Source organism: Nostoc sp. MG11, assembly GCF_014904695.1.
In the GTDB taxonomy this organism is placed as follows: domain Bacteria; phylum Cyanobacteriota; class Cyanobacteriia; order Cyanobacteriales; family Nostocaceae; genus Komarekiella.
Map to the genome: position 1 here is coordinate 1 of NZ_JACXXN010000017.1, position 57,671 is coordinate 57,671.

Here is a 57,671-nt window from a genome sequence, read left to right on the forward strand (position 1 = left end):
TAATTAAAATAGCACTTGAATTAGTTAATCCTCAACATCTCAAAAATTGGTTTACAAATTGCTGTTACTGTACCTCATAAACTACGAATTTGCTGTATGAATCCCCAACTAACCTCTGTCGAAATCCAAGAACTTCAGCAACTTCTTCAAAACGACACCCCAGCACAATATGCACTTACCACCCTGCAACAACACAACGGCAATCTAGAAGCTAGTTTTGATACACTCTGGCAAGAGAAAGTCGGCAAAACAGATTATGGTAAGGGCAAAAAATCTCTATTGCAACTCACCCTCAATGAAATCCGCACTGAAATCTGTGGTGATGATGGTTTACGGGGCAAAATCAAAGAATACACCAATAACCCTGGTAGTGCTTCTTTGTTCAATAGTATCATTGGCTCACTGGTTGCCGTTGCAGCAGTACATGGAATACCGATTGATGGTGCGTAGGCGTAGCCCGTCGTAGACATCGCGACAATTGTCGTGTTATATATTTTGAAAATTGGAATAAACGTTTTCTGCAAATATACAGAGCAAGCAAGTGAGGGGAACAAGGAAGACAAGGGAGAATAACTCCTGATTCTCCTCATGTTCCCGGTAAATTCCGTAAACGCTCATCTAAATGAGTGCGGTCTGCCAAAGCCTTCAATAGTGGGCCATGTGAGCCAAATTCTACAATACTAACCGACCCAACAGGGCATCCCAAACGAAACCGGAAGCGTCCCACATCAATCCCTAGCAAACTACACAGAATAATTCTGATAGTTGCCTTATGAGCAATAACTAAAACATTGCCACTGTTGTAAAGCTGCTTGATTTCTTCAATTACCTGCAAGGAACGAGAAGCAATTGTTACTGCCATTTCCCCACCAGTTGGCGCGTACCAAGCCGGGTCGGCTGACCAACGAATATAATCATCGTGATATTCACGGCTAATTATTTCTGGCGTTTTTCCTTCCCACTGGCCATAGTTAATTTCCTTTAAACCATCCCGCAGTTCTGGTTCCAGCCCAATGGCTGCACATAGGGGTTTTGCTGTCGCCACAGTTCGCTTCATTGGACTGCAAAAGATTGCTGTCCAAGGTGTAGAAATGTATGCAGATGCAAAAGCCTTTGCCATTTCCAAGCCTTCTGGGGTAAGTTCTGAGTCTATAGAACCACAAAAAGCATTATTTCGGCTGGCTTCTGTCTGTCCATGACGGAGGAAATAAAGAGTTAGGCTCACAGTATATTCTTAGCAATTGTGAATTTAGGAGCGCTAACAATCAGAGGTAGCTGAAGATAGTTAATGCCTACGATATGTTACTACGAATTTATAACATTTTTGATAAATTAAATTAATCGATGAATTACCTTTAAGTTTTAGCAAGGGTGCGATCGCCTACGGCGGAACGTAGCCCATCGCAAGATTTCTCACCATCTAGTTGATACTATAGGAATCTGGTTTGATTTCTGAAAAAATACGTAGGGGAGCCAGTTGCGTGGGCGGGTCTCCCGACTTGAGCAAACTGGCGTTGTGTTAGCGACAGCGTAACGCACCAAAACATCAATAATGGTGCGTTACGAACTTCGTTCTAACACACCCTACAATACCTAATTCCGCTCTAAAATCAAATAGTAATCCTATATCTCCATCTTAAATAGTCTGGGTACGAGATTAAATCAATATCTATTTATACATAAAAAGCTGGAAGCTATTCAAATCTTTTAGCTTCCAGCAGTTGCTATATAAATGCCAATTTACAAAGCAGACATAATCCCGGTTGGGAGGACTAGGATTACGTTAGCCAAAACAGAAGTGTATTAGCTTTAAGTTCTACAAGCCACAACTACGATTTCACTGTAACTTTTCTATTTCCGTTTTTAGTGCTGGTGCTAAAAGTGAGTTTTTTGAACTCAAGCAACACCAACCTGAGTGTAGAAAGTTTTATAAGCTACGCTTTCGCCGTTTGCCACCGCCGGAAGACATATAAATGGATTGACTTACGAAGTTCCGCCCGGACTTCTAGGAAGCAGTCGCTCCAAATTCTTTTTGCTCAGACTTCCTCGGAAAAGAACCACCAACAGCAACAGTTAGATCGTCGGTTTTGGTGTAGAAGTTATCTAATCCATGAAATACTGACTGTTTTAGCAATCAGTTTGATGTATTTCACAGTCATAACTAGAAAATTAATTTGTTTGCCAAGTACCTCTGTCTTTTTGTTTAAGTTGTTATTTTTAATTTAAAGTATTTCATCAGTATATATTTGCCATTTTGGCAGATTTTTGAAGATAGCTGATGAAATTTATTACATCCCATGCTGATGTATAATACTTTGTTGACTACGACACGCTTATGTAGTCCAATGTAATAATAATAACATTTTATCTAGAATATTAATTTAATAATTCCATAAATCAATACGCTTGGCGCTAACACCAAGCGTATTGAGTTTCAATTGCTGATTTATAGATGATATCCTCACCTAAATTATTCTGATCTCGACTGCTACCACGGATTTTGGTTTTTTACTTTCCAACTACTTCAAGATAAGCCAAGTCTTTAATTTTGCTTAAGCAGCTTGGTGAAACATTACTATCAGACCTGGAATCATTAGAATGTTTGACTATTTTTAGATTTTCCTTTTGCTGTTGATTTGACCTACTAGCTTGAGTATTTTCTTTGAGCAATCGGTTGTATGTGCGGTAGGGAATGTAATGTAGAGGATTGTAGCCAGCAAATCGCAGCATTAAAACACATGCCCAGGAATACTTTCCGGCAAGAATTGCTTCCACTACTTTATCAAAATGTTGATTTTTCATTGTCTTGTCTAAGTTGCTACTAATGCCAGGAACGTTTTGATTCATAGTATTTAGTGGTCTTGCTGTTTTTAATTAAGTTTGTTGGCTGCTCAACCGTAATTCCCCAGCTTTTCCTCGATTAATCAAGGAAATTACTGCTGGTTGCTTCTCGGCTGAAGCTTTTGCTTGTTAGTGAGTGAAAGGTAAAAATTTACTTCTTGTCTTGTCGTGCGACTGGCAAGATCAAAACCTCGATGTGGTTTTTAATAGATGCAGTTTTGTCCTATTTAAATTTTCAAACTTCTAATTCAATTAATTTTCTCTAATTGACTACCTACATATAATATTTCTTACTGATTAAGAAATTTCCGGTAAAGCTGCACATTTTTTAGTCTAGTAGAGAAGAATTATTTATCTTTGAATATTAAGAGCAACACTCGTATTTATACTCTGTTTTTACCCTTAATTTTATCTGCTAAATTAGCATGCTCATGAATTAAATTTACTGAACATATTTCAGGATTTCCTTATGTATTGTGCAACTTTTAAGTTTGTCCATTTTCTCCATTTTATGGGGGGTGCTACCCCTCACTTACTATTATTTGGAACTTTGATTATCTTTAATATACTAGAAATTTTGTTATTAACTATGAGGTGTAACACCCTTCAATTTGGCAGTGAGATAGTTAACATTAGAAAAACTATTACTGGCCATAGTTATTGAAAATATTTTCACATCTCATACATCAAAAACTGTTGTCTATGCAAAAAAAGCCTTTATTGACAAGGCTTATAGCTGTAAATATTTGATAACCCACAGTAACTTTATCTGATTATTTCATGAGTAATAGTCAGTAACAACATATTCTAAATTGTTGAATTTATGATATTAATATTTAACTTTTTAATTCAGCGATAAGAAAATATAGCAAAACATCTGACAATAAATGTTTTAACTAATAAAGATATAGTAATTTAAACTTTATAGCCCTAGCTAATTTATGCTTAAATCACAAGCAAACCAAATGAAATATTACTTATGTCTATTTCCTAACTACAAGCCAATGATGAAAGTAAAATCACAGATGCACTTGTAATTGAGTGAAGTAGTAATAAAAACTGCCAATTACCCATGATTTACTAATGTCTAGTAGGTATTGACGCCGTGCTTTCAAAACAATACTTCAAACACTGGGCGCGAGAACCATCGCTTACCTATCGCGTGATCACGAAATAGCGATCGCCTTAACTCACTAAACAACTACATAATAAATTCCTTGCCAATGAACTATCCAAAGGTTATAATATGAGTCCAGCTTACTCAAGCTCGCCCTTACCGATAGCACTTCATATCCTAAAGTTTGGGCTGCTTCTGCTAAATCCTGGAGAAACGCACCCATACGTTTCACCGCTGCTAAGTTCCGCAGGCTATTTAGGCTCAAGCGCGTATCCCAGTATTGGCTAACCATCGCCAAATACGTCGCGCTACAATCTGGTGAATTTTGCTGTTGAATAAGGGGACATAGAGGCCACAATTGAGTTATTGAACGAGAGTCAACTGGTGCAGTCCGAATGGCTAGCAGACTGTTTGATTTTGGATTGCCAGATGGCAGATTAATTACATTAGGAAGAAGTTTTAGGTAAAGAAAACTGCTATTGTCTTCAATCCCATCTAGACTGTAGCTAGCCAGTTCGTTACCAAGTTGAAACTCATAGAGAACCCAAACTTGGCTAAATTCTGACTTTAGGCTTGTATCCCCTGTCACTAATCTCAAAAATTTGAAGTTGGCAACTTTCGGAGTGGGAGATTGCTGGTTATTTGTATATTTCAGTTCTCCCTGAACTCTTAATGACGAAGAGGAGTTCATGGTTTAATTTCGGTTTTTTGGGTAAGCTTCTTAACTTGTGTGAGGCGAGCAGTTAGAGGGCAAAAAAGTTGATAAATATCTGAATGATTGAGTTTTACATCATTCCAACAGCCTTTGTAAAACGCAATTGAACGTGTTTTTAATCACACATTACCGAGGTAAAATTTCTCAGTAGCTTTCCGTAAGAGAAAGTTTGGAAAACAAAATTTTACTAGCAAAACCAAACTCCTGTTTTAGACTAGAGTATTAATCATCTGTCTTCGACTCTTGTCGTCAATAAATATTTCATACTTTATCCAGTATTCATTTCTTGAATTGTCCTAATTTTTAAGTTGAGATTCCTAGCAAATAAATTTTTTCCAGTTGAAATTTGTCAATTGTCAACATAATCTGGGAAATATTAGGAATTTTTAGGGCTAGTTCTGGTAATATTGGCATTTTTTTAACCAGTAGTCTAAAGTTCTAAATCTTTCAACTCTTACCATTACTTAAATTTTCCTTCGTTTCCGGAAACACCCGGAAAATAAAATCTTAGATGTAATCTCTGCTTTCTCAGATGAACATCAGGTACATTTTGAAGCGCACATATTAAAACATCTATGTACATGAATTTGTATCTAAAGTTGCAAATTTAAAGTTAGATCACCCGGCGATTGAGTACACTAATAACGTAGCCGTCAACCTCAAGAGCATTGTTAGCAAATGTCTAAAACCTCTGCACTACAAGAGTTCATCAGCAGTGGTTAGTAGTAATTACAACTGACCACTGTTGAGATTTAAAATGCTCTTGGCTGATACGCTATTACTTAATGGTTAAGTAAATTGCCCAAATTGCCATTGCTCGCAGGTAAGTACTAGCACGGAAAGTACCAGCAACGGTGATAGCTTCAGGTGTGCGAAATTGCAGCCCATTATCGTAAATTTGTCTGACCACAGCTTGTGTCAACTTAAATGCTTCATCCTTCATTCCCATTTGCACAAGAAAAGCCGCCAGTCCAAAGTTTATTCCCGTCCAGACTTCCAAGGGATGAGTCGCTTTGGGGTTTTCTGGTGAACCATCGGGACGAACACCATTAGCAGCCCCAAACTCACCTTGGCAAAATTTCACAAAGCAAGCATCATAAACAGTTTTCAGGGCAGAGAGGGCGCGATCGCTCGGTACAATATCCGGTAATCCCAACAGACGGGCGTAGAATTGTCCGCATAATTGATCTGCCATTACCACATCGGAACCACTATTACTATCGAGTTTGTAATATTGACCATTCCAGAGTTTTTCGTCGTAAATGGGGCGAGATTGTTTTAACCAAGCTTCATAAGTGGATTTTTGAACCGCCATCGCGCCGAGGTCACCAAGATTGTGATTTAATAAAATTTCGCTGATGGCGATCGCTGCTTGTAGCGCTGCTAACCATAACCCACCACAATAGGCACTTACGCCCTGTAACCGCCAGTCATCGAAGGTTTGATCAGGCGCACCGGAATTTTCAGGAATTCCATCACCATCTAGGTCAAATGTTTTCAGGTAATCTAGAGTTTGAGCGATCGCATCCCAACAATCTGCCAAAAATTCTACATCGTCAGCACCCGTGAGTAGAAAATCTCGGTATACTTGCAATACAAAATCGCTACCTAAATCCTTCCATAAATTGCAGTCTTGATAGCTGGTGTAGTTGGTTTTTTCCCAAACGTGTTCATTGGGTGCGCCTAAATCGTGGGGTGTTGCGCCTGCGACTTTGCGAACTGCGATCGGGCTTTCTGCCTTGATTGTCAAGTAATAACCAATTATCCGGGGAGTATCATCACCTTGAGGAATTGCCCGTGCAAATGCCCGCATCACCGATTTTTCTAGTTCGGGAAACAGCATCAGCAGCGCAAAAGAACCATATAACCGCACATCTAGGCTTTCGTACCAGCGGTAATCTAAGCATTCCAATACTGCAAATTGACCGATGGGGTCAAGTTTTGATGCCGCACTCCAGAGAGTACCGCCGCTGGTGAGGTCGTAAAGCTCATTAAATAGAGCCATTTTAAACCAGTCGGGTAAATCTTCCCGGTCGAGAATGGGTTGTTGCCAGTTTTGAATTTGCGATCGCCAACTTTGATATTGTTGTAGTGCAGTAGATGCGATCGCCCAAGCATTATTACCATCATTACCAAAAAAGTCTGTATATCTGCGATAATAGTTAACCCCAGCAGCAAATTCTGTGATGGGGAAATCCCAGACCAGTACAAAAGGGATTTCCAGAGTTTCACCTGGTTGGAGAGTAAAACGAATTGCGATCGCAGCCCCTAACTGTTCACCTTCTACTGCTGGATTTGCATCTATAGAATTAGGCAAAGAGCCATCTTGAGCAAAGCTTTGCCACACATCATCACCCATTCCCACAGGATTCCACCGAGTGTGGTGAAATACCTCAACTTCGGGAAGTTTCAGCGTCGCAATACACCAACTTCCGTCCCCTTCCTGCAAAGCATCATTACCAACCCGACTTAAAACACAACCAAACTGTTGTGTATCTTCAACAATCTGGTTATAATTCCCTTTACTTTCACCCCAGCGCGGCTGATACTCGTAAACTGGACTACCATCATCACGCACCCGCACTTGAGGAGATTTGAGAGCGTTAGTAAACCAGCCCACCATATTTTGCCAAGTGAGCATAATGCTAAGAGTAATAGGTGCATCTGTAGGGTTGTGAGCATTCCAGAGGAACACCGCTACAGGGTAGCTAGTTTCTTGGTAATTATCTGCCCAGACAGGAGAAAATTGCTCACAAGTCAACTGTGCTTGAAATACATTTTCATACACAAACCAGCTACGGGGATACAAAGCGTGATATTCGCCAGTTTTGTATTGTTGGTTGATAGGGGATTCTCCCTCTCCCCCACTCTCCCACTCTCCCACTCCTCCACTCTCTGGATACCATTTCCACCCTTGCAAACTGCTATCTTCTGGCGGTTGCGTAGATAAAGCGTAGGCTTGGGAAGATGTGCTATTGGACTCAAACACACTGAATTGACAAGCAGGGACGTTTTTGAAGATATGTTCACCGCCATCAATATGCCACAGATTAAAATCTCCCCGTGAAGAACGACCGATGCAACCTGCACCAAAGCCACCTAGAGGCATACCATGCCAAGGCCCATCATCGATATTACTAGCGTAGCGAACGGTATAAGGCTTGTCCCAGCCTAAACCGATGGGACGATTCCAAGTGCAAGACGGAATTTTTACGGAGCGTTGATTTGTCATCACCTGATGTCACAGCGTGCAGTTACGTCAATGAAGACTAGCGCGATGTGCGATTTTTCTCAAGTAGAAGGCGGTGATAGCATAAAAATGAACATTGATACCCACGCCCCAAGTTAAATTAAATACACAGATGAACCAATGCTGGTTGAATGAGCTTGTAAATACAGATAGTTATCAAAAATTCATAATTAGCTTTGTCTTAACTGTCTTAACTGTCCTTGACAAATAACTGCAATTTTATCAATATACTTACTAAGTTTTTACTAACATTATAAATAATTATTATAAACGCCTACCCATGCCGAAGCCGATGAAAGAATTTCACAACTCATGAGTAAAAAAGTGCTCAAGAGCTTATCTATTAAAACCTGCGCGTTCTTCGGAAGATTTTTACAAATGCTTTAGCGCGTGAAGAAATTACATATCTTTAGATAGAAATTAGCGAATCTTAAAGTTAAAAATCCTAATATTTTATTGATTTTTTGACTAATTCAACATCAAAATTAGATTGCTGCTTGACTGAATAAGAATTAAAGCATTCGGCTTTTTTTAGTCTAATTAAAAAATCGAGGTATGAATTGATGGCAACTGTAGAATTAGAAAAAAAGGTCATGACTGAAGAAGAAGTGGCAAAGCTGTGGGAAGCGTTCAAAGTATTTGATACGGATGGCAGCGGTTCTATCTCGACAAAAGAATTAGGGGAAGTGATGCGATCGCTAGGGCAAAATCCTGGCGACACCGAACTGCGCGACATGATCAAAGAAGTGGACGTTGACTTATCAGGCAGTATTGATTTCGAGGAATTTAAAACCCTGATGGTGTCAGCACAAGGCGATCGCAAAAGTCGTCTTCATCTGGCATTCAGCGTGTTTGATGAAGATGGTAGCGGTCAAATTACTACAAATGAACTGCACAATGTAATGAGTCTATTTGGGCTAACGGATGCAGAACTCGAAGAAATGATTAAAGAGGTTGATCACGATGGTGATGCTTCTATTGACTTTCAAGAGTTTATGAAACTGGTTCCAGAAGAGTCAGAAATAACCAGCGGCTATAAAGATTTACCCATTTCTTTTACTAGTTCCACGACAAATGATGCAGCCACCGTTACCCCAGACGTAGCGGCGGCTACTACTGATGAATTCCCATTATCAACCACCACATCTTTTGGACAGGAAACATCCAGCGACAATCCAGAAGTAGCACGTTTGAAAGAACTGCTCGCGCAACACCCACAAGAGCAAAAAGAACGCGCCACCTCTCGCCTGCAAATGCAGATTGGTTTATTTCGTCTGATTCAAGGAGCCGCCTACCGCTGCTTCCGCGAGAGTTTCTCAGCCAATCACGAAACCCACCTGCGCGTGAGAAACCTGCCCTACAAAATTACAGACTTTGTACAGTTTGTCCAAAAAGCGATCGCATTGTACAAAGGGTTAGATATCGTAGAAAAAGCTTGCTACCCCCTGTTAGATGCAGTCGTTGAATCAATCGAAAAAGAATACTCTCGGCTCCAAGACCGCATCAAGAACTGGAACACCATCCAAAAAACACCTGAGATGCTGGCTGAGGAAAAAGCGATGCAATCAGCACGCCGCAAATCCATCTCTGTCAAAGAGAAGTTTGCAGCGGGCGTGGAGTTCGCCATTACTGTTAAGAAAAAGCATTTCAGCTTTCGTGACATTGCAGCAGGCGTGCTAGCAATCAACGAACTCAACCGCCTCAGACAGATGGAACTAAATGTAGAGCTTACCCCACCTCCCCCGAAATCAGCAGGTGATCCCAAAGATTACCTCACCCAGTGGAACCGCGTTATCCTCGACGATGCTTCAGAAGAAATACCTGGTACAATGATGCCAGTGGCTTACTGGTATGAAGATTTCATGCCGAAGTTGCTAGCTGCTTTTAGTGTCAACACTGCCGCTGATATCCAAAGTAACACCGTAGCTGACGAAGCAGCTTTGGCTCAGTGGTATGAAGATACTCAAGCAGTGGGAGAATTTGACCGCTATGGGGCGGATGTAGCACAGAACTTTGCTAAATGCACTCCCAAACAAAAGCTCGCAGTTAAGCAGGCATGGCGTTTAACGCATCACTATCTTAATGGCGTGCAAAAACGGCGCGAACGCCAAGAGTTCGGGCGCGAGTCGGGGGCACTCTCGCAATATGTGGCATTCATTGATGTGTATTTGGCACGGAGTGATATTAAAGATGCCCAGATGCGCGTTAGCTTTCCTTATTACATTGGGCCTGGTGTGTGGCGTTTCTTCCACACCACAGCAGAAATCGTGTCTAGCAAGCCATACGAAAAACAAAAAGCACTAGTGGCAGTTTTTCAAGACTTCTTTAAACTATTTGCCACGATGTACCCCTGCCCTTACTGCCGCCATCACCTCAATATGTATGTGGTGCAGAACAAAGAGGTCGATATGTACCCGGTAGAGTATCTTTTGCTCGGACGCGACCCGCAACTGAACAATTTTGAGGTGTCGATGGAGGCCAAGCTGTCTACAGTCGTGGATGGTGACGCCTTGCGCTTATTTTTCTGGAAACTACATAACACTGTTTCCTCATCTATTGCTCGCTCCGAGGAGTGGTATCACAAGGATGAGAAAGCTTTTTATACTACCCGCTACTGGCCTAGTCTAGACTCCGAACTGGCACGAGGCAAAGCGCTCAAGCACCTCAGCGTTTCCGTTGAGCGCTTATATCGCCTCTATGGGATTCTTAAACCAGCATCGCGGTTGGCAGGAGTAAGAGCAACTCTCCAAAAGCTGATAGAGAAAGGCGATGAGTCAGGCATCAAAGAAGCGTGTACACTAGCCGAAGATTATATCAAAGAGTTGGAATCATCTGTGATCACCGGTCAATTTCTTCAGGAAACCTACCGCTTTGACCCTGAAATTGTAGATAAAACTCCCCACTTTACTCCTGAAGAGGAAGAGTTTGCCCGCAGTGGGGTGTTTGTAGAAGTCGTATAAATAACAATAATTCGTACAAGTAAGGTAAATCTTCTTATTCACCTTACTTGTATCAGTTTAATTGCACTTCTTTAGTACCTAAATATAATGCAGGAATTCTATTTGATTTTTGAAAAGATTTTCACCTATAATCCTTGTCAAACAGATTTTTAAATTTCAGTATACTTTCAAAAGTAAAATCAGAGTCAGAGAATAAGTTTTTTAATTTTTAGATTAGATATGGATTTATTAATTATCTTGGCTGAAGTCAGTATTGTCATCTTCATTTTCTTGTTAGGAAACTGGCTTTTGAACAAGGTTGTCAAACTATTTTTGAAACATTCTCTAGTCAAAAACCAGGGAAGAAGTATCAACACTCTGCGTCAAAATATTAAAGTGTTGTTGATACTTACTTGTTTGCTGTCATGCCTTCTGATTATCGGTGCTAATGCTTTTCTACTTTATCGAGGCGAAAATCTTCAACAATACACGCTCTTATTGATTAAGCGTATCCCATCGGGATTTTGGGTAAGTTTAGGAATTGGCTGCGCTCAAAGCATTGGTACTTTGATTTTAGCTGCGATCGCAGTCAAATTTGTGCGCTATTGGTTCAAGGTAGCTAACATTCGTGCCAAGAGAATTGAACAAAGCACTACCGATGATCAAAGTATTGATACGTTCTTTGCCAACCTCAACAACATTGTTACCACTGGATTGTGGTTGTGGGCTGTCATTTGGTGCAGCAAGTTTCTTAAAGTACCAGTAGTCATCTCTGAATACCTGTCCATCCTGCTGCGAATCTATCTGATAGTTGCCGTTGGATTACTCATACCAAAAGCGATCACCGCGATTATTGATAGTCTAGATGCTCTGAGTATAAGATACTCCAGTCCTAACAACCTTTTGAGATTCTACGATCGCCTACGACACCTAATCCCCTTTTTGAAGAGGTGTCTGGAATTTGTAATTTATGTCTGCGTAGCAACATTAGTGATCCAGCAAGTCCAGTTCATCGCTAACATCGCAATTTTTGGGCCTCGAATTGTTAAGATAGTCGGCGTCATTTTCATCAGCCGTGTTTTATTTGAAGTTGTTTACTTACTAGTTGAAGAAATATTATTCAAAGACCAAAATCTCACTGACATACAAACAAGCAGACGTCTCACCCTCGTTCCTCTGATTCGTAGTTTTTTACAATATCTAGTTTACTTCGGTGCGATCGTCTCTATCCTCTATATCCTCGACATCAATCCTACTCCCGTACTCGCTGGTGCAGGTATTCTTGGTATAGCTGTGGGTTTTGGGGCGCAGACACTAATTAATGATATAGTTTGCGGCTTTTTTATTCTGTTTGAAAATTATTACTTAGTTGGTGACTATATTGAGGCGGGGAAAGCGGAAGAGAGGGTTGTAGAAGGAATTGTAGAAGCAATTGAACTGAGAACTACTCGTGTCAGACATCCTAATGGTCAATTACAGATTATTCGTAACGGCGATATTGGCTCAATTACCAACTACTCTAAACAGTATATCTATGCAGTCGTAGAAGTTAGCATACCTTATGACTCTAATTTAGCTCATGTATATAAAGTGATTGAGGAAGTGGGAGAACAATTAAAAGTAAATTACCCAGATGTACTCGAACCGACGCTGATAGATGGAGTAGAGAGTCTAGGAGAATCTAATTTGTTGTTACGAACATTGACCAAAGTCAAGCCCGGAAAGCATCTTCAAATACAGCGGGTTCTACGGAAAATTTTTACTGATGCTTTAGTCCGGGAAGGAATTACAATTCCCTTAACTGTTAAAACTAGCGACTAGCAAAGCTTAAAGCCAGGCAAACTCACCGAATTTTAGATTTTAAATTTTGGATTTTGGATTGAATGATTCAAAATCCAAAATTTAAACAGGCCTGTTCGCGCAGCGTCTCCAAGAGTTCAGGACTTACGCACTCAGATCCCCCAACCCCCTTAAAAAGGTGGCTTTAGAAGTTCCCCCCTTTTTAAGGGGAGCCAGCGCGGTCTTCTCCCTTCGCGTAGCGTCTCGTAGAGAAGGGGAGACGCAATCATGCGATGGAGTCTCCCCAAGTGGAGCGACTGGCGTGGGCTAGGGGGGATCTAGGTTTCAGGCTTCAGTGCGTAAGTCCTAGAGTTGTCCCGTGAATTTATTCATGGAACAAATCTAAAATCCAAAATTTTTAGTGAAGTCCCTGCATTTATGTATAAGGTCAATCTAAAATCCAAAATCCAAAATCCTTGCATTGGCTCACTTCTTCAGAATTTGGAAGTGGCTCTCCATTACTGCCCTGACTCACCAATCCAATTCCTCATCGCATTCTTGGATCGGAGTTGCTAGTCCTTCTTTAATAGATTCTCGCATTCCAGATATAGATAACAGATTAAGAGTCTCCTGAATTGCAGACCAGTCTTTTTGGGCAAGCAGAATTGCATTACCACGATCGCCCTGAATGATTACAGGCTTACCCTGCTCTGCAACTTGGTCTATCAGCTCTTGTAAATTATTTTGAGCGTCGTTGACAGGAAGCGAAGACATCATGCTTTTTTAGCTCACGATAACTTTACTTTAGTTTATCTACGAACTTATGCAAGCAAGTAGCGATCGCCTTAAATTATAGTGAGTAAGGGTAATGTCTGACGACAAGTCGCTGCACGTCTAGCCTTTTATGATAATGGTAAAAAATGCGAGCGATCGCCGCTGTTATCGGTTGGATTTGGTTTCCTCGAAGTACAATTAAATCTATATTTAAACAAGAATCACAGCAGTATGATCACTCTGCAACAAGCACTCGATACAATTAGCCAACTCCCACCAGAACAGCAAGAAATGCTACTAGAAATTATCAAGAATCGCCTGATCGAAACTCGTCGTCAAGAAATTGCACAGGATGCGAAAGTTGCGATCGCTGCTTTTCATCAAGGTCAACTGTCTCATCAGTCTGTTGCAGAAATTATTACAGAATTACGAACGACGCTGCTAGAAAATGAATGAGACAATTAGTTCTAACCTCGAAATTCAAACGCTCATTCCGTAAGTTCGTTCTCCGTAATCCTAAGCTACAAGAAAGAATTGAAGACACCTTGCAACAGATGCAAGAGGATGTTTTTCTGCCCCGACTTGGTACACACTCTCTTCAAGGCGAGTTAGCGGGATTAAGAGCCTGTTCCTGTGGTTACGACTGCCGAATTGTTTTTTCACTCGAAATCGATAACGAAACCAACGAAGATGTTATCATCTTGCTTGATATTGGAACCCACGATGAAGTCTACTGAGAGAAATCCTGCGTTGATGCACAACCCAGACATCACGTTCTGAATATTCTTTGATGTCTAATGGTGCGATCGCCTCCGCTACCATCCTATCTTCATTAATCCTCAAACAAAGGAAGCAAAAGCCGCCTGTGAAGTCTGCCGTAAATATGTTTGGAAGCCAAGAAGAAGCTAAAAGCGAGGATTAATGAGAAGAGAACAGAAAAAATAAACCTCTAATCTCCAATGTTGAGACTTAGAACTCCAGTTTTCACCTTCGGAACTCGGAACTTCGTGCTCAGAACTCGGAACTTCGTGCTCAGAACTCGGAACTTCGTGTTCGGAACTCGGAACTTCGTGTTCGGAACTCGGAACTTCGTGCTCAGAACTCGGAACTTCATGCTCAGAACTCGGAACTTCGTGTTCAGAACTCGGAACTTCGTGCTCAGAACTCGGAACTTCGTGCTCAGAACTCGGAACTTCGTGCTCAGAACTCGGAACTTCGTGCTCAGAACTCGGAACTTCGTGCTCAGAACTGCAACAACCGAGATACAAGGGTCAATTATTGTGAGTGAAAGGCGTAGGCGTAGCTCGTCGGAGACATCGCTTGTAATATTATGGTGCATCTACGCTTACCTGAGAACTAGGATATTCTAAACTGGAACTACATTGTAAGCACTAAAAATTAGATAGGAGGTAAACAACAATGCTACGAACCATTGAAGAAACTTATAAAAATGGCAAAATTGAACTAGCTGAAACACCACAAGGTATCACTGAAAGCAGAGTCTTTGTTACTTTCTTAGAAACAAAACCCACGACTTGGCCAGAAAAGATTATGCAACATCAAGGTGTAGTAGAAAGTATTATTTTTGAGTCCTACCAAGAAGAACTGCTACCACCTAACGAAATCGAGTTGTAATGATGAGTTACTTACTCGATACCTTTGAGCGTCGCTGACGGGAAGCGAAGACATCATGCTTTTTTTGGCTCACAATAACTTTACTTTACTCTTGTTCTTCAGCAGAGAGATGCTACTTATGGCTGCTGGAGTTCCTTAATTCTGTCCTGCGCTTTTTGAGCATTGAATATCTCTCCTTTTTTCTGAAACAGAGAGACTGCATCCTGGTAATTTTTAATGGCTTCCGGTTTATTGCCTAGTTCAGAGTTGAGATCTCCCAAGCTGATATGGGCAGAGGCTTTACCAAAATAGTTAGCCGCAGGATTGGTAGATCCCCAGTTCTTGTTGATAGCAATTCCCTGCATGAAATCCCTGAGTGCTCCTTGGCGATCGGCATCTGAGAAGTAGCGGGCAAGCCCCCGGTAATAGTAGGCAATAGCTAGGTCAGACTTAAGATTGATTGCCTGTTTGAAATCTTCAAAAGCGGGTCGAAATTCGCCCAACGAATAGTGAACAAAACCTCTATTGAAGTAGGCAGAGGCACTACCATAGTAGTTAGTGTCAGGATTTTCTGTTCCCCAGTTTTTGTTAACTTGAATTGCTTTAGTGTAATCTGCGATCGCTCCCTGGTTATTCCCTTGGTTTTGTTTGTTGAATGCCTGATTATACAAATCCAATGAACTAATCTTGGTTGAGTCAGATGAAGTAGAACTGGTAATTGATGCAGGTGATTCAATTGGTTGATCGCGGGATGATGTTACCCCCAAATAAGCTACTAAAGCTAGAAAAGTAGCAATGCTGGCCCCAATAAGGAGTTTAGGGTTTCTCAGAAAAGTAAAAGCCTGCATTCTTGGAGGCTTAATTCTAGGTGGCGTAGGAATTTCAGCTTGGCTTGCAGCTAGGGCTTTGTTTGATGGGTTGACAGGTGTCACATCTTCACTGCGGAAGTCAGTTTGAGCCTGAATCACTTCCTTCGGTTCACTTAAAGGTTGGATTGCGTTTTTCTGGGAAGTAATTTGAGCTTCAATTAGGGCAATGTCTTCATCTCTGAGTTGTAAAACTCGTTGTAAATGTTTTAACTCATTTTGAGTGTGGCTGCTGAGAGAGTGCTCACGCCCAATCGCCTCAATTAAAACTTGCTCATAGCGCTGCAATCTTTTCTGGTACTCCTGGTAAGGTTTAAGCACCTCATCTTCAATTGCCGCAGCAACTTCAGGTAGCAGTCCCAGCCCATCTCGTAAGGCATCTAAGGTATTACGCCCTACGACAGAAATCATGCCACGAATGGCAAAATGCTCAACTTCTTTACGATACCTTAGCTTTGGATCTTCGATGGGCGCTTGAGAAAGACGAATCTTGTAGCCTTCTTTGACGGCATAAATTTCTGGTTTCATTGCTGGCGCAGCTTCTTGAACTTTCCCTTTGGCATACTCATGCAACTCATCAATTGAAACTACACCATCGCTATCAAGATCTGCTGCTCCCGTCGCAATTCCTTCGACTAGATAACGAGTATAAGTGGAAAGGTCTGATCCCTCCTGCTCGAAAGAATACTGGGTGGAAGTCGAAGACGTAAGGACAGCCCGTCCTTCTCCTCCCAGTTGGCTTTTAACATCTACAGAACCGTCATCCTTAGCTAACCAACCTTCAGCAAATGCTCCACTAAAGCAACAATCTAGAATTACAACTTGTCGCTTAGAGCGGCTATTGCTCATAATGTCTTGCACAAAACTGGCTGGAACTGCTGTTGCTCGAATCAGTTCGCCCTGTGGGGTTTTACGAGTCATGCGAGTAGCCAGATGCAGCTTACCGTTGTCGTCTTTGACGCCATGACCAGAGAAAAACAGCAGTACTAGATCGTCTTTCTTGCGACCCGAAAACAATGTTTCAATCGCCTCCTGCATCTCCTGAGGCGTAGGATTTGACAACATTTTAACGTCATCAAATCCACCCACATCGGGGTGCTGTAATACTCGCTGCATTGCCTCTATGTCTCTGGCAGATCCAGGCAGGGGGGTCAAATCAGGTTCGTAATCACTGACCCCAATCACCAGTGCCATCTTAGCCATTTTTGACCTCTTATATCGAAAATAACCAAAAGCTATAAAGTAGTTGCTGTTATTTTATCGAATGTATTTGCAGTCGTTTAAAATCGGATTTGTCAAAATAATTTCAAATGCGGGAGAGACAATACTTGCCAAAACAACTGGGAAACTCTGTCTACTCCCTGCTTCTTATCAAGTCACGCCATACCGCCAACAGATTTTAAAACAAGCAGGATTACCCAAAGCCTTTTAATGGGGTAAGAGTTCCTAGATCGCTAGTATTAGATGTTAAAGGCGATCGCTTCCATAATTAGTAGCATAGCTGAAGGTATAAAACTTATTCCTGTCTAAGCAAAACCTTAACTACTAGAATTTTGCTTATTCTCAGGAAACTTACACTTCACCTCAATTTCAAAATTACTCTCCGCCGAACCTTCGGTCACGAAGGGGATACCAGTTTTTCCGCCTATCTTCAAACCAAACTTCAGAGTCACCTCTTCGACTTCAGCTGCACCTAAATTTTTAAAAGCGCCAATGGCATATTTGGTATAAGCTCGAATTTGATGATGAACTTCCTCAATCTTGACAAATGCCTCTTCCCGCCAGCCGTAGGATTCTTTATCTTCATCAACTTCTGGTGTAACTACTTCTGGAACACTTGGCGTTTCCTTTGACTCGAACAGAATTGTATAGATTTCCCCGTCTTCTTCAAAGACTAAACGTTCTATGTTCGACATCAAGCCCTCAGATTTTAGGTGTATTTACGTTATCTTATTCTGTAACAGACAACTCAAATGTGTATAGATGGCTCGTTACGCGCTTGTTGTTGGCATTACAGATTATACAAATCAGCTTCCCAACCTCAGTAAACCAGCTACGGATGCAGAAGCGGTAGAACGGGTACTAAAAGCGTATGGTAATTTTGAGGATATCACTGTTCTCAAAGGGAAAGTTAGTACAACTAGGTTGGCTGAAGCTTTAAAAACACTTTTGCTACAACAAGCAGTTAAAAACGAAGCACTAATTTACTTTACAGGTCATGGTATCCCCGTATCTAGCTCCTTGGGAAGACCACAAGCATATTTGGCAACTTCTGATTTGACAATTTTTACAGAAGACAAAAAAATTGTTGGACAAAAAGGCGGAATTAGCCTTGCTGAACTGAACGAACTAATCAAAGATTCCGACTTGAGTAGTCTAGTAGTACTGTTAGATTGCTGTCATAGCGGTGAATTTTTAGAACGCAATCTCATCGAAAAAACCCTCACTGCCTTTATTTCACAGCGCGATTACTACTTTATTGCTGCTTGCAGAAGTTTTCAGCAAGCTTACGCAAAGAAAAGTGAGCAACATAGTATTTTTACAACTGCTTTGCTTGCAGGTTTATCAGCAGAGAAAGCTAATAAGCATGGACAGGTGACAAGCGCTGATCTCTTCGGTAATATTAGCGCCGAACTAAAAGGAAGTGGTCAACAACCAATTCAAATGGGTTGGGGAAGTTCAATTACTTTAGTTACCTACAACCATCAAAGACAAGCTAAAATCTTTGAAGTAAAAGAAGAATGTCCTTACCAAGGTTTAAAAGCGTTTGAAGCGGAACAAAAACAGTTTTTCTTTGGACGCCAAGAGATTGTAAAGAAAATTTTGAGCAAACTGGCACAAAAGCCCTTTGTGCCCATTATTGGCGCTTCAGGGAGTGGTAAATCTTCTGTAGTTCAAGCGGGCTTGATTCCAGAATTAGCTTATAGTGGGTGGCAAATTTTACCGCCAATCAAGCCAGGATTTCAGCCTTTGCAGGAATTGAGAGGAGTTCTAAAAAAATTTTTTCTAGGGGCGAGAAACGAAAAATTGCTTTGGGAGTTGATTACTAAAGAAGCAAATCCTTTACCTGAAATTCTGGAGCATCTCACAGGTGCAGACAAATTTTTATTGGTAGTAGATCAGTTTGAGGAACTATTTACTGTTGCTGCTACTAAAGACAAGCAGAGATTTATTGAATTGCTGACTCAGGTAGTAGAGATGACCGATTCGCGGTTGAAAGTTGTGATTACCATGCGATCGGATTTTCTCGAACCATGTTTAGACTATCCGTCTTTAAATAAATTGATTGAAAATCAGCTTGTTTTGATGCCGCGTATAACTGGAGTTGATTTAAAAGAGACAATCACCGAACCTGCTAAACTTCAAGGTCATAGTGTTGAAGAAAGACTAGTACTGAAAATTTTAGAAGATGTTGGTAAAGAACCGGGATACTTGCCGTTAATGGAGTTTGCTTTAACTAGACTCTGGGAAAAACGCGACCAGCAAAAGCATCAACTTACCCTAGAACAGTATGAAAACTTCCAAGGATTGACAGGGGCGCTGAATTTTCATGCAGAAAATGTTTATCTCTACGAAGATTATCAGCAGGATTCCCCAACTCAAGAACGAAATAAACAAGAGAAAGACTGGATTGGGCAAATTTTCCTACGATTACTGCGAACGGGAGAGGGAGAAAAGGATACGCGACAGCGCCAACCAAAAACTGAACTGTTAGCCATTGCTGGTAATGACCAAAAACAGAAGGAAGCATTAAGAGAATTGCTAGATGAAGGATTGGTAAAGGGACGTTTGCTGGTAGCTGGGAAAGATGAACAAGGAAAAGCGTGGATTGATTTAGCCCATGAAGCCTTAATTGAGGGTTGGGAGAGGTTCGCTCAATGGCGACAACAAAACCGAGATTTGCGGCGGTTGAGTGATAGGTTAGCAGATGCTTTACGCGAGTGGTTGAATAAAGGGGAGAATGAAAAATACTTAATCCAGGGGGGATTGCTGGCAGAAGTGCGGGAAAATTGGAGTAAGTTAGAGTTTTTATCATCACCTCAAGCCAAAAATTTTTATCAACTTAGTAATGCTTATGAACAGCACCAGATTGCCACATTAGAAAAGGCACTCACTGAATCCCGGTTGCGAGAGAAAGCCGCCAGGGTAGAGAATTTATTGACAGTCCAACCCCTAGATAGTCTAGTTTTGGCAATTCAAGCTATGGGTGAGAATCTGGAGAAATTACCCCAGCAAATTCTTGCGCCAGTTCAGAACAGTTTGAATCGGGTAATGAATAAAGCAAGAGTCTCCATTTCCTTCCGTGGTCATAAGCGTGATGTCAACTCTATCGCCATCAGTGCAGATGGGCAGATGATTGTCAGTGGCGGTGGTGATGGCACAGTGCGGTTGTGGAACCACCAAGGTCTTCCTTTAGCTGAACCATTCCCTGGTCATGAGGGTTATGTCTATTCTGTTGCCATCAGCGCCGATGGACAGACGATTATCAGTGGCGGTGAAGACGGCACAGTGCGGTTGTGGAACCGCCAAGGTCTTCCCTTAGCTGAACCATTGCGTGGTCATGAGGGTTGGGTCTATTCTGTCGCCATCAGCGCCGATGGGCAGACGATTGTCAGTGGCGGTGAAGACGGCACGGTGCGGTTGTGGAACCACCAAGGTCTTCCCTTAGTTGAACCATTGCTTGGTCATAAGGGTTATGTCTGGTCTGTCGCCATTAGCCAAGATGGGCAGACGATTGTCAGTGGCGGTAGATACGGCACAGCGCGGTTGTGGAACCGCCAAGGTCTTCTCTTAGCCGAACCTTTGCGTGGTCATGAGGGTAATGTCAGGTCTGTCGCCATCAGCGCCGATGGGCAAACGATTGTCAGTGGCGGTGAAGACAGCACGGTGCGGTTGTGGAATCTGCAAGGTCTTCCCTTAGCTGAACCATTGCGTGGTCATAAGGGGAATGTCTATTCCGTCGCCATTAGCCAAGATGGGCAGACGACTGTCAGTGGCGGTGAAGACGGCACAGTGCGGTTATGGAATCTGCAAGGTCTTCCCTTAGCTGAACCATTGCGTGGTCATGAGAGTCGTGTCTATTCTGTCGCCATTAGCGGCGATGGGCAGACGATTGCCAGTCGCGGTAAAGACGCCACAGTGCGGTTGTGGAACCACCAAGGTCTTGCCTTCACTGAACCATTGTGTGGTCATGAGGGTAATGTCTATTCTGTCGCCATTAGCGGCGATGGGCAGACGATTGTCAGTGGCGGTGGTGATGGCACAGTGCGGTTGTGGAACCATCAAGGTCTTGCCTTCGCTGAACCATTGTATGGTCATGAGGGTAATGTCTATTCTGTCGCCATCAGCGCCGATGGACAGACGATTATCAGTGGCGGTGAAGACGGCACAGTGCGGTTGTGGAATCGCCAAGGTCTTTCCTTAGCTGAACCATTACTCGGTCATGAAGGTGGTGTCTTGTCTGTTGCCATCAGCGGCGATGGACAGACAATCGTCAGTGGCGGTGAAGACGGCACAGTGCGGTTGTGGAACCGCCAAGGTCTTCTCTTCGCTGAACCATTGCCTGGTCATGAGGGTTGGGTCTATTCTGTCGCCATTAGCCAAGATGGGCAGACAATTGTCAGTAGCGGTGATGACGGTAGAGTGTGGTTGTGGAACTACCAAGGTCTTCCCTTAGTTGAACTTTTGCGTGGTCATGAAGGTGATATATTGTCTGTCGCCATTAGCGGCGATGGGCAGACGATTGTCAGTGGCGGTGGTGATGGCACAGTGCGGTTGTGGAACCATCAAGGTCTTGCCTTCGCTGAACCATTGTGTGGTCATGAGGGTAATGTCTATTCTGTCGCCATCAGCGCCGATGGACAGACGATTATCAGTGGCGGTGAAGACGGCACAGTGCGGTTGTGGAATCGCCAAGGTCTTTCCTTAGCTGAACCATTGCGTGGTCATGAGCATTATGTCAGGTCTGTGGCCATCAGCGCTGATGGGCAGACCATTGTCAGTGGCGGTGAAGACGGCACAGTGCGGTTGTGGCGCGGTGGTTGGCGTGCATGGTTGCAAGTCTGTTGCGACAGGTTGCGTTACCATCCTATCTTCATTAATCCACAAACAAAGGAAACAAAAGCCGCTTGCGAAGTCTGCCGTAAATATGTTTGGAGCCAAGAAGAAGCTAAAAGCGAGGATTAATGAGAAGAGAACAGGAGAAATAAACCTCTAATATCATGTTCGGTTAAAGACTTATCATTAAGACCGCAGGGGAGCAGAGGGCAGGGAGCAGGGGGGAGGGTTTTTAAACTTGATGCATAGATCCAGGAATTACAACTAATTAACCGAACTTGATATAATCTCCAATGTTGAGACTTAGAACTCCACTTTTCATGCTCAGAACTCGGAACTTCGTGCTCAGAACTCGGAACTTTGTGTTCAGAACTCCATTTTTCATGTTCGGAACTCGGAACTTCATGCTCAGAACTCGGAACTTCGTGCTCAGAACTCGGAACTTCGTGCTCAGAACTCGGAACTTTGTGTTCAGAACTCCATTTTTCATGTTCGGAACTCGGAACTTCATGCTCAGAACTGCAATATTTTAGATCCAAGGGTCAATTATTGTGAATAAAGGGCAATTATTTAAGAGTCAACCACAATTAATATCAAGTTCGGGTCAACCCCAAAATTAAATCTTGTCATCAACTACCTAAAACTTACTCGTAATACGTCCACATCCGAATTATTTTGACTACTTGTTCGGATTCGATGACTTCATATACCAACCGATGCTGTATGTTTATCTTGCGAGAATACGCACCTGATAAATCACCAACCAGCTTTTCATCAGGTGGAGAATTTTGAAAAGGATTCTTTTTAAGAACTACAAGCAACTCCTCAGCTTTTTCCTTTAAATTACTAGAAGCTAACTTCTTGGCATCTTTTTGCGCTTGTTTTGTGTAAACTAACCTCCAACTCACTTCTTCAGAATTTGGAAGTGGCTCTCCATTACTGCCCTGACTCACCAATCCAATTCCTCATCGCATTCTTGGATCGGAGTTGCTAGTCCTTCTTTAATAGATTCTCGCATTCCAGGTATCGATAACAAATAAAGAGTCTCCTGAATTGCAGACCAGTCTTTTTGGGCAAGCAGAATTGCATTACCACGATCGCCCTGAATGATCACAGGCTTACCCTACTCTGCAACTTGGTCTATCAGCTCTTGTAAATTATTTTGAGCGTCATTGACGGGAAGCAAAGACATCATGCTTTTTTAGCTCACGATAACTTTACTTTAGTTTATCTACGAACTTATGCAAGCAAGTAAGGAGCGCATCTACGCTTACCCTGAGAACTCGGATGTTCTAAACTGGAACTACGTTGTAAGCACTCGATGATGGCACAAATCATATTTAAGGTTGAAGCATTTTGGGATTCAGACACAGAAGTTTGGGTAGCAACTAGTGATGACGTACCTGGATTAGTAACAGAAGCTTCTACGATTGAGGTTCTGACACAAAAACTGCGAGAAATAATTCCAGAACTGATCATTCTCAACAGAATTGTCCCTCCTGACTATGTAGGTTCTATCACCTTTGAGTTAACCAGCCATCGACAAGAGTTGATAGAGGTGGCTTCATAGATGGGTGCGTCGTTTACTCCTGAGTTGAAAAAGATGCTTTCAGAAGTTGGGTGCTACTTTGAACGGCAAGGCAAAGGAGATCATGAAATCTGGTACAGTCCAATCACAGATCGTCGGTTTGTTGTAGACGGAACCATCAAGTCACGCCATACCGCCAACGGAGTTTTGAAACAAGCTGGATTACCCAAAGCCTTTTAATGGGATAGCAAGTAGGAAGTCTCTAGCTCTGAACAGCAACATCCAAGATTCAATAATTAATTAAGCTAGCTTTGATTGACAGTATCCCTTAAAATCAATTCCGTATAGTCCGAGTCATTCAAGGCTAAATATGAAACTTATCCAGAAGGGATGCAGCGTAGTTTTACAGGTATTGGCGACAGTCACTTTCGCTACTCCTGTACTTGCCGAAATCGTCAATATTAACCTGCTGCAACTCAATGATATTTACGAAATTACTCCTGTGGAAGGGGGAAGTCGTGGCGGTTTGGCGCGTGTCGCTACCCTACGACAACAACTTTACAAGGAAAATCCTCGCACCTATACTGTTGTAGCTGGGGATTTCTTTAGCCCTTCGGCTTTAGGAACTGCCAAAATTAACGGTACACCTTTAGCAGGTCAGCAGATGGTAGCTGTGATGAATGCTTTGGGGGTTGACTATGCGACTTTTGGCAATCATGAATTTGATCTATCGGAGAACTTATTTTACCAACGATTGCAAGAATCCCGCTTTCGTTGGGTTTCCAGTAATGTATCAAATAGTAAGGGACAGCCTTTCACAGGAGTTCCTAGATCGCTAGTATTAAATGTTAAAGGCGATCGCGGTGCTTTAGTCAGGGTAGGGTTAATTGGTGTCACTCTTGATAGCAATCAGCCTCAATACGTCAGTTACACCGATCCGATTGAAACAGCTAAACAGCAGGTTCAGGCGCTCAAGGGTAAAGTTGATATCGTAGTTGCTATTACCCATCTATCAATTGAAGATGATCACAAATTAGCGGAAACTGTACCAGAAATTGATATCATTCTCGGTGGACACGAACACGAAAATATCCAACAATGGCGGGGTCAAGATTTTACACCAATTTTTAAAGCAGATGCTAATGCCCGTACAGTATACGTCCACAATTTAAGCTACGACACTACAAAGCGTAGCCTTCAGATTAACTCTCGTCTAGTACCGATTACCGAAAAAATTCCCGACGAACCCAAGACTGCAAAGATAGTCAAGGAATGGCTTGAAAGAGGTTATCAGGGATTTCGCGCCAATGGTTTTGAGCCGGAGCAAGAAGTTGCAAAAATGCCAGTTGCTCTAGATGGTTTAGAATCTAGCGTCCGCAACAAATCTACAAAGATGACAGAGTTAATTGCTGAAGCGATGTTGAAAGAAGTACAAAATGCAGATTTAGCCATATTTAATGGCGGTTCAATTCGGATTGATGATGTAATTCCACCAGGCCCGATTACCCAGTACGATGTAATTCGCATACTGCCTTTTGGAGGTAAAATTGCGGCGATAGACATTAATGGGGCGTTGTTGAAAAGGGTTTTAGATCAAGGACAAGCTAATAAAGGCTCTGGTGGCTATCTGCAAACAGCCAAAGTTACCCAAGAAACGAGTTCAGGAAATTGGTTAATTAACGGTCAAATTCTTAACCTCAAAAAAACTTACAAAGTCGCTATTAATGATTTCTTAATCAGTGGTAAAGAAAAAGGATTAGATTTCTTAAATCTTCAACAACCGGGGATTAAGCTGATTGCTGAAAAACGAGATATTCGTTTTGCTGTGATTGACCAGTTAAAGAACCAAGCAACTGCTATTCAGATTGTGAAATAATCTATCATATCTAAAATATGTTTGGGGCGCATAGGGGCACAACAATGTTGTATCCCTACTCTAGTTTGGTTAAGAAAAGTGACATTTTGATGATCTTCGACCTCGTAGCTACAGTCTTGAATGTCAAGCGATCGCTCTTATATTTTGAATTACATAGCGGAGGCATAAACTTTGCTCAAAATTATATCAGTAGATATTGAAGAATATAAATCTCATATAGGTGAATTGTTTTTGGAGTATTTGAATGAGACTAATTTAATATTTAGCCGGGAATTGAATATTGATTTTGATGTTAATACATTTTTAGAGCAATACATGACTCAACTTCATCAATTTGTACCGCCGACAGGACGCTTGCTTTTAGGGCAATATGAGGAACAAATAGCTGGCTGCGCTTGCTTGCGAAAGATTGGTGAAGATGTTGGTGAAATCAAAAGGATGTATGTAAAATCAGAATTTCGGAGAAAAGGAATAGGTCGAGCATTATTAGAAGCTATTACAAATGAAGCTTCTTTGATTGGTTACTCAAAGATTCGTTTAGACAGCGCTCCATTTGCAAAGGAAGCCCAAGCACTTTATCGTGTATTTGGCTTTCAAAATATCGAACCGTATTTAGAAAAACAAGAGATTCCTTTAGAATATCGAGCCAACTGGATTTTTATGGAATTGATACTGAAATCATGAATATTCGTAGTGAAACTTTATTAGATTATCCAGCAATAGCTGAGGTAAATACATTAGCCTTTGGACAGGAAAATGAAGCTAAACTTGTGGAGGAAATTCGTCATTCTGACCGTTATATTTCAGAATTATCATTGATTGCAGAGGTTGCAGGTATTGTAGTAGGTCACATTCTTTTCAGTTACATCGATTTAGTGAGTGAAGAAACTTTACAGGTACTTGGTTTAGCACCTCTGGCTGTTTCTCCACAGTTTCAAAGGCGGGGAATTGGTAGCAAATTGGTAGAAGCAGGGTTAGAAAGAGCAAATCCAAGAGGAGAAGCGATGGTAATTGTACTTGGTCATCCTTATTTCTATCCTCGCTTTGGCTTCAAACCATCAGTTGATTATCAAGTCGAGTCTCCCTTTCCGGTTCCAGAGGATGTATTTATGGTTAAACCGCTAAAAAACTATCAGGAAAAGTATAAGGGTAAAGTTGTTTATCCACCAGCTTTTGCTGGAGTTTAACACTAAGCCATTCAAATTTTACTAGCAATTATAATACTTTTACTGAAACTACACCACGCGCTTCTAACACAGATGCAACACTTAAAATTAACGCTTCATTATCCGGCGCTGCTATCAATTGCACACCCAAAGGTAAAGTATTTTGTTGCTGAATTGGCACTGATAAAACGGGTAAGCCAATAAAAGATAATGGCTGAGTAAACAACCCTAAATGCGGACGAACAAGAATTTCTTCACCGTCTACAATCATCGTTTGTTGGCCAATGAGTGGTGCTGAAATTGGTGTAGTTGGTGCGAGGATTACATCGACATTTTGAAAGACTTCGCGGACGCGATCGCGATACCATCTTCTAAAGCGTTGTGCTTGCAAATACCAACTACTAGGGATTAACGCCCCAGCCAAAAAGCGATCGCGTGTAGCTGGATCAAAATCCTGGGGACGTAAGCGCAACTTGTCTAAATGCAGATTTGCTCCCTCGCTAGCTGTAATCACAAACGCCGCTGCACGGGCGCGATGTGCTTCTGGTATTGTTATATACTCAGTTACATCCAAAGCCTCTGCTACCTTTTGCACTGCTGCTAATGCTTCGGGTTCTGCACCTTTGGTAAAATAATCATCAGCGATCGCAATTCTAATATCAGAGATATCTTGATGTAGAGACGTTACATGTAACGTCTCTACAGGCAGACGTTTTGTACAAATTGGATCGCGATCGTCTTCTCCTTGAAGCACATCAAAAGCTGTAGCGATATCCTGTACCGAACGAGCAAAAGGCCCAATGTGGTCAAAACTACTAGAAAATAAAGCTACCCCAGCACGCGACAACCGCCCGTAAGTCGGTTTAAAACCAAAAACGCCACACAAAGCAGCCGGAACACGAATAGATCCATTAGTGTCAGAACCCAGCGTTAGCGGAACCAACCCAGCAGCCACCGCCGCCGCTGAACCACCCGATGACCCCCCAGCGACTCGCTGTAAATCATGGGGATTATGAGTAGCACCGTAATGGGAATTTTCCGTCACAAACCCATAGGCGTACTCATCCATATTTAAAGCGCCAACCAATACAGCGCCAGATCGTTTCAGCTTGGCTATTGCTGTTGCATCTTGGGTAGCTGCTGGGTTTTCTGCATTAATTTTCGACCCCGCTAGAGTTATTAAACCAGTAATATCGAAGAGATTCTTCACGGCAAAAGGTACACCAGCCAACACCCCAGGGTTATTACCTTGGGCAATTTCCCTGTCAATTCGTGCTGCATCCACCAAAGCCGCCTCAGCAGTTACAGCCGTAAAACAATTCAGTTCATCATCCCGCGCTGCTATTCGCGCTAACGCAGATTTAATAACTTCCACCGCGCTAACTTTACCTTCCCGCACAGCAGCAGCTATAGATACAGCATCATTCATGGTTCAAATACTGATGCAGCTTCGATTTCCTCTGTTAGCGGAAAAGAGTTTACTAATTGTGCGATCGCTCTTATTCTCTCAAAGTTTGCCACCACCCCATCCCGATACTCATCTCTAATCTGCAAATCCATCAACAATGCCATTTGATCAACATACTCACCCACATTAAATCCTCTACTCTCCATCTCTCCTCCTCTGCGTTCTCTGTCTTGAAAAGTTCAGATCGCCGGAAGCCGGCGCTCCGACTTTTCGCTGTGCCTCTGCGGTTCGTTATTCCAAATCTATAACTTCTTGCGGCAACTCAAACAAACCAGCTTCACCAGGTTCAAAATCGATAACCTGGAACACAGCATCAATATTTAACTCACCATAAATATGAGGAAATAATTCACCTATCTCAGCTTCTTCATAACGAATTTCCGGTTGCACTTTATCCGAGTCAATAAAAAGCAATACTAAATCTTTTTGGTTAAGAAAAAAGGTATTTGCAACTTTAACTATTTGGTCAGCTTTTGAACAGTGGATAAAGCCTTCAGAGTCCAGCGTATCACCGCGATATATGGCGATGTTTTTTGCTTGTTCCCATTGTTGGCGTTGGGTGATGTGGAAGATAGTGTTCATGTTGCTTGTATCATTTATTTCTTTAATTTCAAGGTAATTCTGTTTCAATAAATTCATCTGGATAAAATTCAAGACATAAATTATTTACCTTATTGCTATTAGGGTATATGGATATCCGAATTTCCAACTTTCCTTTCTGCCAGCTTTTTCCACCAATTTTAAGAACTTGACAATCTTTAATAGCATTTATTTTCACTTCATTAAATGGGATAGATTCGTCACCAGTAGAGATAGTGCCAAACAAGCTACCAACTGAACTATCAGTAATTTGAGTTTTGTATGTGCAAATTTTCTGACGCCATTTATTTATAATTTCTCGTATAACTAACTCTCTTAGTCTACTTATTTTAAAAGTATCTTTCTCAAAAAGAACTACATCATCACAGTCAAGTGAAAAGAATTTATTATTCATAATAATACTGGAAACTACTTAGGCTGGGTAATATCCACTTGATATTTTAAACTCATCCCAAGCTTATTACGCAATTTTAGTGACATCAAGATAGTGAAAATACTGAGATATAAATACAAATTAAAAATTTGAGAATTTATTAAGCGATCACCTAACAAACTTTTCTCAGCGTCTCTGCGCCTCTGCGTGAGGTAATCATTCTATAAATTAAATGGAATACATACATCTGGCGCACACAAACCGGGAAATTCCAAAGTTGCCACCTCAAAAGTATCCAAATCTACACAACGAATAGCATGATTATTAGTATCAGCAATGTATAGAGATGAAGCGATCGCACTCAATCCCGAAGGTTCAAAAAAGCGGCTATTCTTACCTTGACCATCTTGCAAACCAACATAACCATCCCCCAAAACAGTTTGACAATTTCCACTGGGACTAACTAATTTAATCTTGTGATTATAAGTATCTGCTACCCATAAATAATTTTGAACGTATTCCACTCCCAAACAGTGCTGCAACCGCACATTTTCACCCTGTCCATCAACATCACCAAACCCAAATAAACCCCCACTACCGCAAATAGTTCTAACTTGACGCGGTTCCACCAATCCCACACCGCGAATTGAGCTAACCTCACTATCAGCAATATATAATTCCTGTCCATTAGTGGTAATACCGCTGGGTTGAGCAAAAGCAGATTCAGTAAGTGAACCATCAACGCAAGCTTCTGCACCAGTCCCAGCATAAGTTTTGATAACGCCAGTTTCCAAATCCATTTGCCAAATTTGATGAGGCCCCGCCATCGCAATGAACAAAGTATTTTCCACTTTCACTAAATCCCAAGGAGAATTCAGCGCAGTTTCTAAACCAGCACCGCCATGAGGGCGAATATTACGGCTTTGCTCACCCGTTCCCCCAATGGTTTCCACTACCTGACGCTTCAAGTCAACTCGTCGTAGAGCATGATTTTCCGTATCAGCAACGTAGAGTATCTGATTTTCTGCATCAAATGTCATTCCCTGCGGTGCAAAAAACTGCGCTTCGTGAAACGTTCCATCGATTAAGCCAGATTTTCCAGTACCAATCAAATACAAAATTTCCCCCTCAAAGCTACTCATAACTAAGCGGTGATGTCCAGAGTCAGCGATGAACAAACCCGCTGGAGTAGCCAGAACTTTACCAGGAAAAGCTAGAGGTGTAATTAATGGTTGACGCTGTTTTTCTAAAGTCAAGCTGAGTTCTTGAAAATTAATCGTTCCCTTATCTTGATGTTGCTGAATTAACTGTTGAATTAGCTGCTCTAAAGCATCAAGATTCCCTTCACCAGAAACGGAGCCAATCACGTAACCTTCGGGGTCAATGATCATCAACGTCGGCCAAGCACGCACAGTATACTCTTGCCAAACCCGGAAACTGCTGTCAACTATAACAGGATGTTCAATGTCGTAGCGCAAAATAGCCTGGCGGATATTTTCAGTTTCTTTTTCGTTGTCAAATTTGGCAGAGTGGACGCCAATAACAGTCAGGCTATCTTTATATTTTTGTTCTAGATATTTCAAGTTTGGCAGAATGTGCAAACAGTTGATACAACAGTATGTCCAAAAGTCTAAGATGACGACTCTACCTCTGAGTTGTTTCAGAGACAAGGGTTTATCAGTGTTTAGCCAAGAGTAAGTTTGTGGTAATTCTGGCGCTCTAACACGGGGAACCATAATAATTTGTAATTTATAATTCATAATTCATAATTATGCAATTTGATATGGCTGTATCTTTTGTGAAAGGACTTGACAAACTAACTACTAAAGAGTTGTCCGCTTGGGTACAACAAGCTAAAACCCAAGCTGAACGAGGACAAGTTGCTGCTCGCATCCCACAACTAGCTTTGGCTGATCCTGGTTGGTTTGCTGTTCACATCTGTTGTGCATCAAAAGAAACTATTAGCTTTGGGGATACAGATCGTGCATTCCCGCTGATGAGTGTTATTAAGACATTTTCTCTGCTTTATCTGCTAGAACATCTAGGAGCAGAAACGGTTTTTCAGTGGGTTGGCGCTGAACCATCAGATGCACCGTTCAACTCTTTAGAGCAGCTAATTGCCGATCGCGGACGACCACGTAATCCGATGATTAATAGTGGAGCAATTATCCTCGCTGATAAATTACCAGGAAAAGACACTAGTCAACGCACTCAATTATTCTGTCAATGGCTTAATCAATTAGCAGGCTGCCAGCTAAACTTAGATCAGGAAATGCTGACATCAGTCCGCTCAACACGTTCCCCAGCTAATCAAGCGATCGCAAATTATCTTGCCGAAATAGGACATCTAGAAAATGTTGAAACAGCACTTGACACATACGAGCAGATGTGCTGTTTATCTGGAAGAGTTGAAGACTTAGCCCTACTGGGAAAACTTCTAGCTTTTGAAAACAGTTTTTTGTCATCACAGCACCGCCGGATTGTTAACGCTGTGATGTTAACCTGTGGGCTGTACGAAGCTTCTGCTGAGTTTGCCATCAAGATTGGTCTACCAATGAAATCTGGGATTGGTGGTGGACTCTTAGCAATAGTACCAGGTGAAGGAGCGATCGCCTGCTACAGTCCCCCTTTGGATGCAGTGAGTAATCCTGTAGCGGGGCTTGCTTTTATTGAGGCTTTAGCGCAAAAGTTAGAATTGAGTATCTTTGCTTAATTTGCCATCTTTCAGATACACCAGGACTTACGCAACGAAAGCGTCAAACCTCGTTCGTGTAGCGCACTCCCCCTAAGCAAGCCGGAAAAAGAGGGAAACCTTAAAAGCCCCCTTTTAACGAGGTGAGGAGATATTTCAGGCGTAAGTCCTAGGTCTTGGGTTGAATATAGCTCGCGATTAAATTAGCTTGACAGCGCGTAGACCAAACAGCAACCCAACAGCTAAGCCAAAGAACAAAGCCAAAAAGCCGATATAAGCTATTACTCCAAACATTTATTGTTTCTCCACAATACTTCACTAAATCTATTGAATCATTAGTTATTGGTCATTGGTCATTTGTCATTTGTCATTTGTTATTGGTCAAGGGTCAAAAGTTATTCCCTTCATCTCCCCCTTGCCCCCCTGCCCCTCTTATCTTCCCAGATTGCGATAGAATACCAGCGCACGGGTGCTTATTTAGGGTTGGCTAATGACTTCTGTAATTAATGTAAATTTACCAGAGCAGTCTTATGAGATTGCGATACCTGCAAGCTTAGATCAACTAGGTCAACACATGGCTAGTCTGAATCTAGGCAAAAAGGTACTACTGGTTTCTAATCCGACGATTTTTAGGCATTATGGGGAAAGAGCGATCGCATCGCTGACATCTGCTGGATTTGAAGTTGCTAGCTGCACCCTACCACCCGGTGAACGCTACAAAACCCTCAACTCAATTCAAAAGATCTACGATGCAGCCTTGGAAAACCGTCTCGAACGTTCTTCCACTATGGTGGCTTTGGGGGGGGGTGTAATTGGTGATATGACTGGCTTCGCAGCGGCAACTTGGCTGCGGGGTATTAATGTTGTACAAGTGCCTACCACTCTCTTAGCAATGGTGGATTCGGCAATTGGTGGCAAAACTGGCGTAAATCATCCCCACGGTAAAAACTTGATTGGAGCATTCCATCAACCGCGTCTTGTATTAATTGATCCAGAAGTCTTGAAAACCCTCCCCATGCGAGAATTTCAGGCGGGAATGGCAGAGGTGATCAAGTACGGCGTGATTTGGGATGCTGAATTGTTTACTCAGTTGGAACAGAGTAAACGCCTCGACCAACTCCGCTACGTCAAACCCGAACTAGTAAACACTATATTAATGCGCTCTTGTCAAGCTAAAGCTGATGTAGTTGGTAAAGATGAGAAAGAAGCGGGACTGCGGGCGATTCTCAACTATGGTCATACCATCGGACATGCAGTGGAAAGCTTGACTGGTTATCGTCTAGTGAATCACGGTGAAGCAGTTGCCATTGGCATGGTAGCAGCAGGGCAAATTGCTGTAAATTTGGGAATGTGGACAAAGGAAGACGCGGAACGTCAAAACGCCCTCATTCAAAAAACGGGTTTACCAGTTAAGTTACCGGATGGGGTAGACATAGAAGCAATTATTGAGGCTTTGCAGTTAGATAAGAAAGTCAAAGCGGGTAAAGTGCGGTTTGTTTTGCCGACCCAAATTGGTGTAGTGACAGTTACCGATGATGTGCCATCGGATATCATTCGGCAAGTGCTGCAGGAGATGTAATTAAAACAAGCTACCCCTGGTTTGCACCATGATTCTCCAAACTAACAATCAATTGACCTTGCAAGAGTTCTTAAATCTTCCACCAGGCGAGGGAGATATCACCTACGAACTCGTAGAAGGTCAGGCAATTGCTAAGATGTCCCCAAAGTTTTTTCACGCTAAGCTTACCCGCGTCCTTCTGCATCTAATTGAGCAATGCTTTGAGGGACGGGGAGAAGTCTGTCCAGAATGGGCTGTTGCATTAACCCGTCGTGGGAAAGATTGGGTACCAACACCAGATATTTTGTACATTTCTTATGAACGTTTACCCACTAACTGGGATGAAAACGAAGCTTGTCCAGTTCCTCCCGACTTGGTAATTGAGATTATTTCGCCAGGACAAACGTTTGGACAAATGGCAGCTAAAGCGAAAGACTATTTGGATGCTAAGGTGCTGCGGGTGTGGGTGGTAGATAGTCAAGCTAGAAGCATTACTGTCTTTTACCCAGATGCAGCACCACAAACTTATATAGGAGCAGAACTACTCACAGATATCTTATTTGAAGGATTAGAATTTACTGCTGAGCAGGTGTTTCAAAAGGCGAAAATACCACCTAATACTAATTCGTAATTTTAGTCTCGTTCCTATTTTCCGAATGGGAATGCTCATTGCGAGGCTCAGCCTCATGATAAAGAATATTTTTAGGTAAAACTTAGAAACGAAATTTTGAAAGGGTTTTAGTTGAAGTTGACACCAGTGAGCAAAGCAAAACCCAACCTTGTATCTTATTTCTCCCTTTACCAGGGATTACCCACCATTGTGAAGGCTGCCCAATAATAAGGGTGTGATAGTAATTGCTCAGTTTCATTAATACTTTCAGCAGGCAAAAGCAAACTTCTAACTGTTCTCAAACCTTGTACCTGACCATTCTTGACGTAAACCTCCCCTTTGGCCATAGCCACCTGAGCCTGTCTTAAAGCTTCTGCGCGAATGGGAGATGTTCTTAAACTTTCATAAAATTTTGTCATTAATGCTGCTGTACCAGCATCGCTGACTGCCCAAAGACTGGCAATACTGGTTTTTACACCTGCTAGTACAGCTAAACCTGCAAACCCAATCTCTGCTTCTCTATTTCCTAAGGCTGTTCTACAAGCACTCAGCACCAGCATTTCGACTTGGGGTTCATTTAACCGTAACTGTCGTATCTGGTTTAAGCGCAACTTGTCCTCCCAAAGTTGAATATAGGAGTTGCTCAAAGTACCAGTGGAAAAGTCAGCATGGGTTGCCATGTGAATAATCCCAAAAGGTTGGTGGTGGCGCATAACTTTGAGATTGTCTAAGGTGGCTTGCTTGTCCAACAACAACTTACCTTGCCAAAGTTTGGACACCAGTGTTGATAACTCAATGGGAACTGCTGGTAAAGGTACTTGACCTTGAGTACTTAGAGAAACCCCCATCGCTAAAATTTGGGATTTTTTAATATCACTATATAAAGTGTTAGTCAAGCTGAGACTGGGCATCAAGCCAATACTGTATTTTTCCACCAGGAACCCTTTACCATTGTGGAGAGCAGCCATTGGGGTTGAACGTAACCCAACGTCTGGCAGGAAGACCAGATTGTTGATTCCTCGCGCCTGTAAATCTGCGTCTAGTGGTGCAATAATCCAACGATAAAGTTGCTGAGATGAACTTAAGTAATCGGTGCGGCTACGATTTCGTGGATTAACGATTTCGTTGCGAAATTCTTGAGCTACATCCAGAACTTTGGTTCTCGTCGCTCCTGAAATGCGCTTACGTATGGGCTTACCCTTTCCAGTTACTACCACTAGTTCTAGTTGGTCGCTATCCTGTTCTAGTATGGGATTCAATTGTTTGGTAGATTTAGCTTGGTCTAAATTTGCCTCTGGTTGAATCTCTACAGGTACAAAACTGATATAAACAAACGCAGGTTTAACACCAGTAGCTTTCTCAATTTGGCGAGCAATCTCACTAGCATCATCTAGTGTTTTAATCGCAGGAATGGATATGTCTAAATGTTCTGCAATGCTAGTTGTGAACTTAAGTTCGGGATTGTAATCAGTATTAAGAATGGTGACATCAGTCTGAGTGGAAGTGGTGACAGGCGGTATACCGGGATTTTGAATACACTGAAATGTGCAGGGAGAAATATCTGGTTGAGTAGAGGTAGGAGGAAGGGGAGTAGAAGGAGCAGGGGGAGTAGAGGTAGCAGGGGGGGCTTTCAAGGGTAGGGGGTTGACGTTGATTCCTATTGGTGTGGGTGCTGAGGATGAAACGCGATCGCTAGCTCTAACTGTGAAAGCATTAATTAATCCTGTAGTATTAGTTGGTGGTGTATAGTTGAGTGTCTCACCGGAAACTATTGTGTTTCCAGGGACTAAAAGGGTATTGTCTCGCCTCAGTTCTCCTGCCAAAATACCATCAATAACAACGGACGTTCTATCAACGTTGACATCGTTAGTGTTGGCATTAAATGTGAAGACAAAGGGTTGATTGAGTTGAGCATTGGATGTCAAAGGCAATGTCGTCAGTGTTGGCGGGGTGTTAATAGATGTAATAGTGATACCGCCTGGAGTGCCACTAACATTTCCGTTATTAGGCAAAACTGGAAAGCTGTTACCTAGAGGGATAATTGAATTCCCTCCGGCATTAATTGTCCCTGCTGTGCCATTGAATTTGCCATTACCTATGATAAACGGCTTATTTTTTGCTCCTCCATCATATTGAATTGTGATGTTACCGCCTATGGTAGGTGCAAAGCTAACACTAGTACTTTGCGGCTCACCAATAAAATTAAACACTCCACCACTAGCGATTGTATTACCCGTACTAGCGATCGCTCCCCTTCCTTGAACCACTCCATTCGTTAACACTTGCACATTGCCACCTTGAACGGTGCTACTGCCATTAAAGTCCGTCGTCGCTTGAGTGTTGATGCTATTAAACCGAATAGTGCTGCCAGCAGAATTACTAGTCTTTAAAGTGACGTTACCACCTGTAGTCATTGCTGTACCATCGACTCCAGTAGCGGTTACTGAAGTATCAATAGCACCATTAACGATAATGCGGTCTTTGGCAGTTAAGCTGACTGCACCACCTATGCCTGTAAAACTGCCACCTCCAGTTTTGACTACAGACGAGTTAATTGATCTTGTAGTGATATTGCCGTCGGTAGTTTTTATTACTACATTGCCACCCATACCTGTGCCAACGGCATCAGTTGAAGAGGAATTAATATTATTCGTGTGGATATTGCCTAAAGCAGTTAAAGTTACCGTTCCAGTAGCGTAGCCATTACCGCTGGTGATAATGTCGCCTACATTGATCTTGCCGTTACTCGCAGACAAATTTACATTACCACTATTAATACCAGCACCGCTTGTATTTAAATTTCCCAAGAATAGGCTGGCTCCTGAAATGGTAATAGCTCCTCCGTTTGTCTGGATTGTGTCGGTAGGTTTGGCAAAGATTACAGAACCGCTGTTTGAAGTCAGGCTGAAACTACCACCACCCAAATTTAATCTAGCCATACCAGGAGTAGTTACTCCAGCCGTCGCTCCTTTGATGGGATTGATAGTAATATTTCCTGTCACCTGTAAGTTGATAGCTGTGCTAAATCCTAGATTTGCGATCGCTCCCCACGATATAGTGTTAGCTCCACTATCTGGACGCCCAAAGGGAACATTAGCAGGCATAGGGTCAAAATAAACTGAGCCTGCTGGGGCATCAACAATAGTCAACGTGCTAGGGTCGAGCAATAAAGTGCCATTACCATTAGCTGCTGAAGTATCTACCTGTCCCCTAAAGGTCAAGAAGTTTTTGCCCGATACTTCGACAAAACCGCCATTCCCTGAATTTGCGCCTCCGCGAGCAGAAATATTACCAAAATAGTTTGTGTCGTTACCCCAAACAATCACACGTCCCCCGTTACCATTCAGACCACTATCGGCAGAAATGACGGAGTTTGAGTCAACATAAGTCTGCTCGGCATTGGGGACAGTTCCGTTACCTTGATAATCGCCACCAATCCTCACAGTACCACCGCTATTTGTCCCAGAGGCGTTAATATTCGCACCAATCAACCCGACTCGTTGACCCAAAACATTTACTGTGCCACCTGTTTGGCTTGATACGTCAACCTTGCCAGCAACAATAGTAGTAGCAGTGGTGGGAATCATAACTTTAGAGTCTGTCAGTTGCACAGTTCCATCTGGGTTAGCAGATAACCCAGTGTTACCAACTGTCAGCAATTCAGGTAAAGAGGTAATGGGAATTGTCCAATTGTTAGGTTGGTTGCTATTAGCGAGAGGTTGAATTTCCAAACTCAAGAGATTTCCTGACTGACTAAGACGCACCCAATTTTGCCCTGGTACGGATGTAATGACGATTTGGCCTGCGGGTGCTGAGAGTTGCCCAGTATTCACCACAGTACCGCCTAACAAATTCAAACTCTGGCCAAAGCCCACTCCCAAACTACCAGCATTTACAATCGCTCCTGGCTGGCTCATGGTAAACGCAAAGCCGTTGGGATTTCCCACCAAGGCAGTGTAGTCATTAGCACCAATGGCATTGAACCAAGTGTTGTTAAAGCCAATACCGTTGGCTGTTGTCGCAGTGAAAGCACCGGGGACGTTTAAGCTGGCATTTGAGCCAAAAATAAATCCTGCCGGATTCATCAAATACAGGTTAGGGCTACCACCTGTTACCTGAATTAAACCATTGATTATAGAGGCATTCCCGCCTGTAATCCGACCAAGGATATTTTGGAGAGCCGGATTAGCTTGAAAGTTGGCAATTTGTTCTAACTTAATCCCAAACTGTTCAAAGCTATGGAAGAGGTTAATTCCATCGCTGGAAGTTTTACCGCCATTGATATCGAGTCGATTACCGTTGGGAGTCACAATTGTGCCTGTACCATCGGTAGCGGGAATAATTTGCTGTGCTTGAGCTAATCCAGTACCGATTAGGGAAATATATCCCAGAACACTGCTTATTCCCCAAATGAGCCGAGGAATGCTGATGTTGAGACTCCGCCTTACTTTATCAACAAGGGGAAAGGGCAAGAGGGAAGGGAAAAAGCTAAAAACCGGACTTTGTTCCGCTACGCTAATGCCTCTTGTGGGCGAAAGAATCTTTCTGTTATGGGAAAGGTAAAAACCTCGCCCCCGAAGTTTGCCCGGAGGGAGACCCTCCCGCAGCGCTGGTTCCTCCTTGCAACTTCTCTTCTTGTGAGCGACCTGTTCATCCCTTTTCCCTTTTCCCTTTTCTCTTTTCCCCTCTTGATCTGGTGAACCGTTGACTCTATCTACTTGGTCGTAAACATACTCGTAGGCGATCGCCACTGATCCATCTGTAGAGTCATCATCCCAAACTAGCAACTCAAAGTCTTGCCATGTCTGCTCTAGGAAGCTAGCGATCGCTGCCCCAACGTAAGACTCCCGGTTGTAATTGATAATGACAATGGAGATCAGTGGTGACATGGAAGTACTCACAAGTTTTTAACCTGTTAACAGAATATAATGTTCAGGGCTTTCACTTAGAAGCGATCGCTGTTAATTATTCTTTAGTTATTTAGTTACAAATTTTCTTAAATCTGAATGTCAAAAATATGATATTCAGATATCTATGCACCCATAGCATACTTAAAAATCGTAGCTAGTTGTTTGCTAAGTAAACTTGGCTGGGAAAAGGGTAAGGGGTAAGAGGGTAAGGTTTATTTCTTGTCACCTTTTCCCGACCTACATCCGTCATTTTTGGTTGGTGAACTACTAGTGGTGCGTGTCGGTCAGATCCCCGATTTTTTTAAGAAGTTGAGGATCTAGCAGCCCCTCAACTAGCCAAGTCTTAGATCAAGCACCTTGCCGAAATGAAATGAGAAAAGGAACGGAAACTGTTGTTAAGGCTGAAGTTCATATTCGGCAAAGAATGATCTATTTATCTCATCAGTTTGATACTTGGCGGAGTCTGGAAAATACTAAACCCAGTAATTACAGTTGCAGTTTCAAGTGCAGCTTGCTAATTTTACCTGTGGTCTGGATTGTTATTGTAAATGGACTAAGAGCAACAGCGAGCGAGCATGATATTTTTATCTCTAATTTTGCTCACAATATTAATCACTCAGAATATTTCATAGCACAAACACTAAATCCCAATCAACCTGTACAAAACCCCCAGTTATTCACACTACAACCAGAAACACCCACAGAACCAAGCAATACTTTTTCTAAGCCGCTTGACGATCGCATTCGTATTCGTAAAATTCAGGTTTTAGATAGTACGGTTTTTAATGAAAACGACTTTAATCGAGTTGTGCGATCTTTTGAAGAACGGGATTTGACTTTAGAAGAAATCAGAAAAGTCGCAGATGCCGTCACTCAGCTTTATCTGAATAAAGGCTATATCAATTCCAGAGCAATTCCATACATTCAACCGTCTGGTGCTACAGAAGATGTGTTAATCATTCGTGTCCTCGAAGGACGTTTGACAGAGATTGAAATCGAAGGAACGCGACGATTAAATCCCTCTTATATACGCAGTCGAGTCAAACTGGGTGTCAGTATCCCTTTTAATACCAGTAAGCTCGAAGAACAACTAAAATTATTGCGACTCGATCCGCTGTTTGACAATGTAGAAGCCAGTCTGCGTCCAACTGGTAAGGTTGGTCAAAGTGCGCTCATTGTCAGAGTTCAAGAGGCTAACTCTTTGGGTGTTAGCTTGAGCGTAGATAACTATTCGCCTCCTAGCATTGGTGCTGAAAGATTGGGTATAGAACTACGCGATCGCAATTTAACTGGAATGGGCGATGAATTAGCAGGCTCTTATTACCATTCGCTTTCAGGTGGTTCTGATGTGTTTGATTTCAGTTATCAGATTCCTGTTAACGCTATGAATGGGAAGGTGCAGATTAGAGCTGCACTCAATCGCAATGAAATCACTGAGCCAGCATTTGATGATTTAGGAATTCGGGCAGATCAGGATTTATATGAAATCAATTATCGGCAACCGTTAGTGCGATCGCCTAGACAAGAGTTTGCTCTTTCTTTAGGATTTACTTATCAAAATGGTCAAACTTTTCTGTTTGATCAACTTCCAACCCCTTTTGGCATTGGCCCTGACAAAGATGGGGTTAGCCGCACCAGTGTGATTAAGTTTGGTCAAGACTATGTTAAGCGCGAACCTCAAGGTGCATGGTTACTGCGATCGCAATTTAGTCTTGGCATTGATTTATTTGATGCCACCATCAATAATGACCAAATTCCTGATGGACGCTTTTTCAGTTGGCTAGGACAAGTACAGCGTGTGCAGCGACTCAGTGACGATCACTTGTTGCTTATCCAAGCAGACTTGCAACTAACACCAGATAGCCTACTACCTTCCCAGCAATTCGTCATTGGTGGCGGACAGTCTGTAAGGGGATATCGACAAAATGCTCGCTCTGGAGATAATGGATTTCGGTTCGCGGTTGAAGATCGGATGACAGTGCTACGCAATGCATCAGGATTACCCACAATTCAGCTTGCGCCATTTTTGGATATGGGAGCCGTATGGAATCAGTCTAATAACCCCAACAACTTACCCAATCAAATATTTCTTGTGAGTGCAGGTTTAGGATTCTTGTGGAATCAGGCTATGGGAATTGATCGCCTCAGTTTGCGGCTCGATTACGGAATTCCATTTATCGAACTAAGCGATCAGGGTAATAATGCCCAGGATGAGGGTTTTTACTTTAGTATTCGCTATCAACCATAAGTGAGGCAGGGGGGCAGGAGCTCACAGGTGTAGGTTTTTCATAAAAGGGTGAGTTAGAACTCTTATTTGAACGCAGGAATAAGCAAATTCTTCCTCATTCCCCATTCCCCATTCCCCATTCCCCCAATTCAACAACATGACTACGGCAACTTTGGTTGTTGAGCCGAGTATTTTGCTACTATGCCGGCAATCTCAGGGTTGTAAAGTCTGAGATAATTCCAGTAGTTACCGAATACTTGACGCACGTAATTTCTGGTTTCATCAAAGGGAATATCTTCGACAAATTCGTCTGGGTCTTCTTTAGTGAGATTTTGTAGCCACTTAGAGACATTGCCGGGGCCTGCATTGTAACTGGCGATCGCCAACAGGGAGTTATTGTTATATTGCTGATGGGTATGATCCAAATACCAAGTACCTAGCATCACATTGTCGTTAGGATTTTCTAAGTCAATTGTTTTGCTATCCAACTTAATTTGGGGAGCTATCCATTTAGCTGTGTCTGGCATTACCTGCATTAAGCCAGTAGCACCAGCAATAGATTTGATTTTAGGCTGGAAGCGTGACTCTTGACGCATCAAGGCAGTAACTAGCAAGGGATTGAGTTGGCGCTCAGTAGACCACTTTTCAATCTGCTGGAAATAGGGAAATGGATAACGGGCTTGCCAGTAAGTGCTTTGTTTGCTCAGAGCTTGATATTGAGCTTGTTCTTCAGGTAGTTCCCGGTCTTCCAATTTGGATATCTTGTCAATTCCTGATTGATTTTCTCCCCTTGCTAGCTGGATCAATCCTTCGGTAAATTGCTCTGCTACTGTTGGTTGCATTTTGTTTTTAAACTCTGTTTGCCATTGCAACCAAGCATCGCGGTCTTGACCTAGCAAATACAATTCTTTGAAGGTTTCAGAACCAGCGGTAGGTACTGGACGCTGGGGTGCGATTACTTCCGGGTTCATTTGGCGAACATCGTTAAAGTTGCCGACGTTCAGCCCCAAAATTGTTGCAGAACGCCATGCATAGTAAGAGTAGGGAAACTGACTAATCACATACTCATAGGCGGTTTGAGCTTCCTGCTGTTTCCCTAGTGTAGTTGCCCATTTACCCACCCAAAAGCCAGCTCTTGGAGCCAAAATACTGTTGGGGTTGTTGGTGGTAATTGGTTCTGCCCATTGCCATGCGGCTACGTAATCTTTGGCTTTGGCTTTATCTTGAGCTAATTTCCAGCGATATTCTGCCGCCTCATTAGAATTTCCGTGCTTAGCCAGGAGTAATTCCCAAGCCGCGTTAGCCGACTTTTGATCTTTGAGGGCTTGGTGTATTTTGGCTTTTTGTACCAGTGCAGTCCCAGCTTGTTCAGGAAATTGACTGATTGTCTGATCAAGATAAGGTAAGGCGTCTTTACCTGTTGCCATTTCTGCTAAGCGCAGTAGGGCTGTCCCAGTTTCTTTGGCTTTTGGAAATTGCTGCACCAATAGTTTATAAGTACCGATCGCAATTTCCCGGTCTTTGCCTCCCACCTGTAACCCCCGTGCAGTACGGTAGAGGTTGCGGGCTGTTTTGGGTGCTTTAGCGTAAGCAGTCGCCGCTTTGCGAAATTGATTGTTCTCCCAGTAGCCTGTACCAATAATTTCCCAATCTTCAGGTTGGAGGTTAGGCTGTTTGACTAGCTGATCCAACACGCCCACTATGCCTGGTTGGTCATAGGCATGTGTTGCCAAAATTAACTTTAATTTTGGCTGATTGGGATTATCTTGCAACCGTTTACGGATAATCTCCCAGGTAAGGGGATTAGATGGAAATTGGGCGATCGCTTGTTCCTGCTGCTTCGGTTGGGCGATCAAATACAAGGCTTTAACTGCGGCTGGTTCTTTGGGATACCGTTTCAGTACTTGTTGTCTGAGATCGGAGGCTTTGCCATCTTCACCCAGCATGTCTTGTGCCTGTGCCTGTTTGAGCAAAATGTAGGGCGCTAAAAGAGAATAGTCTTTTTCCAGACCTTCCAGTAGACTTAGCGCTTTTTTTGCTTGTGTTCTTTCAATGTAATCACTCGCCAAAAGATAACGGGCCCGTTCCCGGTCTGGCGATCGCGATTGGGCGATCGTTGCCAGTTTAGCTGCCCGTTCTGGTAGGGATTGTGATATCAGTGGAAATACGGCTGATTTGGCTTTATTTGCCTCAGATATCTGCTCAGACTGATTTTTACCAATTTTGAGCCATTGCCCCAAGGATCTGCCAATCCCAGGTGCCGATACCATTGCCCCAGCTAAAAAGGCAAACAGTGCCGCACCAGCGATTATAGAAATTTGTTTTTTCTGTAGTTTCTTCAGCATTGATACCCGCTGAAAATTTCCGATCAATTTCCTGAAACTCTAGCACTCCTGGCCGTCAGTGTTAGAAATTTTTAATTTTCGATTTTTAATTTTATGTAGAAAAATTCTAATTTTCAACCCTACTGTTGCCAGTGCCTAGCTTTTGCCGCAAACTTGATCCCATTACATCTATACTTTGGTATATAATGGAAAATTTTCAAATTACGTCTAGTTGATATTGAACACACTTCATGTAACTAGAAGCACATTTTTAGCTTGATCCACACTTGGCTTAATTCCGATTTCATCGCCAGAAAATGCATCGTCTTTGATTTTCGGAAAGCTTTGGAGCAATTATTAGCAAATTATTCTGATTTAGAGAAGATTGACAATAAAATGGGTGTTTTGGCGTTCTAGAAGTATAGTCAAAAAATATTGTAAATCTATCTGAATATATAGGTATTTTACCCCGATGAAAGATATTAGCCGTGTCAGCAATAATTACAGTACCAGAAGGGCCTGTACAAGATTTCCAATTTAAAGGTGATATAACCTGTTGCATAGTTTTGTCTTGGATGTAGCCATAGTTATATCTCAAAGAGCGAGCTATTTTTGCAGAAAAAGATTGAGGAATATATTGAAAAGGACCACCATCATCATTTACTTCATTTAAATAAACAATAATTTTCAATACTTTTCGGTCTTCTTTATCTAAATGCCACAGCCTTGATTTTTGTTGGACTTGATTAGCGATATCTCTACGAAAATAAGAACCATGATAGGCTACTGGTAAACCAAGATAAGTCTCAATAACATTGAGTAAACGTTGTTGGAGTCCCCAGAGAAAGATTTCTAGGTGTTCCATCATTTGCTCAGAGGTAGCATGAATAATGAATTCATTCTTATTCCCAGAAATGCTTTTTGGAATGTCTAGCATCAAGCTTTGTGCTGCCTCTAACATTTGCGGAGTAGAGAGAATTGAAAGTGATGCTAAGGAAGTTACAACAATTCCTTCAGCTTTAAGAGTTTCAACTAAAGTTAGGTCAGTTGTTGAAAGGATGGGTAGAGCATCAACATGTTTCGCCATTGCTGCTTGATAAGCAAGATCAGCCGGATTGCTCAACAATGGAATTCGATAAAGGTTTTCTAAGATTCGATTACCAACCTTTTTGATAATTGCCTTCATCTTGTTTAGAACTTATTTGTAGATAGCTAAATATTATTACTCGCTAGTTTAGAAATCATTATTTATTTAAGACATTAAGAATTTACGCGATCTTAATAATTTTATGTCTAATTGTTTATCTTCTCAAACTAATTCTATTATCTTTTGTGTTGTCGGCTATTACTTTAGTTGGTTTAGCTAAATTAGAAAATACTTCTAAATGTAGATTGTTAGAAGTAAGTAGTTAATATTGTAGTAAATTTCAAATTTACGTTGAGTATTTTTATTTAGTCCTGAAAAGTATTACTCTTGATAAATACCAAACGACGTTCTCTAAATCATAATTATTGATATCTATCTTAAGTGGGATAAAAGTAGTCAAGCTGGTTCGATAAACTACAAATTTCAAAGTTTTTTTTGGCGTTATGCTCCGCAATAAGACACCTTAGAAAGTTAAAATTTATTTTCTAAATACTCTCTGAAACTACTGAGTAATCATCAAAGCGATCGCTTCAGCAATCAGATTAGTAAATATATACAGCAGATTTCAGAAACCCTGTAAAGACGTCACATGTAACGTCTCTTTGCTAATTCTGGAGTACGCCCTTTCAAGCCAATCATCAATTTGAGCATAAACACTTTTAGCACAGGTACTCGCCGCAAAAACCATAAACCCAGGCGACGAACTACTACCAAAGGTAGAAAGTTATTGGAAAACATCCGATCTAACAAATCGGTGAATCCTAAAATTGTTAAGTTCTCCAACTTACGCCAACGTTCATAGCGTTTGAGGACTTTAATATTGCCAATATCTTCGCCCGTATTGTGTGCTGCTTGGATGATTTGTGCCAAAGCAGCAGCATCCCGAATACCCAAATTTAAACCTTGTCCGCCGACAGGATGGCAATTATGTGCCGCATCACCAATTAATGCTAATCGAGGAAGGGCATAGCGATCGCTTTGCATAAGTTGCACTTGAAAAATAAAGCGATCGCCCAGTAATTCCAACTTCCCCATCTGATCGCCATAACGGCGGCTTAATTCTACCAAAAATTGCTCATCATTTAATCCACATAAAGCTTGTGCTTCTGCGTGGGGGGCTGTCCACACAATGCGGCAGCGGTTCCCTGGTAAAGGTAAAATGGCAAACGGCCCACTAGTCCAAAATCTTTCGTAAGCAGTGTTGTTGTGGGGTTTTTCTGGTTTAACAAATGCTACGATGCAAGACTGCCAATATTTCCAGCCATGTGTTTTAATACCAGCAGCTTGGCGAATAGGCGATCGCGCTCCATCTGCTGCTATAAGTAATTTACTCTTAACTGTTTGTAACTGCTCAACAATTTTGATATTTATCGTTACTATGTCCTTCTGGTAATGCGTATTCACCACCTCAGCCGGACATAGATAAGTCACATTTGAACAACTTTGCACAAATTCTTGTAACGGCTGCAATAGCGCTTGGTGTTCCGCCACATAACCTAACTCTGATGTACCTATATCCGCTGTGGCAAATTCCACTACCTCAGAATAATCGGCATCAGAAAGGCGGACATGGCAGTATTTGGCGATTTGAGGCAGCATTTTATCCCAAACGCCAATTCCCTGGTAAATTAGCGACGAAAGCATGTGAACTGCGTAGGCTTGCCCTTTGGCTACGGCTGCTGATGCCACTTTCGCCTCAATCAGCAGTACACTCAAGCCAGAATCTTTTAAGGCAGCAGCTAGGGTTAACCCAATAATCCCACCGCCAACAATTACCAAATCATATTCATATCCCCGCAAGTCTTGCGGTGTTTGTTGCGGGGAAATTTGCTCAAGCTGCGATCGCGCCATTGTAAAGATAAATTACAGCATCTTAACTATTATTTTTACGCGATCGCGCCTCCTTGAGCAAGCTGGAAAGCTAAACAATAGATTATGAATTCTAGTTCGTAGTGAGCGATTCATCGCTCAAAACAAAGATTATCAGGACTAAAGTCCTTACCCTTCTCCTAACGGAGACGCTGCGCGTAGCTTGCTTAAGCGTAGGGGTACGGGTGACGCTCCTCTCTTGGAAAGTTCTGATCGCCGTTCAACGGCGCTCAGACTTTCCGCTACGTCGCTCTAAGCGTAGCCATGCCGCAGGCTTTACGCTACGCTATCGTTAGTCGCTCATGGGGAGCCACTGCGTTGGGCGGGTTCTCCGACTTGTTCGCTCTTAGCGTTCCCGTAGGGTAGCAAGTGGCGTGGAAACCCCCAGACGCTCGATGACTCGCTACCGCTTCTCTACGAGACGCTGCGCGAACGCTATCGCCCTACAGCCCTTTGGGCATCCTACGGCGGGCGTCTCCCCTTCTCTACGAGACGCTACGCGAAGAGAGAAGACCGCGCTAACTCACTACAAACTTTAATTGATTTACACATCTCTGACTACACAATACTTAGAGCCATAAGATTTTCTGCCATTTCAAAGTTAGATGTTACATTTTGCACATCATCTAAGCTTTCTAAAGTATCAATTAACTTGAGAAGCGATCGCGCCTGATCTGGATCAGTGACTTCCACATGATTACTGGGAATCCAGCGCAATTCAGCATCAGTCACCTTAAAGCCTTTATCTTTCAACGTCTGGTTGAGTATTTCTAAATTTGCTATCTCAGTCAACACCTCAGCAGTTTCATCTTCAGTCATCTCATAAAACTCAGCACCGCCTTCAAGGGATGCTTCTAAAAGCTGTTCCTCATCAATCACTTTTTCCAGTACACAAACGCCTTTTTGGTCAAACATCCAACTAACACAACCTGTTTCACCAAGATTCCCGCCGTTTTTACTAAAAGCTGCACGCAAGTCAGCAGCAGTACGATTGCGATTATCCGTGAGGGCTTCAATTAAAATCGCTACACCACCAGGGCCGTAACCTTCGTAGCGAATAGCTTCGAGACTAGAGTTCTCACCGCCAAAAGTACCTGCACCTTTAGCGATCGCCCGTTCAATATTATCATTAGGGATACTTGCGGCTTTTGCCTTGTCAATTGCCGTACGAAGTTGAAAATTAAGCGCTGGATCTGGTACGCCGCTTCTCGCCGCAACGATAATTGCGCGAGACAACTGGGTGAAGGTTTTTCCCCTTTTTGCGTCTACTACCGCCTTCTGGCGCTTAATATTTGCCCATTTACTATGTCCTGCCATAATCTGAAATTATCAAAACTCTATCCAAAGCTAGGATATACTTAGCTTTTATTTAGATGCAAAAGCGTACTAGTTCAATTGTAGATATTCGCTTGCAAAAACTCTGACTCTTGCTCACTGAATTACTCCGCACTTAGGAACAGTTTCGGCAAGTTGCGAAGAAATTAACTCGTGATGTCAATGGTGATGTGCAGATAGATTGGGGAAGGGAAAATTTACAGTGTTCACCTGGTTGCCGTTTATGTGGAGTGGTGGCGGCGATTTGGTGAGTGGGAATCAAGGGGCAATCGCGTCCTATTTTTCCTGGTTACAATCGGATTTCGGATAGTTTAGGTCGAGCAATAGAATCTGTATTGTTGGGTAAAAATTCACCCTCAGACGCATTACAAGCAACCCAGCAGCGCTTAAATTTGATTTTCAAAGATTATCCCTGAAATTGGGTTAATAACCAAGCACCAACTTGACTTTGATTCATCTGACGAGTCCGCCGCAATGCATCATTTAGTAGGGAAATTGCCAATCCAGGCAATACCTGAGATTCAGTAATCCGCCTACTACCTTGATTTTCTATAGCAAAAGCAATAACTTGCACATTCTGGACATCTACAATCCAGTATTCTTGCACTCCTAAATCCTCATACATTAACCGTTTCTCGCCTTTATCATCAGCCAGTGAAGTGTTAGCAATTTCAATAACTAAAGTTGGGGGTGGATAGATGTCTAAGTTAATAATAGAAGTGCCATAGGGAATAACATCAGCATTCTCGCCAATGTAGTAAGAGACATCAGGTTGAGCTTCATTAACGTTTGTTTTTCGGTAGGTGCAGTTATCCTTGCCATTTAAAGCAATGCCTTTGATGCTGGCAATTAGATAAACTGCATACATAATAATTCCGTGGTCGCTAGCATGATCATTTCCTACTGGTGGCATTTCAACCCTCATGTGTCCATTGTGGTAGTAGCACTTGGCTTTTTCGTAGGCAGGATTTTCGACTGCTTGGATATATTCATCCCAACTAGCTACTGCCCAGCTATCAGTTGGTAATTTTGTTTGGACTTCGCTCATAAATTACCTCTAATAATTATGATTATTTTAGCTGGAAACTCTCCACAATATCCTTTCTACAGGTTTACTGCCCAGGGTTGCCTTCTTTGAAGTTTGCTTGGAGGGAAACCCACAAGAGCAACTTCTCTCCGCAGAACTTTTCGCTGATTGCAATTTTTAATTAATAATTTTTAATTGGAGCGAAGCGACTTGACCCCTCAAGAACCTACGCTATTCTTGAACACGTTACTAAAACCCTATCGTAGCAAGGATTAAATCTAGATATTATCTCAATAGAAAAATTATTGTGAAAGTGCGATCGCCTACGGCGGGGCGTAGCCCATCGCAAACTCATTCTTCCTGTTAAACTTTACATTGTATTTTTAGGAAACCATATATGACTAACCCACAGGAACAAGCCATTATCAACGCAATTTTGGCAGATAGTTTAGCAAAGCAAGAAGAGAAAGGGCCCGATCTCCGACAACTTCACCCTAAAAGTCACGGCTTGGTTTGGGGAGAATTTATTATTGAAGAAAATCTTCCTGATACATTGCAAATTGGTGTTTTCAAAACTGTACGAAGTTATCCTGTTTGGATTCGTTTTTCTAATGGCGGTGGCTTGGAAGAAAGAGGAAAATTCAAGTCTGATAAACAGCCTGATGTCCGTGGTATGGCAATTAAGCTAATGAATGTCGAAGGTGAAAAAGTTCTGGATGATGAAGAAAAAACCCAGGATTTTGTGCTTGTCAATAGTTTCATCTTTTTTCTGCGTGATCTGCAAGGTTATGTTAACCTCGCCAAGTTACAAAAGGGAGAACTCGATCCAGCTTCGATGTCATACGAGCTTGGCTTATTGGCAAAGATGAGCGCACAGCAAGTTTCTAGTCCTTTGAGTATCCAGTATGGAAGTACAACCTCCTATCAACTAGGAAACCAAGCAATCAAGTTTTGTGTACGCCCCCATTCTGACAACGAGATTTCTCCCTCGTCCGCTGACTCAGAAAACTATCTGCGGGAAGCAATAGTTAAACATCTTACAACTGAAGGCAAGGATGCTTATTTTGACTTCCTGATTCAGATGTATGTAAATGATGAGAAAACTCCCATTGAAGACTCGACAATTGAGTGGCAACAGACAGACTCGCCGTTTGTTAAAGTGGCAACAATTAAGATTCCTAGTCAAGTGTTTGATACTGAGGAACGCAAAAGATTAGATGAGGGTTTATCATTTACACCTTGGCATACATTGCCTGAACATCAGCCACTCGGTGCAGTGAATTTAGCTCGTAAGAAGATTTACCAAGAAGCGACTCGGAATCGCCGTGAGCATATTCAGCAACGTCTGAGAGAACCTCAGCCCTATGGTCAAAATAATTCGTAATTTAGGGTACGTTAGTGGGAGGCTTGCGACAATAGACTAGACTAAGCCAAATATAGCTAATAGACCTCTTGCATGAATCAGATTATGAACTCCAAATAGATAAATTTCTCGTTACTCTCTGCGCCTCTGTCTTGAAAAGTTTCCTACGGCGGGAAACCCGCCTACAGAACTTTTCGCTGCGCCTCTGCGTGAACCTTAAAATTCTTATTTTCAGATATTCGTGCAAGAGGTCTAATGCACTCTTCCCTTGTATATTATTCATGCACCTCAAATAGATTCTCAGCTATGAAAATCGGTATTATCGGTAGTGGTAATATGGGGCGATCGCTCGGTATTCTCTGGGCTGAACAAGGACATAATGTGTTTTTTGGTGCTCGCGATTTAGAGAAAGGTAAAGCTGTAGCTGAACTTGCCGGACATGGCACAAACGGCGGTACAAACGATGAGGCAGCCATATTTGGAGATGTACTACTCTACAGTGTTCGAGGCGTGAATCCGGTTGAAGTCTTCTCCTCAACAGAAGTGTTGTCAGGAAAGATCCTTATTGACTGCAATAACTTTGATATTCCAGAAGGATTTGCCTTTTCACCAATTGTGCAATCCCTGGCGGAGAAACTAGCAGCAGAAGTTCCTAATGCTCTTGTCGTCAAAGCCTTCAATACAATGGCACAGGAAGTTTTTGAACTTGCACCCACACCCCTCAAAGACTATGAAGTTTCTGTGTTTGTTGCGGGAGATGATGCTCAAGCAAGGCAAGTGGTGATGTCTTTAGCCAAAGATATTGGCTTTGCCCCTGTAGACTGTGGCGCGTTACGTAATGCCCGCATGATTGAGGGAGTTGGGGACTTTATCCGGTTTCTACTCATCAGTCAGCTTCAAAATCCCCATGCCACAATTTCGGTTAAGATTCTCCCACAAGCCCAGCAACAGCGACTTGGTAGACGGCAGACTTCTAATCTTCATTGAATCCAACCTGGTAATTCGAGTAGACGTTTTGAAGAAACCTGATACAGGCTTTGGAACGTTGTTTGCAAAGCCTATATCAAGTTCCAGATTGAATTGAGTTAGAAAAGTATGTCAAATAAAATCATAGATTTCGATACCAATTCACCGATTGCGGCAGATGAATACGAGCAAATGGCACGTCTGGCACTTCCCGGCTATGAAGTGATGCATACTTTTGTGCTGGCTTGTTTGCGCTCCTGTTTATCAGAAACAGCAAATTTATTAGTTGTTGGTGCTGGTGGGGGAATGGAGTTAGTTCGCTTGGGGCAAAGTAATCCCCAGTGGCAATTTTTGGGTGTTGATCCTTCAGCAAAGATGCTGGCGATCGCCCAACAAAAAATAACTCAACATCAACTATCTCAACGTATTAAAATCATTCAAGGATATGTTCAAGATTTACAAAATGATCCCGTATATGATGCAGCCACTAGCATTTTAGTCATGCATTTTATCCCAGGTGAAGATGCTAAACTTGCTTTCCTAAAAGGCATTGCTCAACGTTTAAAAACATCGGCACTGTTTATTTTAGTTGATGTTTTTGGTACAAAAGGAAGCCCTGAATTAGAGCAAACTATTGCTACACTTCAAGCCTATTGGCAAGAAACAGGATTGTCTGAGGATAAGCAGAAGCAACTCCTAGAAAACTTCAACAGCAGAGTTTATCCACTCTCAGAAGCGAAAATTTTAGAACTACTCCAACAAGCAGGTTTTAACCACGCGATTCGCTTCTACACTGGGCTGTGGGTAGGTGGTTGGATGGCATTTAAAGGATAGTTGAATGAAGACCATTGATTAGATGGAGACATAACAGCCCTCATAGTCCTTTACCCTTTCTGGCAGTGTTTCTGAAAGAGACTCTGAACTTTTCAAGCTAGACATCACCTCCAGCGGGCACTCTCATTCTTCAGAACCATAAATTTAATGTTGGGAGTCATCACTGTGGTCTATTTATCTGAAAACTGCTGTAATTTGCCTTCTAGATAAAAAAGATCTCAGCTTTGTGTTACATTCAGCCCAGAAGTTGTTACCTCATTAAATAATGGTATTGTCTTCTGGAGGCAAACTGTTTATATCCAGCGCCTTGAAAGGCGCGGATTATTGGTGCATTATTAATATCGGTATCAGAACGGATGCGTGCAGCACCGTTGGACTTGAGTGTGAGTGTACCTTGAAGCAGCAAATCGTTGACGTAGCCTTTTCCGCGATGTTTTGGTACTACACCGATATACCCGATGATTGGCCCACCATCATTCTCTGCTGGCAGAATCAAACCAACGAGAGACTGTTCATCAGTGTAAGCTAGTTGCCACCACGTAGGTTGATACTTCAAAGCTTTTAATAACTTGAAACGTTCTCTTGCTTCTTGCTCTTGACCGAGTTTCGCTTGGTTGTGCAAAATTGAACGGTCTAAAGTCTGTGATGATACTTGGATGATAGCGTTAATAAAAGCATCCTCACCGACTTCATCAATAGAACGGAAAGTTAGTCGATTTAATGGCGCTATCTGAGTCTGAGTGTCTTTCCACTCAAAACGGATAGTTTCCCTTTCCAGAGAGAAGCCAAAGTGTTCAAAAAGCTCAATTCGTTTCTGTAGTGATGTAAAGTCTGAGGATGTACTATCGAGGTCATACTCTACGCTTTGAAGGTGCAACTGTACCAAGCTCTGTTGCAGGAGGTTTGTACCAACCTCAATATATTTCTGGCTCCAAGGTACTTCCAAGATATCAATAAGCATAGGCTTGTCAAGCGATCGCAATGACCAGTAGACAATACGTCCGATGAACTTTCCTGCTTCCTCGGCGACAAAACACCACTCTGGGCGGACGTAGCCTAATTCCCACATATCTTTCAAATAAGTGAGAAAATGCTCGTTTAAATCTGCACGCTCGCTGAAACTAGCAAAGGTTTCCAGTTCTTCACGGCAAATAGGGCGAATATCCATGATGAATCTCCTAATTGTGTAGCGATAGTTGTTTGCTGTTTTAAAGTCATCATAGGTATCACCCCCTTGGTGGAAAAAATTATACTCATTGGCAGATTCTTCTACCATGCCAAAAATTTTAACAAAATACGCAAAACAAAGCGTGCAACAAAATTGTAAGTTGCACGCTCAAAGTTATAAGTTCTTAATTTTGAATTTTCAATTCAGCACACAACTCAAAACTCTACAATTTAGTGCCGCATTCAGCACAAAAGTTGTGGGTAGGAGGATTTTTTGCAGCACAGTGGCTACAATAAACTGGCTCTACTGCGGCTTTCGGTGGCTGCTTAGGCAAGCCGATCATTTGAGCGTTGCTCTTACCAGGGGCTACCATTGGATAGCAGTTTTCATCTCTGGTGACTTGAACATTCACCAGCACCGGGCCGTTGTGTGCTAACATTTCGGCGATCGCATCTTTTAAATTATGGCGATCGCGAATCACCATCCCCTTAATCCCATAAGCTTTTGCCAACAACTCTACGTCTGGCATTCCTACTTCCATATTTGAGCATGAGTAACGCTCACCGTAGAAGGCTTGTTGCCACTGGCGCACCATCCCCTGCCAGCCGTTATTGATAATTACAGTCTTGACATTTATACCATACTGTGATAGCGTACCCAGTTCTTGCAAACACATCTGGAAACTGGCATCACCACTGATACAAATAACTTCTTCATCAGGAAATGCCACTTTAGCGCCCATTGCCGCAGGTAGGCCAAATCCCATCGTTCCCAACCCTGCACTAGAAATCCAGCGTCTTGGGCCATTCTTGAGGAATTGTGCTGCCCACATTTGATGTTGTCCCACATCTGTGGTGTAGAAAGCGTGAGGTGCTTGACGACTGACTTCTACAATCACCTCTTGCGGTGAGATGCTGTCGGCATGCTCTGGCACTACCAGAGGATACTCGTCGCGCCAACGGTTGACTAAGTTCAGCCACTCTTGCGTTTGATTTGGTGTACCTGCTGCACCTGTTTTTTTACATCGATGCAACAAGTCAGTTAACACGTTTCGGACATCGCCGACGATGGGCACTTCTGGAACGCGGTTTTTGCCAACTTCTGCCGGGTCGATGTCGATGTGAATTACTTTGGCACGAGAGGCGAATTCATCCAATTTGCCTGTAACGCGGTCATCAAATCTAGCACCAACACAAATCAGTAAGTCACAATCACTTACGGCAAAGTTGGCGTAGGCTGTGCCATGCATCCCTAACATTCCTAAAGCTAGGGGATGATGTTCGTCAAAAGCACCGATCCCCATCAACGTTGTAGTGACAGGAATATTGAATAATTCAGCTAGTTGTTTAATTTCTTCATGAGCACCAGCTGCGATCGCACCCCCACCCACATACAATAAGGGACGACGACTTTCAGTAATTAACTGGAGTGCTGCATTGATTTGCCGGGGATTCCCCTTCACCGTGGGACGATAACCACGTAACTTTACTGAACCCGGCTTTACTGGCACATAGTCAAATTCTTCTAAAGCCACATCCTTGGGGACATCAATCAAAACTGGCCCCGGACGCCCAGTCTTAGCAATGTGGAAGGCTTCGGCAACAATTCGCGCCATATCTTTGGGATCACGCACTACATAAGAGTGCTTAACAATCGGTAGCGTAATCCCATAAATATCTGTTTCTTGAAACGCATCTGTCCCAATCGCTGGACGTGATACCTGCCCTGTAACCACAACCATCGGAATCGAATCCATGTAGGCTGTAGCAATGCCTGTCACCAAGTTAGTCGCCCCTGGGCCAGATGTACCAAAGCATACGCCTACCTTTCCTGTGGCGCGGGCATAGCCATCAGCGGCGTGGGCTGCACCCTGCTCGTGTCTCACCAGGATGTGCTTAATAGCACCAGTTGCTTCCACCTTGTACAGGTCATCGTAAATCGGCAGAATCGCCCCACCTGGATAACCAAAAATATACTCAACGCCGTGGCGATGAAGGCTATCAAGCAGAGCAAAACCGCCAGATGCACGTTTGGGCACGACTGGCGGGTTAGAAGTATGAGATTGCTTGTGATTTTCAGTTTGTGGAGCAATTGGGGAAGGCAAATCTCCTACGGAGACACTTTGTGATCGCACGGTCAAACCTCAGACTATAGCTAAAGTTAATGCTGAAATTCTGTAGTTAAGATTTCATTTTAATAGAAAAGTGCAATCAAATCCTTACAAAAATTACTATTTTAAATATAAAGCTAGACTATCATCCTAAATTGATTAAATAACATCTTGCAAGACTCTGCGAGTATTTCGCCAAGCCCAAACACCGACAACTACAACCACAACACTCATTCCTACAAGCACAACTCGCAAGCCCAGAGCATCAGTTAATGGGCCAGTAATTGCCAAAGGTGCGGATAGAGCAATGTTGACAGCATGATTTTGAAAGCCGAATACTTTACCATGCATCATCGGTGGCGTTTGCTGTTGAATTAAAGTTTGCATAGGCACGCCAATTAGGGAAGCACCTACACCCAAAAATGCACAAAGCACAAGCGCCAAAAATAGATTATGGGTAAAAGTGAACACTCCTAAAACTAGCGCGATCATTAAAAATCCAATTAAGGGCAAGGGTTTGTGATGCAGTTTATCACCCCAATGACCCAAAATTGCTGCACCAAATACCATACCTACCCCTGCTGCTGCTAAGAAAAAGCCAAACTGTTTTTCTTTTAAACCAAATTCTGCTGCTAATTGAATCGTCAGCACCGTTAATGCTGCAAACACACAATATAAAGTTGTTAATTGCAGCATGGCATTCAAAATCAATCGGTTTTTCTTGAGATAGCGCAAGCCTTCTTTAAAGTCAGCCCAAGGATGGATTACCGCTTGAGTCTCGCTAATAGATTTGTTTTCTTTAAAATTAATTGGCTGCATCATCCCAGCAGACAATAGGTACAACGCCCCGACTACAAGCTCTTGACCATAATCTTCTCCCAGCCAAGCTTTAGCCGCACTCAATATTGGCTCTCCAATTGCAAAGCCAATAACTAAAGCTCCCATCATCGTGCTGCTAAAGAGTGCATTAGCTGCTAACAAGTTCTCTTTTCTTACCAGAAGCGGGATGGCGGCTTGTTCAGCTGGCGCAAAAAACTGCGTCACAGAAGAGATGATAAAAGCAAATATCAACAGAATAATAAACTCTTTGGGGAAAAAAGGAATAGCCAGTGTCATTAGCCCCCTCACCACATCAGAGCCGACCATAATTAGTTTTTTCGGGAAGCGGTCAACAAACACGCCACCTGCTGAACCAAATAAGATTGCTGGCACTGTAAATGCCACCATTAAAGTGGAGTACATAGAGTTTTCCGCCCCAGGAGGGTGTGGATAGTTCTCCAGCAAAGCAATCAGTAAAACGAAGAAGACTTTATCTCCTAACTGGGAAACCAATTGCCCCATCCACAGGAGCATAAAACTACGATTTTTTAGTAGGGTGCCAAACCCATTATTCACAGCAGCGGGTTCTGTTGGAAACATCAGATACTTTAGGATAGTGACTAGGGTAGATGGAGAAGGGGGCAGGGGAGCAGGGGGCAGAGGGAGATAATTTTTGACTCTTAACAAATGACAAATGAACCTTAACTCGTTATTTCTCACTCCTGCTTACTAACTCTGTTTTCCGGACTAATTTGCTTCATAGCGCTTTAACAGCATATGCAAAAATTCAGCCGCAGTTAGACGACCTCTGGGTGGAAAAATCTCCATTTTTGAGTCTACCCACGAGCCTTGTACAGTTTGTGGCGATCGCCACATTGACAAATGATCAACTGCTGGTTCTGCATAAAAGTTATTTTGCCCACTACCCAGCAAACAAGAACTCCAATGAGTGAAATAATCATGACTCATCCGCGAAATCGGGAAATCACCCCTAAGTGGCACTCCCCACCCATCTATTGCAATAAATGCTTTGACACGACCGCCCAATAACTGCCATAAATACGCTGCTCCTATTGCCCCAACTACACCGGCACTAAAGCTAATGAATATAACTGGTGATTCTAGATTGTTGCCTAAGCGATCGCGCAAAAACTGCAAGATATGAAATGCTGATAAAGCCAAAAATCCTTTGCCCGGAAAAACTAGTATATTCACTGGATTTTGACTGATTGAGCTATCAGAAAATAGATTTAACCATCCCGATATAAAGCTTTCAGTTAAAGCTGGTTCATTGATTCCAGGGCAAATGATTATGCTCATTCATCATTTGGTGTTAACAGCTTTTACAATTCTACACTAAAAACAAAAGTATAAAATACTACTCTAGCTTCAAGAGCTTTTAGTAACTTATGTGCTGGAAAAACTCGCTCAATCTCGCCTTTTCTATGTAAATTTCGCTTTTAGCCAAATTAAATTTAGATAAAAGCTACTAGAACAACTCTTTTTAAATACTCAATATGTAGTAATAACCTCAGTATGTCTTTTGATATATTGTTTTTATTTTTTACCTATCCTATCCCCCCGGATAGGATAATATGTTACGAGTAAGGGAAATAATTAAAATATTCCTTAGCTCTACCCAATTTGGTTATACAGAGGAAATTATTGTGGTTGCCACTCCAGAAAAACTGCACGCCACCCACGAACATTTATCAGGTCAAGACCGTGTTGCTGTATTGCTCATGGGCT

General features: G+C 42.4%; 46 protein-coding genes and 2 pseudogenes (1 of these 48 running past the window's edge). 23 read left to right on the plus strand and 25 right to left on the minus strand.

Features of this window, described 5'->3' with window-relative positions; translation table 11 throughout:
- The first annotated feature begins 96 nt into the window (after nt 1–96).
- Nucleotides 97–450, plus strand: coding sequence for a hypothetical protein (locus HCR01_RS21820; protein WP_320073153.1), 354 nt, complete (start codon nt 97–99; stop codon nt 448–450).
- Between the two features lie 136 nt (nt 451–586).
- Here the strand turns inward: HCR01_RS21820 and HCR01_RS21825 are convergent, their stop codons facing one another.
- The 4 genes from HCR01_RS21825 to HCR01_RS21840 all read right to left on the minus strand — a co-directional run bounded on the left by HCR01_RS21825 (nt 587) and on the right by HCR01_RS21840 (nt 7,905).
- The gene (locus HCR01_RS21825; RefSeq protein WP_193198167.1) at nt 587–1,225 is read right to left on the minus strand and encodes a histidine phosphatase family protein; all 639 of its coding nucleotides are present in this window, start codon (nt 1,223–1,225) and stop codon (nt 587–589) included.
- 1,283 nt (nt 1,226–2,508) lie between these two features.
- On the minus strand, nt 2,509–2,847 hold the full coding sequence (locus tag HCR01_RS21830) for a HetP family heterocyst commitment protein (RefSeq protein WP_193198168.1): 339 nt from the start codon (nt 2,845–2,847) through the stop codon (nt 2,509–2,511).
- Between the two features lie 1,187 nt (nt 2,848–4,034).
- Nucleotides 4,035–4,649 (minus strand): cysteine peptidase family C39 domain-containing protein, encoded by a 615-nt coding sequence (locus tag HCR01_RS21835; protein WP_226889531.1) that lies wholly within the window; start codon nt 4,647–4,649, stop codon nt 4,035–4,037.
- 802 nt (nt 4,650–5,451) lie between these two features.
- Nucleotides 5,452–7,905 carry a GH116 family glycosyl hydrolase gene (locus tag HCR01_RS21840; protein WP_193198169.1) on the minus strand — a complete coding sequence of 818 codons (2,454 nt, stop codon included), beginning with the start codon at nt 7,903–7,905 and terminating at the stop codon, nt 5,452–5,454.
- A 581-nt stretch (nt 7,906–8,486) separates the two neighbouring features.
- Here HCR01_RS21840 and HCR01_RS21845 point away from each other — a divergent pair.
- On the plus strand, nt 8,487–10,883 hold the full coding sequence (locus HCR01_RS21845) for an EF-hand domain-containing protein (protein WP_193198170.1): 2,397 nt from the start codon (nt 8,487–8,489) through the stop codon (nt 10,881–10,883).
- Nucleotides 10,884–11,102: 219 nt separating this feature from the next.
- Nucleotides 11,103–12,683, plus strand: a complete 1,581-nt coding sequence (locus HCR01_RS21850) for a mechanosensitive ion channel family protein (protein WP_193198171.1) — start codon at nt 11,103–11,105, stop codon at nt 12,681–12,683.
- A 489-nt stretch (nt 12,684–13,172) separates the two neighbouring features.
- On the opposite strand, the gene HCR01_RS21855 is transcribed toward HCR01_RS21850, so the two are convergent.
- Entirely contained in the window at nt 13,173–13,415 is a 243-nt protein-coding gene (locus HCR01_RS21855) for a type II toxin-antitoxin system Phd/YefM family antitoxin (protein ID WP_193198299.1), read from the minus strand.
- Between the two features lie 231 nt (nt 13,416–13,646).
- On the opposite strand from HCR01_RS21855, the gene HCR01_RS21860 reads away from it, so the two are divergent.
- The 4 genes from HCR01_RS21860 to HCR01_RS21870 all read left to right on the plus strand — a co-directional run bounded on the left by HCR01_RS21860 (nt 13,647) and on the right by HCR01_RS21870 (nt 15,050).
- On the plus strand, nt 13,647–13,871 hold the full coding sequence (locus tag HCR01_RS21860) for a hypothetical protein (protein WP_193198172.1): 225 nt from the start codon (nt 13,647–13,649) through the stop codon (nt 13,869–13,871).
- Nucleotides 13,868–14,152 (plus strand): type II toxin-antitoxin system YafQ family toxin, encoded by a 285-nt coding sequence (locus tag HCR01_RS21865; RefSeq protein WP_193198173.1) that lies wholly within the window; start codon nt 13,868–13,870, stop codon nt 14,150–14,152. Before HCR01_RS21860 ends, HCR01_RS21865 begins: the two co-directional genes overlap by 4 nt.
- Before the next feature lie 50 nt (nt 14,153–14,202).
- Nucleotides 14,203–14,337: a hypothetical protein gene (locus tag HCR01_RS40080; RefSeq protein ID WP_264299932.1), complete on the plus strand. Its 135-nt coding sequence runs from the start codon at nt 14,203–14,205 to the stop codon at nt 14,335–14,337.
- A gap of 497 nt (nt 14,338–14,834) precedes the next feature.
- Nucleotides 14,835–15,050: a hypothetical protein gene (locus HCR01_RS21870; protein WP_193198174.1), complete on the plus strand. Its 216-nt coding sequence runs from the start codon at nt 14,835–14,837 to the stop codon at nt 15,048–15,050.
- Nucleotides 15,051–15,166: 116 nt separating this feature from the next.
- On the opposite strand, the gene HCR01_RS21875 is transcribed toward HCR01_RS21870, so the two are convergent.
- Nucleotides 15,167–17,098: a caspase, EACC1-associated type gene (locus tag HCR01_RS21875; RefSeq protein ID WP_193198175.1), complete on the minus strand. Its 1,932-nt coding sequence runs from the start codon at nt 17,096–17,098 to the stop codon at nt 15,167–15,169.
- 335 nt (nt 17,099–17,433) lie between these two features.
- Complete coding sequence (locus tag HCR01_RS21880) at nt 17,434–17,811, minus strand: CU044_2847 family protein (RefSeq protein WP_193198176.1); 378 nt, start codon at nt 17,809–17,811, stop codon at nt 17,434–17,436.
- 67 nt (nt 17,812–17,878) lie between these two features.
- On the opposite strand from HCR01_RS21880, the gene HCR01_RS21885 reads away from it, so the two are divergent.
- Nucleotides 17,879–22,081: a caspase family protein gene (locus HCR01_RS21885; RefSeq protein WP_193198177.1), complete on the plus strand. Its 4,203-nt coding sequence runs from the start codon at nt 17,879–17,881 to the stop codon at nt 22,079–22,081.
- A gap of 515 nt (nt 22,082–22,596) precedes the next feature.
- Here the strand turns inward: HCR01_RS21885 and HCR01_RS21890 are convergent.
- Together HCR01_RS21890 and HCR01_RS21895 are read right to left on the minus strand one after the other, a co-directional pair.
- A complete protein-coding gene (locus tag HCR01_RS21890; RefSeq protein WP_320073154.1) occupies nt 22,597–22,905 on the minus strand; it encodes a Txe/YoeB family addiction module toxin in 309 nt (102 codons plus the stop codon).
- Nucleotides 22,902–23,144, minus strand: a pseudogene (locus HCR01_RS21895) (type II toxin-antitoxin system Phd/YefM family antitoxin). Before HCR01_RS21895 ends, HCR01_RS21890 begins: the two are co-directional and overlap by 4 nt.
- A gap of 132 nt (nt 23,145–23,276) precedes the next feature.
- Here HCR01_RS21895 and HCR01_RS21900 point away from each other — a divergent pair.
- The 5 genes from HCR01_RS21900 (at nt 23,277) to HCR01_RS21920 (ending at nt 26,543) form a co-directional block, all read left to right on the plus strand.
- Nucleotides 23,277–23,522: a DUF1902 domain-containing protein gene (locus tag HCR01_RS21900; protein WP_193198301.1), complete on the plus strand. Its 246-nt coding sequence runs from the start codon at nt 23,277–23,279 to the stop codon at nt 23,520–23,522.
- Nucleotides 23,523–23,720 (plus strand): type II toxin-antitoxin system HicA family toxin, encoded by a 198-nt coding sequence (locus HCR01_RS21905; RefSeq protein WP_104908881.1) that lies wholly within the window; start codon nt 23,523–23,525, stop codon nt 23,718–23,720.
- A gap of 130 nt (nt 23,721–23,850) precedes the next feature.
- Complete coding sequence (locus HCR01_RS21910; protein ID WP_193198178.1) at nt 23,851–25,356, plus strand: bifunctional metallophosphatase/5'-nucleotidase; 1,506 nt, start codon at nt 23,851–23,853, stop codon at nt 25,354–25,356.
- 171 nt (nt 25,357–25,527) lie between these two features.
- Nucleotides 25,528–26,040, plus strand: coding sequence for a GNAT family N-acetyltransferase (locus tag HCR01_RS21915; protein WP_193198179.1), 513 nt, complete (start codon nt 25,528–25,530; stop codon nt 26,038–26,040).
- Nucleotides 26,037–26,543 (plus strand): GNAT family N-acetyltransferase, encoded by a 507-nt coding sequence (locus HCR01_RS21920; RefSeq protein ID WP_193198180.1) that lies wholly within the window; start codon nt 26,037–26,039, stop codon nt 26,541–26,543. The genes HCR01_RS21915 and HCR01_RS21920 overlap by 4 nt, the downstream gene beginning before the upstream one ends.
- A 28-nt stretch (nt 26,544–26,571) precedes the next feature.
- Here HCR01_RS21920 and HCR01_RS21925 read toward each other — a convergent pair whose 3' ends face one another.
- The 5 genes from HCR01_RS21925 to HCR01_RS21945 form a co-directional block, all read right to left on the minus strand.
- On the minus strand, nt 26,572–27,951 hold the full coding sequence (locus HCR01_RS21925; protein WP_193198181.1) for an AtzE family amidohydrolase: 1,380 nt from the start codon (nt 27,949–27,951) through the stop codon (nt 26,572–26,574).
- Entirely contained in the window at nt 27,948–28,136 is a 189-nt protein-coding gene (locus tag HCR01_RS21930; RefSeq protein ID WP_193198182.1) for a DUF4089 domain-containing protein, read from the minus strand. The genes HCR01_RS21925 and HCR01_RS21930 overlap by 4 nt, the downstream gene beginning before the upstream one ends.
- Nucleotides 28,137–28,221: 85 nt before the next feature.
- Nucleotides 28,222–28,572 (minus strand): DUF952 domain-containing protein, encoded by a 351-nt coding sequence (locus tag HCR01_RS21935; protein WP_193198184.1) that lies wholly within the window; start codon nt 28,570–28,572, stop codon nt 28,222–28,224.
- A 28-nt stretch (nt 28,573–28,600) separates the two neighbouring features.
- Complete coding sequence (locus HCR01_RS21940) at nt 28,601–28,984, minus strand: KGK domain-containing protein (protein WP_193198185.1); 384 nt, start codon at nt 28,982–28,984, stop codon at nt 28,601–28,603.
- Between the two features lie 200 nt (nt 28,985–29,184).
- Complete coding sequence (locus HCR01_RS21945; RefSeq protein WP_193198302.1) at nt 29,185–30,699, minus strand: thioredoxin-like domain-containing protein; 1,515 nt, start codon at nt 30,697–30,699, stop codon at nt 29,185–29,187.
- 47 nt (nt 30,700–30,746) lie between these two features.
- Here HCR01_RS21945 and glsA point away from each other — a divergent pair, with 47 nt between their 5' ends.
- Complete coding sequence (glsA, locus tag HCR01_RS21950; RefSeq protein ID WP_226889535.1) at nt 30,747–31,676, plus strand: glutaminase A; 930 nt, start codon at nt 30,747–30,749, stop codon at nt 31,674–31,676.
- Between the two features lie 177 nt (nt 31,677–31,853).
- Here the strand turns inward: glsA and petL are convergent, their stop codons facing one another.
- On the minus strand, nt 31,854–31,949 hold the full coding sequence (petL, locus tag HCR01_RS21955; RefSeq protein ID WP_162394510.1) for a cytochrome b6-f complex subunit PetL: 96 nt from the start codon (nt 31,947–31,949) through the stop codon (nt 31,854–31,856).
- Between the two features lie 196 nt (nt 31,950–32,145).
- Here petL and aroB point away from each other — a divergent pair, with 196 nt between their 5' ends.
- Nucleotides 32,146–33,234, plus strand: a complete 1,089-nt coding sequence (gene aroB, locus HCR01_RS21960; RefSeq protein WP_193198186.1) for a 3-dehydroquinate synthase — start codon at nt 32,146–32,148, stop codon at nt 33,232–33,234.
- A gap of 28 nt (nt 33,235–33,262) precedes the next feature.
- On the plus strand, nt 33,263–33,844 hold the full coding sequence (locus tag HCR01_RS21965) for a Uma2 family endonuclease (RefSeq protein ID WP_193198187.1): 582 nt from the start codon (nt 33,263–33,265) through the stop codon (nt 33,842–33,844).
- 167 nt (nt 33,845–34,011) lie between these two features.
- On the opposite strand, the gene HCR01_RS21970 is transcribed toward HCR01_RS21965, so the two are convergent.
- A complete protein-coding gene (locus HCR01_RS21970) occupies nt 34,012–38,712 on the minus strand; it encodes a CHAT domain-containing protein (RefSeq protein WP_226889536.1) in 4,701 nt (1,566 codons plus the stop codon).
- 391 nt (nt 38,713–39,103) lie between these two features.
- Here HCR01_RS21970 and HCR01_RS21975 point away from each other — a divergent pair, with 391 nt between their 5' ends.
- Nucleotides 39,104–40,981: a ShlB/FhaC/HecB family hemolysin secretion/activation protein gene (locus tag HCR01_RS21975; RefSeq protein ID WP_193198189.1), complete on the plus strand. Its 1,878-nt coding sequence runs from the start codon at nt 39,104–39,106 to the stop codon at nt 40,979–40,981.
- Nucleotides 40,982–41,121: 140 nt separating this feature from the next.
- On the opposite strand, the gene HCR01_RS21980 is transcribed toward HCR01_RS21975, so the two are convergent.
- The 3 genes from HCR01_RS21980 to HCR01_RS21990 all read right to left on the minus strand — a co-directional run bounded on the left by HCR01_RS21980 (nt 41,122) and on the right by HCR01_RS21990 (nt 46,282).
- Nucleotides 41,122–43,305, minus strand: a complete 2,184-nt coding sequence (locus HCR01_RS21980; RefSeq protein ID WP_193198191.1) for a transglycosylase SLT domain-containing protein — start codon at nt 43,303–43,305, stop codon at nt 41,122–41,124.
- 283 nt (nt 43,306–43,588) lie between these two features.
- Nucleotides 43,589–44,470, minus strand: coding sequence for a 2OG-Fe(II) oxygenase (locus tag HCR01_RS21985; RefSeq protein ID WP_193198193.1), 882 nt, complete (start codon nt 44,468–44,470; stop codon nt 43,589–43,591).
- Nucleotides 44,471–45,016: 546 nt separating this feature from the next.
- Nucleotides 45,017–46,282, minus strand: coding sequence for an FAD-dependent hydroxylase (locus tag HCR01_RS21990; protein ID WP_193198194.1), 1,266 nt, complete (start codon nt 46,280–46,282; stop codon nt 45,017–45,019).
- A 101-nt stretch (nt 46,283–46,383) separates the two neighbouring features.
- On the opposite strand from HCR01_RS21990, the gene HCR01_RS21995 reads away from it, so the two are divergent.
- The gene (locus tag HCR01_RS21995) at nt 46,384–46,596 is read left to right on the plus strand and encodes a hypothetical protein (RefSeq protein ID WP_193198196.1); all 213 of its coding nucleotides are present in this window, start codon (nt 46,384–46,386) and stop codon (nt 46,594–46,596) included.
- A gap of 262 nt (nt 46,597–46,858) precedes the next feature.
- On the opposite strand, the gene HCR01_RS22000 is transcribed toward HCR01_RS21995, so the two are convergent.
- The gene (locus HCR01_RS22000) at nt 46,859–47,617 is read right to left on the minus strand and encodes a YebC/PmpR family DNA-binding transcriptional regulator (RefSeq protein ID WP_193198198.1); all 759 of its coding nucleotides are present in this window, start codon (nt 47,615–47,617) and stop codon (nt 46,859–46,861) included.
- 281 nt (nt 47,618–47,898) lie between these two features.
- On the opposite strand from HCR01_RS22000, the pseudogene HCR01_RS40835 reads away from it, so the two are divergent.
- Nucleotides 47,899–48,051: pseudogene (locus HCR01_RS40835) on the plus strand (ABC transporter substrate-binding protein); the annotation flags it as partial.
- On the opposite strand, the gene HCR01_RS22005 reads toward HCR01_RS40835, so the two are convergent.
- The gene (locus HCR01_RS22005) at nt 48,042–48,683 is read right to left on the minus strand and encodes a Uma2 family endonuclease (protein ID WP_193198199.1); all 642 of its coding nucleotides are present in this window, start codon (nt 48,681–48,683) and stop codon (nt 48,042–48,044) included. The pseudogene HCR01_RS40835 and the gene HCR01_RS22005 overlap by 10 nt on opposite strands.
- Before the next feature lie 376 nt (nt 48,684–49,059).
- On the opposite strand from HCR01_RS22005, the gene HCR01_RS22010 reads away from it, so the two are divergent.
- The 3 genes from HCR01_RS22010 to HCR01_RS22020 all read left to right on the plus strand — a co-directional run bounded on the left by HCR01_RS22010 (nt 49,060) and on the right by HCR01_RS22020 (nt 51,825).
- A complete protein-coding gene (locus tag HCR01_RS22010) occupies nt 49,060–50,046 on the plus strand; it encodes a catalase family protein (protein ID WP_193198200.1) in 987 nt (328 codons plus the stop codon).
- 285 nt (nt 50,047–50,331) lie between these two features.
- Complete coding sequence (locus tag HCR01_RS22015; protein WP_193198202.1) at nt 50,332–51,012, plus strand: NADPH-dependent F420 reductase; 681 nt, start codon at nt 50,332–50,334, stop codon at nt 51,010–51,012.
- Nucleotides 51,013–51,120: 108 nt separating this feature from the next.
- Nucleotides 51,121–51,825 carry a class I SAM-dependent methyltransferase gene (locus HCR01_RS22020; RefSeq protein WP_193198204.1) on the plus strand — a complete coding sequence of 235 codons (705 nt, stop codon included), beginning with the start codon at nt 51,121–51,123 and terminating at the stop codon, nt 51,823–51,825.
- A 250-nt stretch (nt 51,826–52,075) separates the two neighbouring features.
- On the opposite strand, the gene HCR01_RS22025 is transcribed toward HCR01_RS22020, so the two are convergent.
- The 4 genes from HCR01_RS22025 to HCR01_RS22040 form a co-directional block, all read right to left on the minus strand.
- Nucleotides 52,076–53,101, minus strand: a complete 1,026-nt coding sequence (locus HCR01_RS22025; RefSeq protein ID WP_193198207.1) for a GNAT family N-acetyltransferase — start codon at nt 53,099–53,101, stop codon at nt 52,076–52,078.
- Nucleotides 53,102–53,216: 115 nt separating this feature from the next.
- Nucleotides 53,217–55,127, minus strand: a complete 1,911-nt coding sequence (gene ilvB, locus HCR01_RS22030; protein ID WP_193198209.1) for a biosynthetic-type acetolactate synthase large subunit — start codon at nt 55,125–55,127, stop codon at nt 53,217–53,219.
- Nucleotides 55,128–55,262: 135 nt separating this feature from the next.
- The gene (locus tag HCR01_RS22035) at nt 55,263–56,522 is read right to left on the minus strand and encodes an MFS transporter (RefSeq protein WP_193198210.1); all 1,260 of its coding nucleotides are present in this window, start codon (nt 56,520–56,522) and stop codon (nt 55,263–55,265) included.
- 147 nt (nt 56,523–56,669) lie between these two features.
- On the minus strand, nt 56,670–57,242 hold the full coding sequence (locus HCR01_RS22040) for a hypothetical protein (RefSeq protein ID WP_193198211.1): 573 nt from the start codon (nt 57,240–57,242) through the stop codon (nt 56,670–56,672).
- Nucleotides 57,243–57,589: 347 nt separating this feature from the next.
- Here HCR01_RS22040 and HCR01_RS22045 point away from each other — a divergent pair, with 347 nt between their 5' ends.
- Nucleotides 57,590–57,671 carry the 5' portion of a ferrochelatase gene (locus tag HCR01_RS22045; RefSeq protein ID WP_193198305.1) on the plus strand. Its footprint extends 1,043 nt past the window's final position, so the window shows 82 of its 1,125 coding nt (coding positions 1–82); its start codon is at nt 57,590–57,592; its stop codon lies beyond the right edge, outside the window.

What these genes read in the sequence shown, in the direction of transcription:
- HCR01_RS21820 (WP_320073153.1), top strand. Translation starts at nt 97, where the DNA reads ATGAATCCCCAACTAACCTCTGTCGAAATCCAAGAACTTCAGCAACTT.
- HCR01_RS21830 (WP_193198168.1), bottom strand. Translation starts at nt 2,847, where the DNA reads ATGAATCAAAACGTTCCTGGCATTAGTAGCAACTTAGACAAGACAATG.
- HCR01_RS21835 (WP_226889531.1), bottom strand. Translation starts at nt 4,649, where the DNA reads ATGAACTCCTCTTCGTCATTAAGAGTTCAGGGAGAACTGAAATATACA.
- HCR01_RS21840 (WP_193198169.1), bottom strand. Translation starts at nt 7,905, where the DNA reads ATGACAAATCAACGCTCCGTAAAAATTCCGTCTTGCACTTGGAATCGT.
- HCR01_RS21845 (WP_193198170.1), top strand. Translation starts at nt 8,487, where the DNA reads ATGGCAACTGTAGAATTAGAAAAAAAGGTCATGACTGAAGAAGAAGTG.
- HCR01_RS21850 (WP_193198171.1), top strand. Translation starts at nt 11,103, where the DNA reads ATGGATTTATTAATTATCTTGGCTGAAGTCAGTATTGTCATCTTCATT.
- HCR01_RS21855 (WP_193198299.1), bottom strand. Translation starts at nt 13,415, where the DNA reads ATGTCTTCGCTTCCTGTCAACGACGCTCAAAATAATTTACAAGAGCTG.
- HCR01_RS21860 (WP_193198172.1), top strand. Translation starts at nt 13,647, where the DNA reads ATGATCACTCTGCAACAAGCACTCGATACAATTAGCCAACTCCCACCA.
- HCR01_RS21865 (WP_193198173.1), top strand. Translation starts at nt 13,868, where the DNA reads ATGAGACAATTAGTTCTAACCTCGAAATTCAAACGCTCATTCCGTAAG.
- HCR01_RS21870 (WP_193198174.1), top strand. Translation starts at nt 14,835, where the DNA reads ATGCTACGAACCATTGAAGAAACTTATAAAAATGGCAAAATTGAACTA.
- HCR01_RS21875 (WP_193198175.1), bottom strand. Translation starts at nt 17,098, where the DNA reads ATGGCTAAGATGGCACTGGTGATTGGGGTCAGTGATTACGAACCTGAT.
- HCR01_RS21880 (WP_193198176.1), bottom strand. Translation starts at nt 17,811, where the DNA reads ATGTCGAACATAGAACGTTTAGTCTTTGAAGAAGACGGGGAAATCTAT.
- HCR01_RS21885 (WP_193198177.1), top strand. Translation starts at nt 17,879, where the DNA reads ATGGCTCGTTACGCGCTTGTTGTTGGCATTACAGATTATACAAATCAG.
- HCR01_RS21900 (WP_193198301.1), top strand. Translation starts at nt 23,277, where the DNA reads ATGGCACAAATCATATTTAAGGTTGAAGCATTTTGGGATTCAGACACA.
- HCR01_RS21905 (WP_104908881.1), top strand. Translation starts at nt 23,523, where the DNA reads ATGGGTGCGTCGTTTACTCCTGAGTTGAAAAAGATGCTTTCAGAAGTT.
- HCR01_RS21910 (WP_193198178.1), top strand. Translation starts at nt 23,851, where the DNA reads ATGAAACTTATCCAGAAGGGATGCAGCGTAGTTTTACAGGTATTGGCG.
- HCR01_RS21920 (WP_193198180.1), top strand. Translation starts at nt 26,037, where the DNA reads ATGAATATTCGTAGTGAAACTTTATTAGATTATCCAGCAATAGCTGAG.
- HCR01_RS21925 (WP_193198181.1), bottom strand. Translation starts at nt 27,951, where the DNA reads ATGAATGATGCTGTATCTATAGCTGCTGCTGTGCGGGAAGGTAAAGTT.
- HCR01_RS21930 (WP_193198182.1), bottom strand. Translation starts at nt 28,136, where the DNA reads ATGGAGAGTAGAGGATTTAATGTGGGTGAGTATGTTGATCAAATGGCA.
- HCR01_RS21935 (WP_193198184.1), bottom strand. Translation starts at nt 28,572, where the DNA reads ATGAACACTATCTTCCACATCACCCAACGCCAACAATGGGAACAAGCA.
- HCR01_RS21940 (WP_193198185.1), bottom strand. Translation starts at nt 28,984, where the DNA reads ATGAATAATAAATTCTTTTCACTTGACTGTGATGATGTAGTTCTTTTT.
- HCR01_RS21945 (WP_193198302.1), bottom strand. Translation starts at nt 30,699, where the DNA reads ATGGTTCCCCGTGTTAGAGCGCCAGAATTACCACAAACTTACTCTTGG.
- glsA (WP_226889535.1), top strand. Translation starts at nt 30,747, where the DNA reads ATGGCTGTATCTTTTGTGAAAGGACTTGACAAACTAACTACTAAAGAG.
- petL (WP_162394510.1), bottom strand. Translation starts at nt 31,949, where the DNA reads ATGTTTGGAGTAATAGCTTATATCGGCTTTTTGGCTTTGTTCTTTGGC.
- aroB (WP_193198186.1), top strand. Translation starts at nt 32,146, where the DNA reads ATGACTTCTGTAATTAATGTAAATTTACCAGAGCAGTCTTATGAGATT.
- HCR01_RS21965 (WP_193198187.1), top strand. Translation starts at nt 33,263, where the DNA reads ATGATTCTCCAAACTAACAATCAATTGACCTTGCAAGAGTTCTTAAAT.
- HCR01_RS21970 (WP_226889536.1), bottom strand. Translation starts at nt 38,712, where the DNA reads ATGTCACCACTGATCTCCATTGTCATTATCAATTACAACCGGGAGTCT.
- HCR01_RS21975 (WP_193198189.1), top strand. Translation starts at nt 39,104, where the DNA reads ATGAGAAAAGGAACGGAAACTGTTGTTAAGGCTGAAGTTCATATTCGG.
- HCR01_RS21980 (WP_193198191.1), bottom strand. Translation starts at nt 43,305, where the DNA reads ATGCTGAAGAAACTACAGAAAAAACAAATTTCTATAATCGCTGGTGCG.
- HCR01_RS21985 (WP_193198193.1), bottom strand. Translation starts at nt 44,470, where the DNA reads ATGAAGGCAATTATCAAAAAGGTTGGTAATCGAATCTTAGAAAACCTT.
- HCR01_RS21990 (WP_193198194.1), bottom strand. Translation starts at nt 46,282, where the DNA reads ATGGCGCGATCGCAGCTTGAGCAAATTTCCCCGCAACAAACACCGCAA.
- HCR01_RS22000 (WP_193198198.1), bottom strand. Translation starts at nt 47,617, where the DNA reads ATGGCAGGACATAGTAAATGGGCAAATATTAAGCGCCAGAAGGCGGTA.
- HCR01_RS22005 (WP_193198199.1), bottom strand. Translation starts at nt 48,683, where the DNA reads ATGAGCGAAGTCCAAACAAAATTACCAACTGATAGCTGGGCAGTAGCT.
- HCR01_RS22010 (WP_193198200.1), top strand. Translation starts at nt 49,060, where the DNA reads ATGACTAACCCACAGGAACAAGCCATTATCAACGCAATTTTGGCAGAT.
- HCR01_RS22015 (WP_193198202.1), top strand. Translation starts at nt 50,332, where the DNA reads ATGAAAATCGGTATTATCGGTAGTGGTAATATGGGGCGATCGCTCGGT.
- HCR01_RS22020 (WP_193198204.1), top strand. Translation starts at nt 51,121, where the DNA reads ATGTCAAATAAAATCATAGATTTCGATACCAATTCACCGATTGCGGCA.
- HCR01_RS22025 (WP_193198207.1), bottom strand. Translation starts at nt 53,101, where the DNA reads ATGGTAGAAGAATCTGCCAATGAGTATAATTTTTTCCACCAAGGGGGT.
- HCR01_RS22035 (WP_193198210.1), bottom strand. Translation starts at nt 56,522, where the DNA reads ATGTTTCCAACAGAACCCGCTGCTGTGAATAATGGGTTTGGCACCCTA.
- HCR01_RS22040 (WP_193198211.1), bottom strand. Translation starts at nt 57,242, where the DNA reads ATGAGCATAATCATTTGCCCTGGAATCAATGAACCAGCTTTAACTGAA.